Here is a 43,249-nt window from a genome sequence, read left to right on the forward strand (position 1 = left end):
CCGCGCCGCTCCCCCGTGCGACGTGCACGCGCACGCGCCGCATTGTGATTGCGGTTTTGTCGATACGGACACTTTGCGACTTCGCGTGACCACCCGCCGACAGGGTTCGACTCGCGCCGTTCTTCGGATGATCGATCGCGCGTCCGAATTGCCCCGATTTCCCCTCACCAAATCGTGATCATTCCCTAAAGGCGGACGGGTCGGGTGCCGAAGCAGACAGTGACCTAGCAAGCACGGTTCGTCCGTCCCGGCTTCATCCCCCGTGAGCCGGCTCCGTCCCCCACCCAGGAGGCCTGGTGTCCGTTCTCCTCGAGCAGCCTTCAAGCCTGGTCGCCTACCGCCCGAACAAGCCCACCGCCATGGTCGTCGTGGCCGATCCGCGCGTGCGCTCCACCGTGACCCGTCATCTCTGGGCGCTCGGAGTGCGCGACGTGATCGAGGCCTCGTCCGTAGCGGAGGCTCGTCCCCGCATCGGCAACCCCCGTGACATCTGCGTCGCCGACGTCCACCTGCCGGATGGTTCCGGCCTGACCCTCCTGTCCGAGACCCGGGCCGCCGGCTGGCCCAACGGTCTGGCCCTGTCCGCCGCCGACGACATCGGCGCCGTGCGCAACGCCCTCGCGGGCGGCGTCAAGGGCTACGTCGTCACCGGCACCCGCACCAACATCGGCCTGCCGGGCCGTCCCGGAGCCGCCCCGCTCGGCGTGGCCCACCGCATGCACCGCCGCCCCCCGGGTGCCCCGAGCCACCCGGGCGGCTACCGCGAGCTCTCCGGCCGTGAGGTCGAGGTCCTGCGGCTGGTGGCGGAGGGCCAGTCGAACAAGGCGATCGGCGTCTCCATGGGGCTGTCCGCCCTGACCGTCAAGAGCCACCTCGCCCGGATCGCCCGCAAGCTGGGCACCGGGGACCGGGCCGGAATGGTCGCGGTGGCCCTGCGCACCGGAATCATCCACTGACCGCACGACCGCCGCGCCCGCCGAGGGAACGTTCCCTCGGCGGGCGCGGTACATGTGCCCGGTACACAGATACCCTTGACAGGTGACCGACGCCCATGACACCGCAGCAGACAGCCCACTGCGAACCACCGGAGGCGCCCCTCCGGACGACGGCGGAACCGGCGGGACTTCTGCTTCCCGGGCGGCGGAGCCGGTTCCCCTCCTCGAGCCCCGCGAGGGCATTCCGCCGGTGATCGCCGACGCGGACGGCCTGGCCGCGGTCGTCGCCGCCTTCGCCGCCGGCACCGGCCCGGTGGCCGTCGACGCCGAGCGGGCCTCCGGTTACCGCTACGGGCAGAGCGCCTACCTCGTGCAGCTGCGGCGCGAGGGCGCCGGCAGCGCGCTGGTCGACCCGGTGGCCTGCCCCGACCTCTCCGCGCTGGGCGAGGCGATCGCCGACGCCGAATGGGTGCTGCACGCCGCCACCCAGGACCTGCCGTGCCTGCGCGAAATAGGCATGGTCCCCGGCCGCATCTTCGACACCGAGCTGGCCGGCCGCCTCGCCGGGTTCCCGCGGGTCGGGCTCGGCGCGATGGTCGAGAGCGTCCTCGGCTACGTGCTGGAGAAGGGCCACTCCGCGGTGGACTGGTCGACCCGGCCGCTGCCCGAGCCCTGGCTGCGGTACGCGGCGCTGGACGTGGAGCTCCTGGTCGACCTGCGCGACGCCCTGGAGAAGGAGCTGGAGCGGCAGGGCAAGCTCGAGTGGGCCCTCCAGGAGTTCGACGCCATCGCCTCCGCTCCGCCGCCGGCGCCGCGCAAGGACCCGTGGCGGCGCACCTCCGGCATGCACAAGGTGCGCCGGCGGCGGCAGCTCGCCGTGGTGCGCGAGCTGTGGGAGGCGCGGGACCGGATCGCGCGGCGGCGTGACGTCTCGCCGGGCAAGGTGCTCGGGGACGCCGCGATCGTGGAGGCGGCCCTCGCGCTGCCGGCCAACGTGCACGCGCTGACCGCGCTGAGCGGGTTCGGCAACCGGATGGGGCGGCGGCAGCTGGAGCAGTGGCAGGCGGCGGTGGACCGGGCCAGGGCCCTGCCGGAGAGCGCGCTGCCGCTGCCGGGGCAGGCGGTGGCCGGGCCCCCGCCGCCGCGCGCGTGGGCCGACAAGGACCCGGCCGCGGCCGCGCGGCTCTCCGCCGCCCGGGCGGCGGTCTCGGCGCGGGCGGAGGAACTGCGGATGCCGCAGGAGAACCTGATCGCGCCGGACACGGTGCGGCGGGTGTGCTGGACGCCGCCGGGCACGGTCGACGCCGCCTCGGTCGGCGACGCCCTCGCCGCGCACGGCGCCCGCCCCTGGCAGGTCGAGCAGGTCACCCCCCTCCTGGTCGCCGCGCTCGCCGCGAGGGCGTAGCAGTCACAGGGCGGCGCGGACGCACCATGTGGCCCATGCCGCGCGCGGTCCGCACCGTCCCCCGAACGGAGGAGTCCTTCACCGGAGGGACCCCTCCGTCCTGTCCGAGGAATCGCACCCCCGGAAATCGGACAGGTGAAAATGTGTGCGATTAGTGAAGGGCGCCCCCACGGGGCGCCCTTCCTTCTGCGGCCGCTCCACCGGACTGACGTGCGAGAGTCGTGCCGCCCGAAAGAAGTGGATCACCGGCACAATCGGGCGGACGAAACGTCCGAACGCCCGGACGCCCCTCCTCGCCCTTTCCCGTCGAGTGACCAAAAGACCTCTTGCCGCTTCAACTACCGTGACTACAAGGTGGGTTGAGAACGCAGGCATCAGGAGTCACAAGCGCGCTGCTTGGCCCCGGCGACCGCGAGGCCCGGGGTTTCGACGGGGGAAACTGATGCGGTGCGCGCTGTCACGTCGCCCTGATAGGTGGCGTCTTCGCGTCCCGGAACGGGAATGCTCCCTCCGCCGTCTTCTGGTGCATTTGTCCGGTGCCCAGGGCTGTCCGAACAGGGACCAAGGAGGGGGAAAGCCGATGAGTGCGGTGAGCGCCGCCAGGCCTGCATATCCAGGCGTCCACGTCGAAGAGCTTCCCAGCAGCACCCGCACGATCTCCACACCGACCACGTCGGTGACCGCCTTCGTCGGCCACACCCGGCGCGGCCCGCTGAACGAGCCGGTCCGCGTCACCAGCTTCGCCGAGTTCGAGCGCCGTTTCGGCGGACTGAGCTTCCACAGCGCCGTCGGTCACGCGGTGCACCAGTTCTTCGGCAACGGCGGCTCCGTCGCCGTCGTCGTACGCGTCGCCAGGGCGGGCAGCGGCAAGGCCGCCGGTGTCACCCTCGGCTCGACCGAGAGGCACAGCGAAGGCCCGGTCCTCGAGGTGCGCGCCGCGGAGCCCGGCGAGTGGGGCAACGGCCTGCGCATCGCCGTCGACCACGACACCCCGTGCCCCGACGAGACCTTCGACCTGCGGGTCCTCGACGCCAGGGGCCGGGCCCGCGAGACCTTCACCGGCCTGTCGATGGACGCCTCGCACGACCGGTACGCACCGCACGTGATCGGTGCGGGGTCGCGGCTCGTCCGGGTCGAGGTCGTCGGCGAGGGCCGGCCCGACCCGTCCGGCACCGTCTCCAAGCCGTTCGGCGACGAGCTCCCGGACCTGGCCGTGGACCTGACCGTCAAGATCGGCAAGGTGGAGCACGAGTTCCGGCTCCACGACCCGGACCGCGACGGCGAGGCACCGTGCAGCGTGGCCGAGCTGGCGCTGCTCCTCGAGCGCAAGCTGCGCGCCCTGCCCGACGCCCCCGGACGCCACGCCTATGCGGGGGCCGAGGTCACCGCCTTCGGTCGCCGGATCCAGGTCGTCGCCGGATCCACCGACCCCGACGACGTCGTGCGCTTCCTCGGCCAGTGCGCCAACGACCTCGGCCTGGAGGCTTCGGTCAACCCGCCGGTGTTCCCGCTGGACTCGGGTGAGGACGGAGCGGCGCCCGGCCCGCGCGACCTGATCGGCAGCGAGGCCGGCCGGACCGGCATCCAGGCCCTGCGCGACGTCGCCGACGTCAACCTCCTCGTGCTCCCGGAGCTCGCGGCGTACGAGAAGACCGAGGAAGCCCTCACGGTCCTCTCCGCGGCCCAGCTGCTGTGCCGGGAGCGGCGGATCTTCCTGCTGGCCGACGCGCCGAGCTCCTGGACCGGCGTCGACGCCGCCCGCGCCGGGCTGGCCGCGTTCGATGCCGTGCGTGGCGACCACGCGGCCCTGTACTTCCCGCACGTGCGGCTCACCGACCCGCTCACGGGACGGCTGCGTTCCTTCCCGCCCTCCGCGGCGGTGGCCGGCGTCATCGCCCGCACCGACGCCGAGCGCGGCGTGTGGAAGGCCCCGGCGGGGACCGAGGCGCGACTCGCGGGCGTGCGCTCGCTCACCGTCGACCTCACGGACCGCGAGGCCGGGCTGCTCAACCCGCTCGGCGTGAACTGCCTGCGCACCTTCCCGGTGGCCGGGCCGGTCGTCTGGGGCGCGCGCACCCTCGCGGGCTCGGACGCGCTCGACAGCGAGTGGGCGTACGTGCCGGTGCGGCGTCTCGCACTGCACATTGAGGAGAGCCTGCAGCGCGGGCTGCAGTGGGTGGTGTTCGAGCCTAACGACGAGAACCTCTGGCAGCAGGTCCGTCTCGCCGCCTCCTCGTGGCTGCACACCCTCTTCCGCCAGGGCGCCTTCAAGGGCGGCACCCCGCGCGAGGCGTACTTCGTCAAGTGCGACAGCGACACGACGACCGCCGAGGACGTCGAGAACGGTGTCGTGAACGTCCTCGTCGGCTTCGCCCCGGTCCGGCCGGCGGAGTTCGTGATCGTCAGGATCCAGCAGACGTCCGGCGACTTCGCGCTCTAGCGCCGCGCCGCCAATCGTGGAGATTCGAGAATCCGATGGCTGAGTTCACGGTCAACGCGCACCGCTTCGACCCCTACAAGAACTTCAAGTTCCTTGTCCTGTGGGACGGTCGGACGGTCGCCGGCATCAGCAAGATCAGTCCGCTGAAGCGGACCACCGAGGTCGTCAAGCACCGTCACGGCGGCGACCCCTCCTCCCCGCGCAAGTCGCCGGGCCGCTCCGAGTTCGAGGGCATCACCCTGGAGCGCGGAGTCACCCACGACCCCGAGTTCGACCGCTGGGCCAACAAGGTCTGGCAGATCGGCGCGGGTCTCGGCTCCGAGGTGTCCCTCGCCGACTTCCGCAAGGACATAGTGATCCAGGTCCTCAACGAGGCCGGACAGGTCGCCGTCTCGCACAAGCTGTACCGGACCTGGCCGAGCGAGTACCAGGTCCTCGGCGAACTCGACGCCAACGCCAACGCGGTGGCCATCCAGTCGCTGAAGCTCGAGTGCGAGGGGTGGGAGCGGGACTACGAGGTGCCCGAGCCTCAGGAGCCCTCGTTCCTCAACCCGGCCTAGCGGTCAGGCGGTTCATCGTTCAGGGGGACGACGTCATGGGGATCACGGGGGCGGCCGGGCTGCTGGCGGCCTGGGAGGCGGGCCTGGCGGTGGCGCCGGCGGGGCGTGCCGCGCTGCTGCACCGCACCGCGCGGCCGGACGCCGACGCGGCGGTACTGCCGGTGCTGCCGGTCGGTGAGCGCGAGGCCGACCTGTTCGCGCTGCGCCGCGCCCTGTTCGGGGACCGCATGCAGGTGCGGCTGGAGTGCGCGGCGTGCGGGTCGGAGATGGAGTTCGACCTGGACGCGGGCGACTTCGCGCGCTCGCTGGGCGGCTCCGGCTCCGCCGACCGCCCGGTGGACCCCTCGACGGACCGCTCGGTGGACCCCTCGCTGATACGTGTCAGGGAGGACGGCTGGGACGTGGAGTTCCGGCTGCCCGGGCCCGCCGACCTGACGGCGGCCGCTCGGGCGGCGGACCCGCGTGCCGCCCTGCTGGAACGGTGTGTGGTGCGGGCGCTGCACGACGGAGCGGCCGTGCCCGCCCGGAGCCTGCCGGCCTCCGTGCAGCGCCGGATCGCCGAGGCGGCCGAGGCCGCCGACCCGGGCGCCGACGTCACGCTCAACGTCAACTGCCCCGAGTGCGACGCGGCGACCCGCGCCGAACTCGACATCGCCTCCTACCTCTGGACCGAACTGGACGCCTGGGCGAGGGATCTGCTGCTCGACGTCCATCTGCTCGCCACGTCCTACGGCTGGAGCGAACCGGAGATCCTGGCGCTCAGCCCGCTGCGGCGCCGCTACTACCTGGAGTTGTGTGTGGATGTCTGACGTCGAAGGAGCACCGGCCGCGGACTTCCTCGACCGGCTGATCGCCCGCCACGCCCCGGCCGCCGCGGGCCCGCGCCCCGGGGTGGCACGGGTACGCCCCCGGCTGCCGGGCCCGTTCGAGCGGGTCGAGGCGGTACGGGAAACGGCCGCGGAGGCCGACGACGACACCGGTCTGCTGTGGCCCTCCAGCACGCCGTCACCGGCACGGGAGGGTGAGGCGCCACGCCCGGCGGCGCCCGCCCCCCGCCCGCACACGGAGCGGGAGCGGACCGTCGTCCGCACCGAACGCGAACGGCCGGAGCCCGCGCCCCGGCCGGAGCCGAGGCCCCTGCCCGAGGCGCCGCTGCTGCGCCCCGCCGCCCCGGTGGTGCCGGGGCCGAGGCCGGCCCCGGAGGCCGGACGGCGACCGGCGGGCGGGGTGTCGCCGGACCGTGGTGCCGCCCGGAACACGGCCTCCACGCCGAGACCAGCATCGGACCGGGCGGCGGTGCGGGCCGTGGCGCCGCCCGCCGGACGCCCCAGTGCCGAGGACACGGCGGCGGCGCGGGAGGCCGTTCGGCAGGCCGCCGCGCGGCGGCCGTCCCGGGCTCCGGAGCAGGTGGTGCAGGTGCAGATCGGGCGCCTGGAGGTGACGGCCGGGCCCGCCCTCTCCGGGGCCGGACGGCAGCGCAGACCCGCGCCGGAGCGGCCCGGCACGGCTCTGAGCCTCGAGGAGTACCTGGCACGAGGGCGGGAGTGACATGACGGACCGAGGAACCACGGACCGAGGAACCGAGGAAGCGACTCCATGAGCAACGCACTCGCCATCGCCCATGTCACCCGGGCCCTCTGCCTGCTGCTCGCGTCCAACGTGGGCCCGGAGTTCGGCGAGGCCGTACAGGTCGAGCCGCGCAAGCCGCCGGCCGAGCCGCCGGACCAGCCCACCCTCAACGTGTTCCTGTACCAGGTCACGCCCAACACCTCGATGCGCCACAACGACCTGCCGACCCGGTCACCCGGCGGCTCCCTGGTCAAGCGGCCCGCTGCCGCGCTGGACCTGCACTTCCTGATCAGCGCCTACGGCAACGAGACGTACCTGGTCGGGCAGCGCCTCATCGGCTCGGTGGTCCGCACCCTGCACGAGATCCCGGTCCTGCCGAAGAACATGATCGAGCAGGCTGCCGAGGAGGACCCGTACCTGGCGGACAGCGACCTGGTCGAGGCCGCCCAGCGGGTGCGCTTCTCGCCCACGGTGATGGACATCGACGAGACGTCGAAGCTGTGGGGCATGCTCCACCAGACGCCGTACGCGCTGTCGGTGGTCTACCAGGCGTCCCTGGTCTTCATCGACGGCCGCGGAACGCCGATGGCGGCGAAGCCGGTCGAGCGGCCCGAGGTGCGGGTGCTGCCGTTCGGCGCGCCGGGAGCGCCGGTGCCGCCGGTGCTGGACGGCAGCGGCCCGGCGGAGGGGGGCGAGGAGTCCGTGCCCGCCACCGGGCCCGTCACCGAGGCCGCTGCGAACGGGACCGCCGGGACCGCCGCGAAGACGGCCGTCCGGGCCCCGGCGAAGACCGCCATCGCCCGGACGCCGGCGAAAGCACCCACGAAGACAAGCGCCAAGGCACCCGCCAGGACCGCTGCCAGAACTCCGGCGCGGGGCCGCAAGGCGGCACAGGGCGGCCGGTCCGCGAAGACGGACGGTGCCACGGGCACCACGGGTGCGGCGGACACGGCCGGCGAGTCCGACGACACCGCGAACTGACGCGCACGACGAACCGACACGCACGAAGACCGACGGGGGCAGGTGAGGACATGGCAGTCAACAGGCCGCGTGCGGCGGGCAGTTCGGCTGGGACCGGCGGGGACGACGCACCCACCGCCGCGACCGCCGTCGAAGCGACACTGACCGCGGAGATCCGCCGTGTCCTGTCCCGCGTCGACGCCCACGCCGCACGCGCCCGCCAGGCCTCCGACGCGGCGGCCCCCGACGAGGAGCCCGCACCGGACACCGCCGCCTCCGCCCGGCCGGCCCCGGTGGCGGCCCCCGGCACCGCCCCGCTCGACGCCCTGGTCAGCTGCTTCGGCCTCACCTCCTTCGAGCGCGACCTGATCCTCCTCACCGCCGCCGACGAACTCGACCCCACCACCGCGGCGCGCTGCGCCGCCGCCTGCGGCGACCCGCAGCGGGCGTACCCGACCTTCTCCCTCGCCCTGGCCGCCCTCGCCGAGCCGCACTGGAGCGCGCTGACGCCCGTGGCGCCGCTGCGGCGCTGGCGGATCGTCGAGACGGACGACGAGTCCCGCCTGACGACCTCCCGGCTGCGCCTGGACGAGCGCATCCTGCACTTCCTCCTCGGCTCCCCCTACCTCGACACCCGCCTGCACGGCCGGCTGCGCCGCGTCCCGGTGCCGGAGCAGCTCCCGCCGTCGTACGACCTGGCCGCGAGCCGCGTCGCCGAGGGATGGAGCACGGCGACGGCCCCGGACGCTCCCCTGCTGGTCGAGGTGACCGGCGGCGACCTGCGCAGCCGGGCCGACATTGCGGCCGCCGCGGCCGCCCGTTCCGGACTCGGCCTCTACGCGATGGGCGCCGAGGACGTCCCCACCGACCCCGCCGAACGGGACCGGCTGGCCCGCCTCTGGCAGCGCGAGGCCATCCTGCTGCCCGCCGCACTCCTGGTGGAGTCCGGCGAGCTGGACCGCGACCAGCGGGCGGCGGCCGAGGCCTTCCTGGCCGGGGCCGCCGTACCGGTCGTCGTGTCGAGCGAGGACCCGCTGCGCACGGAGCGGGCGCACGGCGCCCGGGTGACCGTCCCGCACCTCGACGACGACGAGCAGACCGAACTGTGGGCCCAGGCCTTCCAACCCGTCGCCGATCTCGGCGAGAACGAACTCCGCTCCCTGGTCGCCCAGTTCCAGCTGCCTCCGCACGTCGTCCGCTCTGCGGCCACCGCCGTGCGCCGCCGGCTGCCGGACGAGGACGAACCGGACGCCGCCCGACTCGCCTGGCAGGCCGGTCTGGAGGAGGCCAGGGTCGGCATGGACCAGTTGGGCCGCCGTATCGAGCCGCAGGCCGGCTGGCACGACCTGGTGCTGCATGAGCGGCAGTTGAGCGTGCTGCGCGAGATCGTCGCGCACGTGCGGCAGCGCGCCATCGTCCACCAGGAGTGGGGCTTCGCGGGAACCCTGCGCCGCGGCCTGGGCGTCACCGCGATGTTCGCGGGCGGCTCCGGCACCGGCAAGACCCTCGCCGCCGAGGTGATGGCCAAGGAACTCGGTCTCGACCTCTTCGTGATCGACCTCTCCCAGGTGGTCAGCAAGTACATCGGCGAGACCGAGAAGAACCTCCGCCGGGTCTTCGACGCCGCCGAACGCGGCGGCGCGCTGCTCCTCTTCGACGAGGCCGACGCCCTCTTCGGCAAGCGCAGCGAGGTCAAGGACAGCCACGACCGCTACGCCAACCTCGAAGTCAGCTACCTGCTGATGCGCATGGAGGCCTACCGGGGGCTGGCCGTCCTCACCACCAACATGAAGCAGGCCCTGGACACCGCCTTCCTGCGCCGCATCCGCTTCGTCGTCGACTTCCCCTTCCCGGCCGAGCACGAGCGCGCCGAGATCTGGCGCCGGGTGATCCCGAGCCGGACCCCGGTGAAGGGCATCGACCCGGACCTGCTCGCCCAGCTCACCGTGGCGGGCGGCTCGATCCGCAACATCGCCCTGTCCGGCGCGTTCCTCGCCGCCGAGGAGGGCGACCGGCTGCAGATGCGCCACATGCTGGCGGCGGCCCGCACGGAGTACCAGAAGCTGGAGCGGTCCCTGACACCGGGGGAGGTACGGGGATGGGTCTGAACGGGGGAAACCACAAGGAGCCCCGCGAGCCCCGCGAGCCGCGGGAGCCCCGGGAGCCCCGGGAGATCCGGGTGGAGATCGGCGAACTCGCCCTCCACGGCTTCCGCGTGGACGCGGACCGCGTCTCGGCCGCCTTCGAGCACGAGCTGACCCGGCTGATCCACACCCACGGCGTCCCGCTGGCCGCCGACGGCGCCCTGCGCGCCGACGCCCTCTCCGGCCTGCCGCCGCTCCCCGCCGGCCTCTCCGCCCGCCGCCTGGGCCAGGAACTGGCCCGCGCCGTCCACCAAGGACTCAGCGGCCACGGGGAGGTGACCCGGTGAGCAACTCCCGGGCCCAGGACGCCCACGCCGAGCAAGCGGCGGCCGAGACGCGCCGCCGCAAGCGCAAGGAACGCGCCGCCAAGTCCCGTACCCCGGAGCCGAAGGACATCGTCAGCGGCGCCGGCCAGCCCCTCGACCCGGGCGTGCGCCGCGAGCTGGAGGAGCAGCTCGGCCACGACCTGAGCCGCGTCCGCCTGCACACCGACCGCGACGCCGGGCAGCTCACCGAGCTCCTCGGCGCCGACGCGGTCGCCGTCGGCCAGGACATCCTCTTCCGCGAGGGCGCGTTCAAGCCCGGCACCCTGGAGGGCCGCCGCCTCCTCGCCCACGAACTCCTCCACACCGTCCAGAACCCCCACGGCCTCGGCACCCTGCGCGCCGGCCGCGAATTGGGCTCGGTGAGCATGCCGCAACAGGCCATCGAGCGTGAGGCCGAGGGCGCGGCCCAGGACCTCGTCCGTGACCCGGAGGCCCCCGGCCCCAAGACGGCCGACGTCGACCAGGGCCAGGCCACCCCCGGCTGGCTCCGCTACGCCACCGTCGACGCCGACCGGATGCGCTCCGAGGCCATCGACCCGGCCACCCTCGTCGACCGCCTGGCCAACTCCCTCGTCCGCTCCCTGCGCGGCGACCCCGAAGACCTGTCCCAGCGCGCCCGCAAGCAGTTGGCGCGTCTCCCGCAGGAGTTGCTCGACGGAGTCCTGGTGCGGCTGGAGAACCGGCTGCTCGGCCCGGAGCACGACCGGGTCCTGGACCTCGTCGACGAGATCGAGGCGTACGACGACTTCGCCGAGGACGGTCTCGGACTCAGCGCACAGGACGCCCCGCGGATCGAGCCGGACACGGCCGAGGAAGTCCGCACCGAGCGCGAGAACGAGGCACGGAGGACCGAGGAACAGCGGGCCGAGGAGGAACGACCGGGCCTGGCACCCGGGCCCGAGAAGGAACAGACCACCGACGAGGGCGCGCCCGGCAGCACGCCGCAGAACGGCGGCACTCCGGAGCAAGGGACCACACCGCAGGGCGGAAAGGCACCGGGCGAGAAGGGACGCAGGCCGTCGCCCGTACGGAGACCCGGCTCGGGTTCCGGGCACTCCGCGGCTCCCTCGTCCGATGGAACCACTGCTCCCGCACGCGCGGAACGGTCCTCGTCCACCCCGTCGCCCTCCGGGTCAGCCGGTGGACAGCAGAGTGGCAGCGGGTCCGCCGGCGCGACGTCGGGCAAGGAATCCTCGGACGCGGGCGGCCAGGAGCAGACCGAGCGGCAGGACACACCCGCCGCGAGCAAGGAGGAGTCCGCGGCGAAGAACCGGCCGGAGGCGGCCGAAGCGGCCGTGGCCGGACGGCAGTTGAAGCAGCAGGACAAGAGGGGGCAGCAGAAGCCGGCCGACTCGCCCACCTCCTCGGGCAAGGACACCCAGCTGCCCGGAAAGCGGAGCACCCTCGAGGGCAGGCGCAGCCAGGATGTCGCGGGGCTGGAGGAGGAGACCGACGAGGACCCGTTCGACTCCACCAGCCGGTCCGAGGTCGAGGTCGGGGGCGGGGAGCCGAGCGCCTGGGACATCAAGCTGCAGCCGGAGGACTTCCTACCGCAGCAGGACCTCGACGTCTCCGGCGTTCCGACCGCGGACAAGCTGGACCCCTCCCAGCCCGGTGCCGCCCAGGCCATGCCGTCCTTCCCGGCACCGCCGCCGACCAGGGCCGAACAGGTACAGGCCGAACGGGATGCCGAGGACGCCGAGGACGCGGAGGACGCGGAGGCGGAGGCAGAGGAGGAATCGGGCGACCTGGCAACGGAGTTGGAGTCCTCGCCGTCCCCGGAGACCGAGGGTGGGCCGGACAGCGCCTTGGGTCTGGGCGGCCTGGCCCTGGAGCAGGCCGACGCGGCCCCCGCCGCCGGAAGCCGCGACCCCAAGAGCGGAGACGACCCCAAGGCGGGACCGGTCGTCGCCCAGACCACGGTGCAGGAGGCCCCGGGCAAGCAGGAGGGCACGTCGGAAGGCGGCAGCCCGGTCAAGGAGTCGGCAGCCAAGGAGGAGCAAGGCACGGCCGCGGCCGGTGACAAGGGTGCCGCCGCCCCCGAGAAGGAGTCCCAGCAGGCCGCCGGCACGCAGTCCGCACAGAGCCGAGCGGGGGCGGGCGGCACGACCGGCGCGGACTCGGCCGGATCTGCTCCCGACATCTCCCCCGCCGGAGGCGGCGCGCCGGCCACCCCGGCGGGACCGCCCGCCCCACCCCCTGCGTCGAGTAGCGACCAGGCCGGCCCCGCGCCTACGCCGGAGAGCCGTACGCAGGCCCCGGCCCGGGCGGCGAACAAGCCCACTTCCCCTCGGTCCGCACCCGATCCGACCCCGGCTGCAGCCGGCAAGCCGACTGCGGAGCCGAAGGCCGAGCCGGAGAGCGCACCCGCCCCGAGGACCTCGCGCGGCGGAGGCAGCACCGGCGGAGGCGGTGGTGGCGGCGGAACCGGAGGAGGCGGCGGTGCCGCCCCGGCCGCCGGCAAGGGCAAGAAGGACTCCGCGCCGGTCCCCAACCTCTCCGGGGCGTCCCCCGAAGCCGGTCTGGCGACGGCCTCCAAGCTCAAGCCGCACAAGGCGCTCCAGGCCATGAGCGGGGTCGGCGGCGCGGTGGACCGCACGGTCGGCGACGAACACAAGACGCTGGCGTCCGCTCCCCCGTCCATGCAGCGCCCCGCGGGCGCCCCGAAGACCTTGCAGGGCAAGCCGAGGACCGACGCCCCGGCCCAGTACGCGCAGGACAAGCCACAGGAGGCGCAGGCACCCGAGCAGAAGGAGGCCGAGGTCACCGGGGCCAAGGAGCCCGAGGGCCAGATCGAGGCGGAGAAGGCCGAGGAGCCCGGCGGCTGGGACAGCTTCGCCATGGCCCTGGGCTTCGTCGGCGGCAAGCTCGTCAATGGCATCGCGAGCCTGTTCGGCGCCGACAAACCCGTGGTGGATCCCCAGAAACTGGCCGCGAAGTTCGCCGGCCTGCCCACCCAGGACGAGGCTCTCCAGCAGGCCCAGGCGGGCAACGCCCCGGGCGTGGAGATGAAGGGCGGCGCCGAGCAGACGGCCGGGGAGCAGGGCGGCCATGTCGACGCCAAGGGACAGCAGACCGTCGCCACGGCCCGTGACGACTCCGGCCGGGGCATGGGCGAGGATCAGGTCTACCCCGACGCTCCCAAGGAGGAGTTGAGCGCCGACGTCCCGGGTCGGCAGGGCAGCTCGGGCGGAACGGTCGAGACCAGTGGGGTCACGGGGGCCGTACCGCCGGAGGCCGCTTCCGAGGTGGCCGAACACGAGCGGGGCCCGCAGTTCCAGGGGGCGTTCACCGACGGCCAAAAGAGCATGTCCGAGGGACGGCAGGCCAAGGACCGCGGCTTCCGTGACTCGCAGGCCAAGCACAAGCGCCAGGTCGACTCCGAGATCGCGCGGAACACCGACGAGCAGACCGGTCAGCGCGAGAAGGCCGTGAGCGAGGTCACCGCCCAGCGCGAGGACTGGCGCAAGGAACAGGACGACGAGCTCAAGAGCCTCGGCGACAAGAAGACCGAGCGGCACAAGAAGGTCCGCAAGGATGTCGAGGACAAGGAGAAGCAGACCGACGAGGACGTCGAGAAGGAGAAGCAGGGCAGCGACAAGAAGATCCAGGACGAGGCCCAGAAGGCCGAGCGCGAAGCGGAGAAGCAGCGCGAAGGCGCCGTCCAGGACTCGGGCAACTGGATCAGCAAGGCCTTCGACTGGATCAAGCAAAAGGTCATCGAGATCAAGAACGCGATCGTCCGGGTCATCCGGGCGGCGCGAGAAGCGGTCGTCGGCTTCATCAAGAACTTCAAGGAGACCGTCGAGCGCTGGATCAACGCGGCCCGCAAGGGCATCGTCGAACTGATCAAGACGATGATCAAGGACCTGATCGAGTTCGCCCTCGCCATGGTCCGCGCGGTCATCGAACTCGCTCGCCGCGTCCGCAAGCTGATCACGGACCTGATCGCCGCTGCCATCGCCCTGGTCAACCGCCTGGCTCAGGCGCTCAAGAAGGCGATCACCGACCTCCTCAACGCCCTCGGCAAGCTCCTCGGCAACCTCCTGAGCATCCTCCTCAAGGCCCTCCTGGATGCAGTCAAGGCCGTCGTCGCGGCGGTGAAGGCGGTCCTGCAGTTCGCCTCCGGGATGCTGAGCGCGCTCGGCGAGTTCATGATGATCGCCGTCGACTTCCTCTCCGATCCCGGCGGCTGGCTGGGCGGCGCCAAGAACTCCGCGGTGGACGGCGCGAAGAACCACCTCTTCCGCGAGGTGAAGAGCGCCGTCAAGGAGTGGTTCCAGTCCAAGATCCAGGAGATCATCGGCGTCCCGAAGGCCGTCCTGAACAGGCTGTTCAAGGGCGGCATCACGCTCGAACGGATCGTCAAGGAGACCTGGGACGCGATCGTCCCCCAACTCCCCCTCATCATCGGCGAGATCGTCATCACCAAGGTCGTCGCCAAGCTGATCCCCGGTGCCGGCTGGGTGATGGCAGTCATCGACGCCATCCGCACGGCCATCGGCTCCCTCGGCGCGATCCTCCGCGCCATGGGCGCGGTCCTCGGCTGGCTCAGGTCCGTCCGCCAGGGCGGCGCCGGCGTCCTCTTCGCCAAGGCCGTCGCCGCAGGCATCGTCGCCCTCCTCGAGCTCGCCTACGAGGCCCTCCTGTCCGGCATCGGCAAGTACGTCGCCAAGGTCGGCCGCCGCTTCAAGGACATTGCCGCCAAGCTGACCGGCAAGGGCAAGGACAACAAGCCGGGCCCGGGCAAGGGCGACGGAGCCGACGGCTCCGACGACAAGGGCAGCGACAAGAAGCCCCAGGCCGATCCCGCGAAGAAGCCGAGCACGGGCGGCAAGCCGCAGACGACCACGGCGCCGAAGTCGGGCCAAGGCAAGGACGGCACGCCGGGGAAGCCCCAAACGCAGGCAGCCCCCCACAAGCCCACGCCCGCCACGAGTAAGGACAAGGACGAGAAGCCGGACACTCGCCCGACCCCTGCGGCAAAGCCGAAGCCCAAGGCGGAACCCCCGGCCAAGCCGAAGCCCGAGCCGGCCACCAAGACGAAGGACGCCGACGGCAAGTCCCCCGACAAGCCGAAGGACCAGGCCTCGAACAGGCCGACGACTGACGGGAAGAACTCGCCCACCAAGCCCAAGGACGACAAGGACGCCCCCGGAGCACTCAAGCCGAAGCAGAAGCCGGACAAGGACGCTCCGGACAAACCTGGCTCCAAGCCGGGCGGGAAGGGCCCGGACAAGCCGAAGGCTCGCCCGGAGAAGAGCGCTTCCAGCCGATCGAAGCCTGAGACCGAAAAGGACCGACGGAAGAAGGACGAAGACTCCAAGGAGTCCAAGGATGAGAGACTGCGAAAGATTGTCACCCAAATTCACCCTAAAGTCCGAGCTCTGCTCAAGCGAGGCGTAAAGGGTATTCCTCTCCGTGGCGCCCTTACGGCAATGCGTTTTTGGTATCGACTGACGGGCCTCCCCACCCGGGGAAACATGAGCGGCTCGGTAGAGGCGGTACTGAACCCACAATTGAGCGTCGAAAACTTCAAGAAGTTGCAGGTTTTGGAGGCTGCGAAGCGTGCCACCCGCGAGGCACAGGACAAGACGCAAGGAGAGGGAGGTGAAAAAGGCGCGGCACCCGCTCCTCTGAATCTCCAGAAGGACGTCCCGCTCGTAGATCAAAGCCTTGCCTTCGAAGACTGGGTGACTAACGTTCTACCGAGGGACAACAAACAAGGTAGAGTTGTTCACCCGCAACTCAATACAGATCAATCACCTCGAGTGAAATGGGGATTCAAAACAGATCCTGCAGCGGCAATACTCCTCCCCAACAACAAATTGGAAACCTATCAAGACAGGGCGATATTCGCCAAGAATGAATTCGGGTCCGACTATCTCACAGCATCCTCCGACGTAAGCGAGGGCAGGAATTCCGACATTTCGGCTGATTTGCTGCAAGAAGCGGTATTCGATCGAGTTTTGCGGGAACTTGACGAGAGCATGCGTTCTTCACTGATGCGCCTGGTGGGCAGGGGCGAGGTGCGCTGGGCCATGCTGGGTAAAGATGAAAGCGCCAAGAAGGCCAGAATTCAAGAGATCTTTCGCCGCGGACTGATGGTGCCCCAGAAATCAGTTGCTTCCGCCAGGCGGGTCGACGAAATCCTGGCAATCATGACAGGCTACAGGCCTGGAGCAAGCAAGAGTGAATTCTCCACTCATGACCTCGAAAGTATGGCAACGCTCCTGGAGCCAGACCCGGGCGTAATAGCATCCGGGAAAAGCACACTGAGGGTGCGAGCGCGAAAGCGTGGCTGGGAGGAGCCGACCCAGCAACAACTCGAAGAAAGTGTTGAAACTCCTCAATTTTACCTAAATCGCTCGGTGCTTTGGCTGGACCGAATTTCAGAATTCGAGGACATCTTCGTGTCGCCAGCTCACGAGGAAGAGATTCTCACTGAAATCCGAGAGCGGATTAGAGAATCCATCGAAGAGAGTGGAGACCTGGATGACGACAATCAGGTTCCGTGGGTATGGGAACCAGTGAAAAAGAAATAGGAAGGCGAAAAAATAATGCCCATCCGTCATTACGGCAATCGCTTGATTCTAGCGAATTCGTCCACTCCGGACGAAGTGACTCTCTTTACGCAAGGAGCCGGATTCACCGAAGGGAGGGAGAACAACACAGCGCACGGCTCGGAGAAAGTCTGGTTGATCAGTAGCAAACTTTTCTTCCACTACGTGAGAAATGTAAAATCCGATTTCGCATACATTCAAGTAACCGGCGAAGACAGCGATGACGTAGAGCGCTTCACTGAACTGGCTGACAGTTTCTTCACTACGACCGACGTGGACGAACTTTTGTCCGAGGTGCACGCGGCCAATACGTCGACCGAACTCGCAAAAGCGGTAACACGGCTTTCTGTTGGCATTCCGTCCGCAGATCCTCCGGCCGATGCCCTGCATGAGATTTTGAATTCTTATCGCAGCAAATTTGCATCGGTCAGGCGTGCGGGACTTCTGGCGGCCCTGTACATGGACTGGGATATTGTCGGACCCAGCGTACGAAATATGGCAGTCGCTGACCCCTCGGAAGAGCTGAGAATTCAGGCAGGATACTTTGTCAACAGAAACAACCGGAGCGAGGGAGTCTCGTGACCCGCTACGCCGACATTCCCAAGCCCATCCGGTCCGGCATCGTTGTCGTGAACCCCGACACCGGTACGCCGCAGCGGATCATCGTGCTGCAGTTCAACCCCGACACCCTTGAGCGCAGTGTCGCCCCCCAGTCCGCCGGGGACAGTGGGGACGCCGGCGGGGGCGGGGCCGGGAGTGGGGACCGGAACGAGGCGTTGCGGCTGAAGGGTCCCGCTCAGGAGACCTGGAAGTTCACCGCCGAGATCGACGCGACGGACCAGTTGGAGGTGGCCGCGCCGGACGGGATCCACCCGCAACTTGCCGCACTGGAGATGCTGGTGCAGCCGACCACCGCCCAGTTGCGGGAGGCGAGCGAGCTGTCGAAGCAGGGGTTCATCGAGATCAGCCCGATCGAGATGCCGCTCACCCTCTTCACCTGGGGCAGCAAGCGCGTGATGCCCGTGCGGCTGACCGAGCTGTCGGTCAACGAGTCGGCGTTCGACGTGAACCTGAACCCGATCCGGGCCTCGCTCAGCATCGGGATGAAGATCCTGACGATCAGCGACCTCCCCGCCGGCCACAAGGGCGCCGACCTCTACATGGCGCACCTCGCGCAGAAGGAACGCCTCGCCGCGGCGGCGCGCGGTGGGAGCCTCGCCCAGCTCGGGCTCACAGGGCTCGCCGGGGTCAACGGGGTCAACGCCGCGGTCGGAACCGTAAGGGACTGAGGAGAGAAGCCATGGCCGACATCGAGCCGTACGAGAGCGTCCTGGACGCCGTCCCGGGCGCCTACCCGTACCCGCGCACCAGCCGGTACCACGACGCGGAGATCGGGATCCACCGCATGCCCGACGGGACGGAAGTCCGGTACGCCAAGCGCCGGTTACTTCCTCCGCTCCCGGCCGACGGGGACGAGGTCCGCCCCCACACCGTCGCCGACGGCGAGCGGCCCGACCTGCTCGCCCAGCGTTACTTCGGCGACGCCGGCCAGTGGTGGCAGATCGCCGACGCCAACCCCGTGCTCGACCCTCGGGAGCTGACCGGCGAGGCAGGGCGTGTCATCGACATCCCGCTGGGCGGCAGCGGCGGATTCCCCCGGCGGCAGCCATGATCGGTAACGGCCTGTCCGACCTGGAGGTGATGAAGGGTCCCGTCCGCATTCAGCTGCTCATGGGGTCCCAGCTCGTCGAGCCCGTGCCCTCGGAGGTGGCGGAGGCGCTGCTGTCCGCCCAGATCACCGCGACGGCGGGAGAGCGCAGCGGCTTCCAGCTCGCCTTCGACCTCACCAAGACGGGCCTCATCACCCGGGAGCTCCTGCCGCAGGGGAGGTTCGATCCGAAGACTCGCATCGTGGTCACCGTGAGCGTCCGGCAGGCCTCGGCGGTGCTGTTCGACGGCGTGATCGTCCGCCATGAGGTCGGTGCCAGCAACCAGCCGGGCCACTCGACCCTCACCGTCACCGGCGAGGACCTGACCCTCCTCATGGATCTGGAGGACCGGCCCGCCAGCTACCCCGGCCAGTCACCCTCCGAGCGGGTACTCGGTGTCCTGCGCCGGTATTCCGGCTACGGCGTCCGGCCCCATGTCGTCGCCGAGCAGATCCTGCAGCCGCCGAACGAGCGGCTGCGGGTGCCTCATCAGACTCAGACCGACCTTCAGTACGTCACCGAACTCGCGCGGGCCAACGGCTACACCTTCTACCTGGAGCCCGGCCCCGCGGTCGGTGAGTCCCTCGCCTACTGGGGTCCCGAGAACCGCAAGGGCCATCCCCAGCACGCCCTCAGCGTCAACATGGACGTCCACTCCACCGTCGACCAGCTGACCTTCGCCTACGACGGCACCGCCCGCGAGGAACCGCAGGCACGCTGGCAGAACCCGGAGACCCGGAAGTCCGAACTGCTCCCCCCGCCGCCCATCGACCCGCTGCGCCCGCCCCTCGGCAGGCGGCCCACCCCGGCCCTGCGGCGCCGCACGCTGACCGGCACCGCCAAGCAGCAGCGCTCGCAGGCGGAGGCCGCGCTGCTCGCCCGTTCCGCCGTCTCCGCCGACGTCGTCTCCGGCTCCGGCTCGCTCGACGTGCTGCGGTACGGGTACATCCTGCAGCCGCGCCAGATCGTCGGTGTACGGGGCTCGGGGCGGGCGTACGACGGCCTGTACTACGTCAAGTCCGTCACCCACAACCTGCGTCCCGGCTCGTACCAGCAGAACTTCACCCTCTCCCGGGAGGGGCTGGTGGCCCGCGAGGACCGCGTCCCGCTGTGACAGAACCGCCCACGACCCACCCCTCCACGCCCCGGCCCTCCACGGCCCACCCGCCCCGACCCATCGACCAGGAGCACCTCGTATGGCGGCACCCAGCAATCGCTATCTCGGCAAGTTCCGCGGCCGGGTCGTCAGCAACGACGACCCTCTGAAGATCGGCCGTCTCATCGTCGAGGTCCCGGACGTTCTCGGCGACGTGCCGTCGACCTGGGCGCTGCCCTGTCTGCCGTTCACCGGGGACAGGGCGGGGCAGTTCACGGTGCCGAAGAAGGACGCGGGCGTCTGGGTGGAGTTCGAGCAGGGGGATCCGAGCTACCCCATCTGGACCGGGTGCTGGTACGGGGAACAGAACGAGGTTCCGCCCGACGCGTACAGCGGGACCGCCACCGACAAGCCGGTCGTCGTGCAGACACCGGGCGCGCTCAAGCTCGTCATGAACGACGGGGCCGAGGAAGGCATCCTCCTGCAGGCCAAGGGCGGCGCGTACATCCGCATCACCGAGAACAAGGTCGTCATCGCCAACGGCGCCGGCGCGGTGATCTCGATGGTCGGTGAGGAAGTGAGCATCAACGAAGGCCAGTTGACCGTCCTCAGGAAGCAATGAAGGAATAAGGAATACGGGGGATCACACACCATGTCAGGGAGTCTGCTGGACGCGGGCGCCGTGATCGGCTGTCCGCACGGGGGCCGGGTCGCGCCCGTGAGCACACCGACCGGCGGCGTACGGATCGCCGGTTCCGCCGTCGCCACGGCGGCGCACAGTTATGTCGTCACCGGATGCCCGCACACCGTCGACGGGCTGCCCTCGCCCTGCGTGACCGTCCGCTGGACGAGCGACATCGGCAGCGGTAGCGGGGTCACCGTCGACGGCGAGCCCGTACTGCTGGACACCTCGGCGGCCGAGTGCCTGAGCGCGGCCTTGGTGCCGCAGGGGACGCCGGTCGTCCAGTCCGCGCGGCGAAGGGTCGTGGTCCGATGAGCCGCCGCACCGCCGGCACAGCCGGGCGCCCGCGCAGCGACATCGCGTTCCCCTTCCGCCCCGACCGCCGGGGCCGCACCGCGCACGCGCGCCACACGGAGCACGTCCACGACCTGATCGAGCAGTTGCTGTTCACCAGCCCCGGCGAGCGTGTGATGCGCCCGGACTTCGGCTGCGGGCTGCTCGACCTGGTCTTCGCCCCGACCAGCCCGGAGCTGGTCTCCACGCTCGAACTCTCCGTGCAGGCCTCGCTGCAGCGCTGGCTCGGCGACCTCGTCGAGGTCGAGAGCCTCGACGTGGTCGGCGAGGAGAACGTCGTCCGTGTGTACCTGTCGTACGTGCTGCGGGCCGACGGCTCCCGGCGCGAGGACGTCTTCGAAGGGAGGGCCACGGCATGACGAGCCCGACCGGCACCCCGCACACCACCGGTTCCACCAGCGGCGCCACCGCCGGCACCGGCACCACGCGCCGGGCCAAGGTCCGCGCCGCGCAGCTCAACGGGGTCGACTCCGTCGAGGTGAGCGACGACGGCCTGCTGCTGACCGTCGCCTTCCTCGGCAAGGCCCCGCACGGCCTGTGCCCGGAGAACGTCCGCATCGACGGCGGGCGCCGGATCACCGGCATCACCGCCGTGGACGTCAGCGTCGAGCGGGAGGAGGACCCCGAGCTGGACGACCGGCTCTACGTCACCCTCGACAAGGCCGGTGACACCTCCCGCTACCGGCTCTCCCTGGTCGAGACCGACCCGTACGGCCGCCCCGGCACCGAACCCTTCCGCGGCTTCGACCAGCGCTACCACAGCGCCACCTTCGCCTTCCGGCCCGACTGTCCGTCCCCCTTCGACCGTGTGGAGGAGGAGTCCGCGGCATCGGACTTCCCCACCGCACCTGTCATCGACTACACCGCCCGCGACTACGACACCATCCGCAAGCTGCTGCTGGACCGGCTGGCGCTCACCACGCCCGACTGGGTGGAGCGCAACCCGGCCGATCTCGGCACCACACTGGTCGAGCTGCTCGCGTACACCGGTGACCGGATCAGCTACCAGCAGGACGCGGTGGCCACCGAGGCCTACCTCGACACCGCGCGCCGCCGGACGTCCGTGCGGCGCCATGTCCGCCTCGTCGACTACGTGATGCACGACGGCTGCACGGCCCGCGCCTACGTCGCCGTGGAGGCCGCCGAGGACCACACGCTCGCCCCGGGCACCTTCCGCTTCGCCTCCGTGGACGTCCGCACCCTCGACCCGCACGACCGGCCCGCGCCGGGCACCGTGGTCGACGAGGCCGACCTCGGCGAGCTGGACGAGCGCGGCTCGGTGGAGGTCTTCGAGCCGGTCGTCGCCGGTGACCCGCTCGAGCTGCGCGTCGCGCACAACACCGTCCGCCTGTGGACCTGGGGCGGCGAGGTCTGCGCCCTGCCGAAGGGGGCGACCTCGGCGACCCTGCGGGACGAGTGGGTGGACCGGGAGACCTGCCGCGAGCGCCGACTCGCCCTCAGGGCGGGCGACGTGCTGATCCTGGAAGAGGTCAAGGGGGCGCGCACCGGCACCCCGGGCGACGCCGACCCGGAGCACCGGCAGGCCGTCCGGCTGACCTCCGTCACCCCGGCCGTCGACCGGATCGAGGACCAGCCGGTCCTGGAGGTCACCTGGGCCGCCGAGGACGCGCTGCGCTTCCCGCTCCGCCTCACCACCCGCGGCGGGCGCGACTGCCGGCCGGTCGGGGACGTGACCGTGGCCCGCGGCAACGTCGTCCTGGTCGACCACGGCCGTACCGTCCACGGGCTGCCCGAGACGTTCACCGTCCCGCGGGATCCGGCCGTGGTCGCCCCCTGCGACCTTCCCGCCTTCGGCTGCCCCGACCCCGACGAGGGCAACGCGCCCGCCCGCCTGATCAACTCCCTGGCCGACAAGGCCACATCGGGTGAGCCGCTCCGCCCCGACGACGTGCGGGAACTGTTCGACGTCGTCGGTGAGCGCGCGGTCAACCGGGCCGGGATCGGTCTGGAGCACGCCGGCCGGCACCGGGAGCAGGTGGTGCCGGGCACCGCGTACGCCCAGGCCGCCGCTCTGCGCACGCTGCTCGCCCGGTCGGTGTACCCCGGGATCCGGCCCCGCTTCCGGCCCGTGCTCGGCCGGTCCCCCGTGGTGCAGGCGGTGCCGTTCCCGGATCCCCGTGTCGTCGCGGCCGGGCAGGCCGGGCGGATCGCCGCGATCCCGGAACGCGTCCGGCAGCGCCTGGTCGAACTGTGGCGCGGCGCCCGGGACCGGGAGGAGCTGTCGGCGGAGGAGATCTCCGAACTGACCGTGATCTTCGGCCCGAAGGCTGTCGAGCGGAGCGGGCTGCGCCGCCACCCCGTCCCCGCCTTGCGTGAACTGCTGTATCGCAGCGACCAGTTGCTCGACGCCAAGCTTCGGCGGACTGAGGTCCTCGCGGCGCGGGCCCGGGCGGGCACCGTCCTGGACGGTGACATCGCCTGGGAGATCGCCCACAGTTGGGGCCCGGCCTACGCGGAGGGGCTGCATCCCGGGGATCCAGGACTGCGCGGCCCCGCGAGCGCCGCGCTGGTCCAGGACCCGCGCCGGGCGCTGCCCGCCGTGCGCCTGCACGAGGAGGACTGCGACACGCACCGTGACGGCGGCACGCACCGTGACATGGCCGGCGGCACGGACGGCGAGACGGTCTGGGAGCCGCGTCGCGACCTGCTGGAGAGCGGCGCGCGGGACCGGCACTTCGTCGGCGAACTGGAGGACGACGGCCGTCTCGCGCTGCGCTTCGGCGACGGACGGCACGGGGCGAGGCCCGCCCCCGGCGCACGGCTGGTGGTGCGGCACCGTCTGGGTGGCGGCACGGCCGGCAATGTCGGGGCGGAGGCCGTCAACCATCTGGTCGTCCCGTCCGACTGCGATCCCCCGCCGGTCACCGCGGTACGCAACCCGCTGCCCGCCGTCGGCGGCACGGAGCCGGAATCCGTGGAGCACGTGCGACAGTTGGCTCCGCTGGAGCTGCGCCGCACCCGGCTGCGCGCGGTCACCGCGGAGGACTACGCGGCGCTCGTCTCCGCCCTGCCCGGTGTCCAGCGGGCCGCGGCGGAGCTGCGCTGGAGCGGGAGTGTCCGGGAGGCGCATGTCGCGATCGACGCCTACGGCTCCGGAGCACCGTCCGAGGCGCTGCTCGCCTCGGTCGCCGAGGCCCTGGAGCCGTACCGGCTCATCGGTCACGACCTGGTGGTCGGCGCGGCGCGGCGGGTGCCGCTGGACATCGCGCTGGCGGTGTGCTCCCGGCCCGGCCACCAGCACGGGCAGATCCTGGCCGACCTGCGCCGCGCGCTCGGCACCCGTCCCGGGGGTTTCTTTCACCCGGACGCGCTGACCTTCGGGGAACCGGTGCGGCTGAGCCGCCTGGTCGCCGTGGCCGCCGCCGTGCCGGGCGTGGAGAGCGTCCGGGTGGTCCGGCTGCGGCGCCTGTTCGAGCCGGACCGAGGAGAGAGGGAGGACGGCGTGCTGCGGCTCGGCCCGCTGGAGATCGCCACCTGCGACAACGACCCGGACCGGCCGGAGAACGGCCGGCTGGCGATTTCCCTGGGAGGTGCCCGATGACGGACGACTCCATGACCGGCAGCCCTTTCGTGGACGACTGCGGCTGCGACGGCGTCGGCGGCGGCTGCGGCTGCGGCTGTGACGGACAGGCCGGGCACGACGAGCGCCTCGCCCCACGCCCGGTGCACAACCCGCCCGGCCGCACCGCGCTCGACTACCGCGTCGGGGAGTACGGCTCCTTCCGGGCCGCCCTGCTCGACCGGCTGGCCTCGCCCGCGTACCCGGCGCTGAGGCGTCTGACCGTGCGCACCCCGGACGACCCGGCGATCGGCCTGCTCGACGCCACCGCCGTCCTCGGCGACCTGCTCACCTTCCATTCCGAGCGGATCGCCGACGAGGCCTACCTGCGCACCGCGAACGAGCACCGCTCCCTGGTGCTGCTCGGCCGTCTGGTCGGGCACCGTCCGCGTCCGGGCGTCGCGGCCGCCACCCATCTGGCGTACACCCTGGAGCGTGACCCGCGCGCCGAGGCGCTGCCCGTGGTGATTCCGCGGGGCGCCCGCAGTCACAGCGTGCCCGCCTCGGCGAACGAGCAGGCGCTGACCTTCGAGACGGTCCGGGACCTGACCGCGCGCTGGGACTGGAACGAGCTGAAGGTGCGCCGCCGGCGTCCCTCCCTGGTCACTCCCGAGGACCTGGAGCGGCGCTCGCAGATCTTCGTCGAGGGCACCACGCACTCCCTGCCGCCCGGGCAGCCGTTGCTCTTCGTCTTCGGTGAACGGGCGGGCGGCGTGCGCACCTTGCTGCCGCTGGCCAGGACGCGGGTGGACCGGGAGGACGGGGTCACCGCGATCTCCCTGCCCCGTTCGGCCATGCCGACGCTGAAGGAGCTGGTGGACCTGGTGCGGCGCTGGACCGCCGCGCCCACCGCCCCCGGGGAACCGGGTGACGAGCCGCCGACCCCCGAGGTGCCCAACCCGCGCCCGGTCAGCCGGCTGATCGAGGACTTCGAGGACCAGGTCCTCGCCCCGCTCCGGGCGGACCTGGACACCGTCCGGACCCCCGAGCGGCTCGCGGCCCGCCTGGCCGAGCCCGTGGCACGGCTCGGTGAGGCTCAGGTGCTGGCCGAGCCGTACGGGGAAGTGGCGGCCTGGTTCGAGCAGTTGGAGGCGGTACTCGCCGAACTCGCCGAGCGGGCACTGGAGCTTGCCCCGGCGCAGCCGGACGACTCCCGCCCGACGCGTCCCGCCGGAAACGCCGGAAACGCCGGAAACGCCGCCGACGGCGTCGACGCCCGCACCGCCGCGCTGCGGACGCTGGGCTCCGTGCTGCCCGCCCTGCGCGAAGGCACCGCGTCCGCCCCGCCGGCCGCCCGCGGCCGCCGCCCCGGCAGCGACACCGCACGCCTGCTGTCCGCCCTCGACCCCGGTCTCGACGGCCTCTACCCGGCCTGGCGCGGGACGGCTTCCGCCGTCCCCGGTACCCCGCAGCCGCTCCGCGAGCTGCTCGCGATGCGGGTCACCGCCGCGCCCTTCGGTGCGACGGCCCCGCCGAAGCCGGTGCAGGATCACCGCGGCCGGGTGATCCGTACCGCCGACTGGCCTCTCACCGGGGCGGTCCTGGCCGGCCTGCGGGTGGTGTACGACGCGACGGGCACGACGCCGGTCCGCGCCGAGTTCCAGTACGTCGAGGGCAGCAGCTCCGACCAGCGCGCCGAGAACCTGCCGACGCCCCAGCCGGTCGGCTTCCCGCTGGGCGCGGGCCGGGTCGAGCTGTCGGCGCGCCCCGTCCAGGACAGCGAGCCGGGCCGGCCGCAGGACGGCGATCCGGGCGGGCCGGCCCAGCATGCCGCCGACGCCCAGGAGCCGGGCGTCACCGCGCACTTCCACTCGGGGCTGCCCGAGCACACCGTGTCCGTCTCCCGTCCCGACGCCCAGGGCGTGGTCCGTGTCGGCCTGCACAGCGGGACGCCCCGGCTGGTCGAGCTGCGGCCCGGCGCCGGCACCCAGGTCACCCACGGCGACCACGAGGTGAGCCTCAGCTACGCGGCCGGCCCGCCCGAGCCGCATGTCGAGGTCGTCATCGCCAGCAAGCCCGAGCCCCTCAACCGCCGTGTCCTGCAGCTCGACACGGCGCACCCGGGGATCACCCCCGGCAGCTGGGTCGTCGTCCGCCGTCCCGCCAAGGGCGTCGCGGGCGGTGTCCCGGGCGACCCCGCACTCGCTCTCGTCACCACCAAGGTGGTCTCCGTCCGCAGCGCGGTGTACACCAACTACGGCGTCACCGGGCGCGGCACCGAGATCACCCTGGCCGACCCGTGGCTGGACGAGTTCGACGTGCTGCTCTCGCACATCCGCGACACCACCGTGCACGCGGCCGGCGAACCGCTCCGCCTCGCCGACGAACCGCTCGGCGAGGACGTCCACGGCAACGAGATCGAACTCGCCGAGCTGTACGACGGACTGCGTCCTGGCCGGACCCTCATGGTCACCGGCGAGCGCAGCGACATCCCGGGCACGGCGGGCGTCGACGCCGTTGAGGTGGTCACCGTCGCCGCCGCCGACCCGGTGGTCGACCCCCAGGTGCCGGGCGACCACCTGCACACCCGGCTCACCCTGACCGCCGGCCTCGCCCACCGCTACCGCCGCGAGACGGTACGGATCCTCGGCAACGTGGTGGAGGCCACCCATGGGGAGACCCGCGAGGAGGCCATCGGCAGCGGCGACTCCGGCCGCGTCAACCAGACGCTCGCGCTCTGGCAGGCGCCGCTCACCTGGCTGGCGGCGGGCAGCCCGCTGGGCGCCGGCCCGGTCCTGGAGGTCCGGGTCGACGGCATCCTCTGGCACGAGGCCGACAGCCTCGCCGGGCGCGGCCCGGACGAGAGGCTGTACGTCACCGGTACCACCTCGGACGGCCGGACCACGATCACCTTCGGCGACGGCGTCAACGGCGCCCGGCTGCCCAGCGGGCACGAGAACGTCCGTGCCCGCTACCGCTTCGGCGCCGGCAGGACGGGCAACCTCGCCGCGGGCCGCGTCACCCAGCCCCTCACCCGCCCGCTCGGGGTCACCCAGGTGACCAACCCGCTCCCGGCCAGGGGCGGCTCCGACGCGGACGGCCCCGGTCTGACCCGCCGTACGGTCCCGTTGGCCGTCTCCGCCCTGGACCGGCTGGTCTCGGCGTCCGACTACGAGGACTTCGCCCGCTCCCGTGCCGGCGTGGGCCGGGCCGCGGCACGCGAACTCTTCGACGGGCGGCGGCGGGTGCTGCATGTGACCGTCGCGGGCACCGACGACGTGCCGGTCGACGGCGGCTCCCCCGCCCTCGAGGCGCTGCGCGCCGCGCTGACCGAGTACGGGGACGCCCACCTCCCGGTCCGGGTGGACCCGCGCGAACTGGTGCTGCTGCTGCTCGCCGCCAAGGTGAAGGTCGCCCCCGACCACACCTGGGAGGTCGTCGAGCCACGCCTGCGCCAGGCCCTGCTGCGCCGGCTCGGCCATGCGGGGCGGGAGCTGGCGCAGCCGGCCCGGCTCTCCGAGGTGCTGGCCACCGCGCACTCGGTGCCCGGCGTGGACCACGTGGACGTCGACGTGTTCACCGGCGTGCCGGCGTCCGCCACCGCCGACGAGGTCACCCGGATCCTCACCCGTCCGGGCCCGCCCCGGTCGACGGTCCCGGCGCGCCGGGCGGTGTACGACGAGCGGACCCACACGGTGCGCGCCGCGGGCGGCGAGACGCTCTCCCAGGTCTGCGCCGCGTACGGTGTCCCGCTCGCCGAACTGCTGCGCCTCAACCCCGACATCACCGACACCCGGCCGCTGGCGAAGGGCCGTTCGGTGGTCGTCTTCCGCGGTGTCCGTCCGGCCCAGTTCGCGCTGCTGTCGCCGAAGGCCGCGGACACCCTGATTCTGACGGAGGTCAAGTGATGGCTGCGCACCCCGAGGACTTCCGGTCCACGCCCGTGCCCACGCCCCTGGCGCCGGAGACGGATCCGGCGACGGCGTCCGCGGAGCCCGGAGAGCTCGCCTCGCTGCTGCCCCGCCGGCATCTGCTGCGCGACGCCGAGGAGGGCGGGCCGCTGCGCGAACTGCTCGCGGTGATCGAGGAGCAGTTGTCCCTGGTCCGTGACGGCGTCGAGCAGGGCTACGAGGACCTCTTCGTGGAGACGGCCGCGCCCTGGGTGCTGCCGTACCTCGGCGACCTGGTCGGGTACCGCACCCTGCCCGGGTACGAGCGGGTGCTCACCACCGGTCTGCACGGCGGAGGCCGGGCCGCCCTGGCCGAGGCCGTCGCCCCGCGCGCCGACGTGGCCGCCACCGTGGCCGACCGCCGCCGCAAGGGCACCCTGCCTCTGCTGGAGGAGGTCGCCGGGCGGGTCACCGGCTGGTCCGCGCACGCGGTGGAACTCTCCCGCCGGGTGGCCCACACCCAGCCGGTCCGGCTGTACCGGAACCCGCCGGTGCGCGGGGTGGACCGCACGGCACGCGGCCGGCTCGCCGACCTGCGGGACAGCTCCGCGCTCGCCCTGGCGGGCGGCCCTTTCGACGCCACGGCCCGCACGGTGGACGTCCGCCGCGCCGGCTCCCGGCGCCGGCCGGGCGGCCTGACCCCGGCGGGGGTGGCGCTGTTCGTGTGGCGGCTGAGGGCGCACTCGCTCACCCGGTCCCCGGCGTACTGCGTGGACCGGGCCCGCCACCTGTACACCTTCTCGATCCTCGGAAACGACACCCCGCTGGTCACCCGGCCGGCCCGGCAGCCGTCGCCCGCGTTCCCGGCGACCGTCGACCACGTCCCGGCGTACATCACCCGCCGTCGGCTCCACGACCGGCTCGCCGACCTCTACGGGCCGGGCAAGAGTCTGGTGATCCGTCGCGACGGCGACGACCGGCCCGTGCCGCTCTCCGACATCGTGGTGGCCGACCTCTCCGACTGGCGCTACCGGCCGCGGCGCGGCCAGGTCGCCGTCGACCCGGAGCTCGGCCGGATCGTCTTCGGGTCGCGGTCGGCTCCCCGGCAGGGCGTGTGGGTGGACTACCACCAGGCGGCCGCCGCGGACATGGGCGGCGGGGAGTACGCCCGCCCGGACCGCGTGCCGCGGCCGGACGCCCGGGTCTACCGGGTCGGGCCGGGGCAGCGGTTCCACCGGATCATGGACGCCTACCGGGCCTGGCAGCAGGACCGCCGGGGCGACCGGAGCGGGCCCGCGGGCATCGTCGAGATCACCCACAGCGGGGCCTTCCAGGAACAGCTGGACTTCGACCTGGACCCCGGCGACCGCCTGGAGGTGCGGGCCGCCGAGGGCGTCCGGCCGGTGATCCGGCTGCTGGACTGGTACAGCAACCGGCCGGACGCGCTGAACATCCGCGCGGTGGCCGACGACTGTGCCCCGCACGAGCGTCCGCGCGTCGTCCTGGACGGTCTGCTGGTCGCCGGACGCGGCATCAACGTCACCGGACCGATGGGCGCGGTGGTGCTGCGGCACTCCACGCTGGTGCCCGGCTGGTCGCTGGAGCCCGGGTGCGCGCCGCACTCGCCCGAGGAACCGAGCATCGTCCTGGAGCGCACCACCGCCTGCCTGCGGGTGGAGCACAGCGTCCTGGGCACCATCGAGGTCATCGGCGAGGAGGTGAGCGAGGAGCCGCTCGACATCCACCTCAGCGACAGCCTCCTCGACGCCACGGGCCACGACCGTGAGGCCCTGTCCGCGCCGGACTGCCGGCACGCCCACGCGGTGCTGCACCTGTACCGCAGCACCGTCATCGGCGAGATCCACACGCACGCCGTGCGGATCGCCGAGAACTCGGTGTTCACCGGCCGGCTGCACGTGGCGCGGCGCGGCATCGGGTGCCTGCGGTACTCCTGCGTGCCGCCCGGCTCGCGCACCCCGCGCCGGTACCGCTGCCTGCCCGACCTGGCCGGTCCGGGGCGGGCGGGCCGGGTGCGCCCGTCGTTCGTCTCGGAGCGTTACGGGACGCCCGGGTACGGGCTGCTCGCCGACGCCTGCGCCGAGGAGGTCCGGCGTGGCGCGGACGACGGCGCCGAGATGGGCGCCTTCCACGACCTGTACCGGCCCCAGCGAGAGGACGGCCTGCGGGCACGGCTCGCGGAGTACACGCCCGCGGGCACGGACGCCGGGATCTTCTTCGTGACGTGAGCCACCGACGCGCGGGCACCGCGCCGCGCACCCCACCGAAGCCGCACGAACCTTCCCAACCAGGGGGAACCACTTCATGCACGCCGATCTCTCCCGCTCCACGTTCCGGCCGGAGCGGCACTACTCCGCGGTCCTCGCCCAGCAGGGCCGCGTCCAGCTCGACGCCGACCTCAACGAACAGGCCGCGATCCAGCTCCATCAGACCCGGACGCTGGCCGCGGACCTGATCGGGCCGCACGGCGGGCCGGCCGGCGCCACCGGATTCCGCATCGAGTACGTGGGCGGACGCCACGACCTCGACACCCTGTACATCCACGGCGGCCGCTACTACGTGGACGGCATCCTGTGCGACGCCACCCGGCCGGCGCCCGGCACACCGGTGCCCCACGACGACCACGGGCACGACGGCGGGCACGCCGACGCCCCCTCCGACGGGACCTCGGCCGCCGGGGCGCCCTCGCAGCCGCCCGCGCACTGGACCTACTGGGACCAGCCCGACGGGTTCCGCGACCCGGAGAAGCCCGGGGACCGGCTGCCCTCCCCCGCCCAGGCGCCGTTCGTGGCGTACCTGAAGGTGTGGGAGCGCTCGGTCACCGCGGCCGAGGACCCGGCGCTGCGCGAGGTCGCGCTCGGCGCGGCGATGCCGGACACCGCCGCCCGCGTCAAGGTCGTCTGGCAGGTCCTGCCGCTGTCCCTGGGTGAACTGGACCTCGGCGGGACCGAGCCGACGCGGGAGGCCGTCGGCGCCGCCTTCGCCGCCTGGGCCGCCCGCCGGGCCGCCCCGTCGGCCCGGCTCGCCGCCCGTGGCGAGCGGCCCGAGCACGCGGATGAGGACCCGTGCCTGGTCGCGCCCGACGCCCGCTACCGCGGGGCGGAGAACCAGCTCTACCGGGTCGAGGTGCACGCGGGCGGCAAGGCCGGTGAGGCCACCTTCAAGTGGTCCCGGGAGAACGGCTCGGTGGCCCTCGCGGTCGACGAGTTCGACGGGTGCTGGGTGACGCTGGCGTCCCTCGGCTTCGACGACAAGCTCGACCTCGACGTCGGCGACCACGTCGAGGTCGTCGACACGGCGTACGCCTCCCGCCTCGAGGCGCTGCCGCTGCTGCGGGTCGAGGAACTCGACCTGCCCGGCCGCCGGGTGCGGCTGTCCGCCGAGCCCGACCGGCGCGTGGGACGCCTGCCCCGCCTCAACCCCTTCCTGCGGCGCTGGGACCAGCACGAGGGACCGCGCCGCAAGGGCCGCGCGTCCGCCCTTCGCGACGGGGCGGTCCGCGTCGAGGAGGGCGAGTGGCTGCCCCTGGAGGACGGTGTGGAGGTGTACTTCGCCAAGGGCGGTACCTACCGCACGGGCGACCACTGGATCGTGCCGGCCCGCACCGCCACCGGCGGTGTCGAGTGGCCGTCCGACGCCGCCCGCCGCCCGCTGCTGCGGGGGCCGGCCGGTATCGCGCGCCACTTCGCCCCGCTGGCCCTGGTGAAGGGTGAGGGCGAGGCCGTCGACCTGCGCAACGTCTTCGGGCCGCTGGCCGGCCCCGTGCCCGCGGCCGACGAGGCGGCCCTCGCCGAGGAGGCGCGGGCCCGCCAGGAGGAACTCGCCGCCGAGTCCGCTCCCGCCGCACCGGACGCACCGGACGCGTCGAAAACGCCGGAGTCACCGAAGTCGACGGAGTCGACGGCGGGGCAACGCCGGGGCCGGCGGCGATCCGCGGAGCCGGCCGACACCACGGACGAGGGGAACCGGTGATGGCCCAGCCGCTGAGCGCGTCCAAGATGGTGGAGATCCTGCGCGCCGAGGGCCTGACGGTCCACGAGGTGCGCAGGTGGCGCACCCACAACCGCAACGCCAAGGGCCCCTGGGGCCCGGTGAACGGCGTCATGATCCACCACACCGTGACCTCGGGCACCGAGGCGACGGTGAACCTCTGCTACGACGGCTACGCCGGCCTGCCCGGGCCGCTGTGCCACGGCGTCGTGGACAAGGAGGGCCATGTCCATATGGTCGGCAACGGCCGCGCCAACCACGCGGGGCTCGGCGACCGTGACGTGCTGAACGCCGTCGTCGGCGAGAGGCGGCTGCCCGCCGACAACCAGGCCGACACCGACGGCAACCGGCACTTCTACGGCTTCGAGTGCGTCAACCTCGGCGACGGCAAGGACCCCTGGCCCGAGGCGCAGAAGGAGGCGATCGAGAAGATCGCCGCCGCCATCTGCCGGTACCACGGGTGGAGCGAGCGGTCCGTCATCGGCCACAAGGAGTGGCAGCCCGGCAAGGTGGACCCGCGCGGCTTCACCATGGACGGCATGCGGGAGCGGATAGCCGGCCGGCTCAGGGCCGGCGGCGGGAAGCCCTCCCCCGCGCCGGCGCCCGCGCCCGCGCCGAAGCCGTCGTACGAGCCCTTCCCCGGCGCCGCGTTCTTCCGCGCGGGGCGGAGGTCCCCGGTGATCACCGCGATGGGCCGGCGGCTGGTGGCCGAGGGGTGCGGCCGCTACCAGGAGGGTCCCGGCCCGGAGTGGACCGAGGCCGACCGCCGCTCCTACGCGGCCTGGCAGCGGAAGCTCGGCTACAGCGGCGCCGACGCCGACGGCACGCCCGGCAGGGCCAGCTGGGACCGGCTGAAGGTCCCTGACGTGAAGTGATCCCCGCCCGTTCCCGGCCGGCCCCGCCCGCTCCGGGCCGGGGCCGGCCTCCCCCGTTCGGGTGTGACCTTCGCCGCTTGGCACCGGGGGGGTGGGCACTATGGTTACCCGCAAGTAGCATGACGGGTGAGCGGGCGCTCAGAAATGACCGGGCCCGCTCGCGCAGCAGTGCCGTACCGCATCCTGGAGGAGAGCCATCGTGCCTCGTACCGTCAGGGACGTCGTCTTCGTCGACGGCGTCCGCACCCCGTTCGGCAAGGCGGGCCCGAAGGGCATCTACCACGAGACCCGCGCCGACGATCTCGTGGTCAAGTCGATCCGGGAGCTGCTGCGCCGCAACCCGGGTCTCGACCCGGCGAAGATCGACGAGGTCGCCATCGCCGCGACCACCCAGATCGGCGACCAGGGCCTGACCCTGGGCCGCACGGCGGGCGTGCTGGCGGGTCTGCCGCAGTCCGTCCCGGGCTACTCCATCGACCGCATGTGCGCGGGCGCGATGACCGCGGTGACCACCACCGCCGGTTCGATCGCCTTCGGCGCCTACGACGCCGTCATCGCCGGCGGCGTGGAGCACATGGGCCGTCACCCCATGGGCGAGGGCGTGGACCCCAACCCGCGGCTGGTCAGCGAGAAGCTGGTCGACGAGTCCGCCCTGTTCATGGGCATGACGGCGGAGAACCTGCACGACCGCTACCCGGCGATCACCAAGGAGCGCGCGGACAAGTACGCCGTCGCCTCCCAGGAGAAGGCCGCCAAGGCCTACGCGAACGGCAAGATCCAGCAGGACCTGGTCCCGATCTCCGTCCGCCGCACCAACGCCGAGGCGGGCGAGACCGGCTTCGGCCTGGTCACCGCCGACGAGCCGATGCGCCCGGGCACCACCCTGGAGAACCTGGCCGGCCTCAAGACGCCGTTCCGCGTCCACGGCCGCGTCACCGCGGGCAACGCCGCCGGCCTGAACGACGGCGCCACCGCGGCCCTCCTCGCCTCCGAGGAGTTCGCCACCGAGAACGGCCTGCCGGTCAAGATGCGCCTGGTCTCCTACGCCTTCGCCGGCGTGGAGCCCGAGGTCATGGGCTACGGCCCGATCCCGGCCACCGAGAAGGCGCTGGCCAAGGCCGGCCTGTCCATCTCGGACATCGGCCTGTTCGAGATCAACGAGGCGTTCGCCGTCCAGGTCCTCGCCTTCCTCGAGCACTACGGCATCGCCGACGACGACGCCCGCGTCAACCAGTACGGCGGCGCCATCGCCTACGGCCACCCGCTGGCCTCCTCCGGCGTGCGCCTGATGACGCAACTCGCCCGTCAGTTCGAGGACCAGCCGAACGTCCGCTACGGCCTGACCACCATGTGCGTCGGCCTCGGCATGGGCGCCACGGTCATCTGGGAGAACCCGCACTTCGAGGGGGACAAGTGAGCAACGTCGCAGAGCTTCTGAAGGGTGCAGCCGAGCTGTTCCCGGACGAGGTCGTCACCGAGGCGCACGTGCGCCACTTCGACCTCCCCCTGGGTGCGGGCCGGTTCGCCCTGATCACCCTGGACAACGGCTTCGACCACACCAAGCCGAACACCTTCGGCCCGCAGTCGCTGGCCAAGCTGGACGCGGCGATCGACCAGGTCGAGCGCGAGGCCGAGGCCGACGAGATCGTCGGCGTGGGCGTCACCGGCAAGCCGTTCATCTTCGCCGTCGGCGCCGACCTCAAGGGCGTCGAGCAGCTGAAGGACCGCGACCACGCGATCGCCATCGGCAAGGGCGGCCACGACGTCTTCAAGCGTCTGGGCTCCCTGGCCGTCCCGACCTTCGCGTACTACAACGGCGCGGCCATGGGCGGCGGCGTCGAGGTCGGTCTGCACTGCCGGTACCGCACGGTCTCGGCGGCGCTGCCGGCCTTCTCCCTCCCCGAGGTCTTCCTCGGCCTGGTCCCCGGCTGGGGCGGCTGCACCCTGCTGCCGAACCTGATCGGCGCGGACAAGGCCGTCTCGGTGATCATCGAGAACTCGCTGAGCCAGAACCGCCAGCTCAAGGGCAAGCAGGTCTACGAACTGGGCATCGCCGACGCCCTGTTCGAGGGCGCGGACTTCCTCGAGCAGTCGCTGGTGTGGACGGCCGCCGTCCTCAAGGGCGAGATCACGGTCGACCGCCCGGAGATCGACCGCGGCGAGGCGTGGGACAAGGCCGTCGAGCGCGGCCGGTTCATCGCCGACTCCAAGGTGCACGGCGCGGCCCCGGCCGCCTACCGCGCGCTGGAGATCATCTCCGACGCCAGGAACGGCGACCTGCAGCAGGGTTACGACGCCGAGGACCAGGCCCTGGCGGACCTGATCATGGGCGACGAGCTGCGCTCGGGCCTGTACGCGTTCAACCTGGTGCAGAAGCGCGCCAAGCGCCCGGCCGGCGCGCCGGACAAGTCGCTGGCCCGCCCGGTCACCAAGGTGGGCGTCGTCGGCGCCGGCCTGATGGCCTCGCAGCTCGCGCTGCTGTTCCTGCGCCGCCTCGAGGTGCCGGTCGTGCTGACCGACATCGACCAAGCGCGGATCGACAAGGGCGTGGGCTACGTCCACGCCGAGATCGACAAGCTGCTCGGCAAGGGCCGCATCAACCAGGACAAGGCCAACCGCCTCAAGGCGCTGGTCACCGGTGTCCTGGACAAGGCCGAGGGCTTCTCGGACGCGGACTTCGTCATCGAGGCCGTCTTCGAGGAGATGGGCGTCAAGCAGCAGGTGTTCGCCGAGGTCGAGGCGGTCGCCCCGGCCCACGCGATCCTCGCCACCAACACCTCCTCGCTGTCGGTCTCCGAGATGGCGTCGAAGCTGAAGCACCCCGAGCGGGTCGTCGGCTTCCACTTCTTCAACCCGGTCGCCGTGCTGCCGCTGCTGGAGATCGTCCGCGGCGAGCGGACCGACGACGCCTCGCTGGCCACGGCCTTCGGCGTCGCCCGCAAGCTGAAGAAGACCGCGGTGCTGGTGAAGGACGCCCCGGCGTTCGTCGTCAACCGCATCCTCACCCGCTTCATGGGCGAGGTGCAGAACGTGATCGACGAGGGCACCCCGGTGGCCGTGGCGGAGAAGGCGGTCGAGCCGCTGGGTCTGCCGATGTCCCCGCTGGTGCTGCTGGAACTGGTCGGTCCGGCGATCGGCCTGCACGTCTCCGAGACGCTCCACGGCGCGTTCCCGGACCGCTTCACCGTCTCCGCCAACCTCAAGCGGGTCGTCGAGGCCGGCAAGCGCGGCTTCTACGTCCACGACTCCGGCAGGCCGGAGCTGGACCCCGAGGTCGCCGCGCTGCTCCAGCAGGGCGACACCGTCCTGACCGAGGAGCAGGTCCGCGAGCGGGTGCTGGGCGCGGTCGCCCAGGAGATCGGCCTGATGCTCGACGAGGGCGTCGTGGCCGAGGCCCAGGACATCGACCTGTGCCTGATCACCGGCGCGGGCTGGCCCTTCCACCTGGGCGGCATCACGCCGTACCTGGACCGCGAGGGCGTCTCCGAGCGGGTCAACGGCAAGCGGTTCCTGGCGCCGGGCGTGGCGTCGGTCCCGGCGTAACACCGCCGAGCGGTTCGCTGCCTGACGGCACGACGGGCCCGGGCGTCCTGGTGGACGTCCGGGCCCGTCCGGCTTCTCCGGGCCCGGGCGGCCCGTGAGAGCCTGGGACCATGACCTCGTCCCCCCTCCTGGTGATCGTCGACGCCGCCAACGTGGTCGGCTCCGTCCCCGACGGGTGGTGGCGGGACCGGCGCGGGGCCGCGGAGCGGTTGCGGGACCGGCTGGCCGCGGAAGGGCTGCCGGGGGTCGCCGCGGGGGCGGTGGAGACCGTCCTGGTGGTGGAGGGCGCGGCGCGGGGGGTGGAGTCCGTCCCCGGCGTGCGGGTCGAGTCCGCGGACGGGAGCGGGGACGACCTCGTCGTCGAGCTCGTCGCCGCGGCGCGGCCCGCGCGGCGGTGCCTGGTCGTCACCGCCGACCGTGACCTGCGCCGCCGCGTCACCGGCCTCGGCGCGGCCGTCACCGGCCCCCGCGCCGCCCGCCCCTGAGCCCTCCGCCCGCCCACGGCCACCGCCGCTCCCGGGAGCACCGAGGCGGCGCGGTGGCCGTGGGGCGGCGCGGTGGCCGTGGGGCGGCGCGGGGTCAGGAGGAGGCGCCGCCGGACCCGGGGTCGCGGCCGGGGGCGAGGAGGCTGCGGCGGCGGCCGTAGGCGAAGTAGACGACGACGCCGAGCGCCATCCACACGCCGAAACGGATCCACGTCTCGGCGGGAAGGTTCAGCATCAGCCACAACGACGCCAGCACCGACACGACCGGCAGCACCGGCACCCACGGCGTCCGGAACGCCCGCGGCAGGTCCGGCCGCGTGCGCCGCAGGATGAGCACGCTGAGCGCGACGACCACGAAGGCGAAGAGCGTGCCGATGTTGACCAGTTCCGCCAGTTCGGAGAGCCGGGTGAAGCCGGCCACGACGGCGATGACCACGCCGAGCAGGATGGTCGGGCGGTACGGGGTCTTGAACCGCGGGTGGACACGGGAGAAGAAGCGCGGCAGCAGCCCGTCGCGGCTCATCGCGAAGAAGACCCGGGTCTGGCCGAGCAGCAGGATCATGCAGACGGTGATGAGGCCGACCGCCGCGCCGAAGCTGATCACGCCCGCGAAGAAGGGGTGCCCGTTGGCCTTGAACGCCTCGGCGAGCGGGGCGTCCACGGAGAGCTCGGTGTAGCGCTGCATGCCGGTGACCACGACGGACACCAGCACGTAGAGGGCGGTGCAGATGGCGAGGGAGCCCAGGATGCCCCGCGGCATGTCCCGCTGCGGGTTGCGGGTCTCCTCCGCGGCGGTGGCGACCACGTCGAAGCCGATGAAGGCGAAGAAGACCACCGACGCGGCGGTGAAGATGCCCAGCACGCCGAAGTTGGCGGGGGCGAAGCCGAAGATCAGCTGGATCAGCGGCGCGTGCAGGCCGTCGCCCGCCTCCTGGGGGACGGATTCGGGGATGAAGGGCGTGAAGTTCTCGGCCTTCACGAGGAAGGCGCCGGCGACGATCACCAGCAGCACCACGCCCACCTTGATCGCGACCACCGCGGAGGTGATCCGGGCCGAGAGCTTCATCCCCACGACCAGGACCACGGTGAGCAGCAGCACCAGCAGCGCGGCGAGGAGGTCGAACCCGAAGCCCGTCGCCCCGTCCCGGCCGGCGATCACCTCGGGCAGCGTCCAGCCCGCGTTGTCGAGCAGCGAGCGGATGTAGCCGGACCAGCCGACCGCCACCACCGCCGTGCCGAGCGCGAACTCCAGGACCAGGTCCCAGCCGATGATCCAGGCGGGCAGTTCGCCCAGGGAGGTGTAGGAGAAGGTGTAGGCCGACCCCGCGACCGGGACGGTGGAGGCGAACTCCGCGTAGCACAGCGCGGCCAGGGCGCAGACCACGCCCGCCACCGCGAAGGCGATGGCCACCGAGGGACCCGCGTTCTCCTTGGCGACCTGGCCGGTGAGGACGAAGATGCCGGTGCCGATGATGACGCCGACGCCGAAGACGGTCAGGTCGAGCGCGGAGAGGGTCTTCCTCAGCCGGTGTTCCGATTCCTCGGTGCCCTCGATGGAGTGCTCGACCTTCTTCGTCCTGAAGAGGCTGCTGCTGGTCACGGATTTCCTCCCATGGGTCCCCGACACGGTCGAGAGGGTGTCATCCGTTTTCCCCGATTCCCGATCGTCAGGACGATCGGACCGCTCCCTCACCTGTACGGGCGACCGTGGTGACGGAACCGGCCCAGCCGCCCTGCGGGAACGTCCGGAGCGTGCCGGGAGCCCGGCCGGAGGACGGCCGGGCTCCTGGCGGGAAGGTTTCAGCTCCGGCGGGAGCCCGCCTTGGCCGGGGTGGCCTCGAAGCCCTCGCGGCCGTCGAGGCGGGAGACCAGGCCGGTGACCTGACGGGCGATGTCCGGGGCGGTCAGCCCGATCTCGGCGAGGACCTCCGCGCGCGAGGCGTGGTCCAGGAACTGCGGCGGGATGCCGAAGTCGCGCAGCGGGACGTCGACGCCCGCGTCGCGCAGCGCCTGGGAGACCGCCGAGCCGACGCCGCCGGCCCGCGAGTTGTCCTCGACGGTGACGACGACCCGGTGACGGGCCGCCAGCGGCGCCATCTGCTCGTCCACCGGCTTGACCCAGCGGGGGTCGACGACGGTGGTGGAGATGCCCTGCTTCTCCAGCAGCGAGGCGACCTCCAGGCACATCGGGGCGAGCGCGCCCACCGACACCAGCAGCACGTCCGGCTGCTCGGTGCCGGCCTCGCGGAGCACGTCCATGCCGCCGACGCGGCCCACGGCCGGCACGGCGGGGCCGACGGCGCCCTTGGAGAAGCGGACCACGGTGGGGGCGTCGTCGACCTCGACGGCCTCGCGGAGCTGGGCGCGGACCTGGTCGGCGTCGCGCGGCGCGGCGAGCCTCAGGCCGGGGACGACCTGGAGGATGGACATGTCCCACATGCCGTTGTGGGAGGCGCCGTCGGTGCCGGTGACGCCGGCCCGGTCCAGGACGAAGGTCACCCCGCACTTGTGCAGGGCGACGTCCATGAGCACCTGGTCGAAGGCGCGGTTGAGGAAGGTCGCGTAGACCGCGAAGACGGGGTGGAGGCCGCCGGTGGCCAGGCCGGCCGCGGAGACCGCGCCGTGCTGCTCGGCGATGCCGACGTCGAAGACCCGCTCCGGGAACTCCTGGGCGAACTTGTCCAGGCCGACCGGCTGGAGCATCGCGGCGGTGATCGCGACGACGTCCTCGCGCTCCTTGCCGAGCGCGACCATCTCCTCGCCGAAGACGGAGGTCCAGTCGGCGCCGGCGGTGGCCACCGGCAGGCCGGTGTCCGGGTGGATCTTGCCGACCGCGTGGAAGCGGTCCGCCTCGTCCTCGAGCGCCGGGCGGTAGCCGCGGCCCTTCTCGGTGAGGCAGTGCACGATGACCGGGCCGTTGAACCGCTTGGCGCGGGAGAGCGCGGACTCCAGGGCCTCGATGTCGTGGCCGTCGATCGGGCCGACGTACTTCAGGCCGAGGTCCTCGAACATGCCCTGCGGCGCGATGAAGTCCTTGAGCCCCTTCTTGGCGCCGTGCAGCGTGTCGTAGAGGGGGCGGCCGACCACCGGGGTCCGCTCCAGGACCTCCTTGGTGCGGGCGAGGAAGCGCTCGTAGCCGTCGGTGGTGCGCAGGGTGGCCAGGTGGTTGGCGAGGCCGCCGATGGTGGGGGCGTAGGAACGCTCGTTGTCGTTCACCACGATCACCAGCGGGCGGTCCTTGGCGGCCGCGATGTTGTTGAGCGCCTCCCAGGCCATGCCGCCGGTGAGCGCTCCGTCACCGATGACGGCGACCACGTGGTCGTCCTTCTTCAGGATCTCATTGGCCTTGGCGAGGCCGTCCGCCCAGCCGAGGACGGTGGAGGCGTGCGAGTTCTCGATGACGTCGTGCTCGGACTCGGCCTGCGAGGGGTAGCCGGAGAGGCCGCCCTTCATCTTCAGGCGGGAGAAGTCCTGCCGGCCGGTGAGCAGCTTGTGCACGTAGGACTGGTGACCGGTGTCCCAGAGGATCTTGTCGCTCGGGGACTCGAACACCCGGTGCAGGGCGATGGTGAGCTCCACCACGCCGAGGTTGGGGCCGAGGTGGCCGCCGGTCTTGGAGACGGCGTCGACGAGGAAGGTCCGGATCTCCTCCGCCAGCTGGTCAAGCTGCGCCGGGGTGAGCCGGTCCAGATCGCGCGGTCCCCTGATGCGGGTCAGCAGCGGCACCCGTGCCTCCTTGCAGTAGAGCTGTTGAGCGTTGCGGGGCCTGTCGAGTCTAATGTTCCGCTCCCGCTCCTGCAGGACGGCCCCGTGCGTCCCGGGGTGTGAACGGCCGGGCGCGGGGAGCGGTTCCCGTACGGCGTGTCCCGCGGGCGGGACACGCCGGCCGGTGGGAGGCCGGCGGAAACGCGCGGGTGCCCGGCATCGCGAGGATGCCGGGCACCGCGGGCGGGACCGGGCGTTACGCCCGGCCGGCCGCCTTCTGGCTCCGCCGGGAGACGGAGTCGATGACGACGGCACCGAGCAGGACGGCGCCCGTGATCATGTACTGGATCGAGGCTTCCATGTTCAGCAGGGACAGACCCGTGCTGATCGACTGGATGACCAGCATGCCCAGCAGGGCCGACCACACGGTGCCCCGGCCGCCGAAGAGGCTGGTGCCGCCGATGACCGCCGCGGCGATCGCCAGCATCAGGGTGTTGCCGCCGCCCGCCAGCATGGTGGCGCTGGAGGTCTGGCCGGCGAAGAACATGCCGCCGACGGCCGCGAAGCCGCCCGCGATGGCGAAGACGGTGATGCGGACCATCTCGACGTTGATGCCCGCGCGGCGGGCCGCCTCGACGCCGCCGCCGACCGCGAAGACCTTGCGGCCGAACGAGGTGCGGCGCAGGACGAAGTCGACGACCACCAGGCAGATCAGGAAGATCACCAGCGCGTTGGGCACGCCCGCAGAGCTGTTGAACACCATCGCCGCGGCGAAGGCGACGATCGCCAGGGCGACCACGCGCAGCACGATCTCGCTGGTCGGGCGGAACGGGACGCCGGCCGCGCGGCGGCGGCGCTGGTCCATGAAGGAGCCGGCGAGCAGGGACAGGACGGCGAGGCCGGCCAGCAGGTAGGCGCCGATGATGTCCTGGTCCAGCAGGAAGGACGCCTTGCCGAGCAGGCGCACCGGGCCCTCGTCGGAGGGGATGTTGATGGTGCCGCTCGAGCCGAGCAGCCAGAGCATCAGACCGTTCCAGCCGAGGAAGCCGGCCAGGGTGACGACGAAGGCGGGCACGCCTATCTTGGCGAAGAACCAGCCGTGCAGCGCGCCGATGGCGACGCCGGTGACGATCGTGAGCAGCAGGGCCAGCCAGGCGTTCATGCCGTTCTTGGTCACCACGACGGCGAAGACCGCGGCGGCCAGGCCGCTGACCGAGCCGACCGAGAGGTCGATCTCGCCGAGCAGCAGCACGAAGACCAAGCCGATGGCGAGCATGCCGGTGGCGGCCATGTAGTAGCCGATGTTCGACAGGTTGTCGGCGCTCAGGAAGCGGTCGTTGTTGAGCTGGAACACCGTCGCGATGACGATCAGGCCGATGACGACCGGGATGGAGCCCAGCTCACCGCCCTTGACCTTGCGCTTGAACTCGGTGATGTAGCCCTTGAAGCCCTCTTCGCGCACCAGCAGCCGGGGGTCGACGGCGGGGGCGGCCGCCGCGGCGGCGGTGGGGTCCTCCGCAGCGGCCGGGGCGGCGTCCTTCGCAGCGGGGGTCTTGGTCGTGTCACTCACTTTGCCGCCTCCGTGGTGCGACGCTCCGCGCGACGGGTCACGGCGTTGTCCGTGGCGCCCGTGATGGCGGCGATGATCTCTTCGTGGCTGGTGTCCTTCACCGGGAAGGTGCCGTTGTTCTTGCCCAGGCGCAGCACGGCGACGGTGTCCGCCACCGCCTTGACGTCGGCCATGTTGTGGCTGATGAGGATGACGCCGAGGCCGCGCTCGCGCAGCCGCTCGACCAGGTCGAGGACCTGGGCGGTCTGCTCGACGCCGAGGGCCGCGGTGGGCTCGTCCAGGATGACGATCTTGGGGTCGCCGATCAGGGCGCGCGCGATGGCGACGACCTGGCGCTGGCCGCCGGAGAGGCCGGCGATCGGGATCCGGACGCTGGGGATGCGGATGGACAGCGTGCTCAGCAGCTCGCGGGCCTTCTGCTCCATGGTGACCTCGTCGAGGACGCCGCGACGGCGCAGCTCCCGGCCGAGGTAGAGGTTGCCGACGACGTCCAGGTTGTCGCACAGGGCGAGGTCCTGGTAGACCGTCGCGACGCCGAGCTCCTGGGAGTCGTGCGGCTTGCTGATCGAGACCGGCCTGCCCTCCCACTCGACGACGCCTTCGTCGATGGGGTGGACGCCGGCGATCGCCTTGACCAGCGTGGACTTTCCTGCGCCGTTGTCGCCGACCAGCGCGACGACCTCTCCGGCGTGGACCTCCAGGTTGACGTCGGTGAGGGCCTGGACCGCACCGAACCGCTTGGAGGCTCCGCGCAACGCCAGCACGGGCGTAGCGGACACGTGAATCATCTCCTTCGCCGCCTGACCGGCGGGGATGCCGCGTCCTGCGGGCAGGCAGGACGCGGAGGGGTGCGCGAACGCACGGATTTGCGGGGGGAGGGGGGGTGCGCTCTCGCGGAGCGCGGGGGCGG

29 protein-coding genes are annotated in these 43,249 nt (G+C 72.2%); 25 read left to right on the forward strand and 4 right to left on the reverse strand.

What is annotated here, in order from left to right; all coding sequences use genetic code 11:
* Positions 1-296: 296 nt before the first annotated feature.
* The 25 genes from A2U95_RS23790 to A2U95_RS23910 all read left to right on the forward strand — a co-directional run bounded on the left by A2U95_RS23790 (position 297) and on the right by A2U95_RS23910 (position 37,064).
* On the forward strand, positions 297-956 hold the full coding sequence (locus A2U95_RS23790; protein ID WP_166026603.1) for a helix-turn-helix transcriptional regulator: 660 nt from the start codon (positions 297-299) through the stop codon (positions 954-956).
* A gap of 82 nt (positions 957-1,038) precedes the next feature.
* Positions 1,039-2,340 carry an HRDC domain-containing protein gene (locus A2U95_RS23795; protein ID WP_166026605.1) on the forward strand — a complete coding sequence of 434 codons (1,302 nt, stop codon included), beginning with the start codon at positions 1,039-1,041 and terminating at the stop codon, positions 2,338-2,340.
* Between the two features lie 580 nt (positions 2,341-2,920).
* Positions 2,921-4,780 carry a phage tail sheath family protein gene (locus A2U95_RS23800; protein WP_166026607.1) on the forward strand — a complete coding sequence of 620 codons (1,860 nt, stop codon included), beginning with the start codon at positions 2,921-2,923 and terminating at the stop codon, positions 4,778-4,780.
* Between the two features lie 35 nt (positions 4,781-4,815).
* On the forward strand, positions 4,816-5,340 hold the full coding sequence (locus tag A2U95_RS23805) for a phage tail protein (protein ID WP_166026609.1): 525 nt from the start codon (positions 4,816-4,818) through the stop codon (positions 5,338-5,340).
* Positions 5,341-5,375: 35 nt separating this feature from the next.
* Positions 5,376-6,149 (forward strand): T4 family baseplate hub assembly chaperone, encoded by a 774-nt coding sequence (locus A2U95_RS23810; RefSeq protein WP_166026611.1) that lies wholly within the window; start codon positions 5,376-5,378, stop codon positions 6,147-6,149.
* Positions 6,142-6,888, forward strand: coding sequence for a hypothetical protein (locus tag A2U95_RS23815; RefSeq protein WP_166026613.1), 747 nt, complete (start codon positions 6,142-6,144; stop codon positions 6,886-6,888). Before A2U95_RS23810 ends, A2U95_RS23815 begins: the two co-directional genes overlap by 8 nt.
* 48 nt (positions 6,889-6,936) lie before the next feature.
* Positions 6,937-7,890: a Pvc16 family protein gene (locus A2U95_RS23820; protein WP_166026615.1), complete on the forward strand. Its 954-nt coding sequence runs from the start codon at positions 6,937-6,939 to the stop codon at positions 7,888-7,890.
* Positions 7,891-7,940: 50 nt separating this feature from the next.
* Positions 7,941-9,977, forward strand: coding sequence for an ATP-binding protein (locus A2U95_RS23825; RefSeq protein WP_166026617.1), 2,037 nt, complete (start codon positions 7,941-7,943; stop codon positions 9,975-9,977).
* Positions 9,968-10,300: a hypothetical protein gene (locus A2U95_RS23830; protein WP_240957933.1), complete on the forward strand. Its 333-nt coding sequence runs from the start codon at positions 9,968-9,970 to the stop codon at positions 10,298-10,300. Before A2U95_RS23825 ends, A2U95_RS23830 begins: the two co-directional genes overlap by 10 nt.
* A complete protein-coding gene (locus A2U95_RS33430; RefSeq protein ID WP_166026619.1) occupies positions 10,297-16,884 on the forward strand; it encodes an eCIS core domain-containing protein in 6,588 nt (2,195 codons plus the stop codon). Before A2U95_RS23830 ends, A2U95_RS33430 begins: the two co-directional genes overlap by 4 nt.
* A gap of 15 nt (positions 16,885-16,899) precedes the next feature.
* Positions 16,900-17,484, forward strand: a complete 585-nt coding sequence (locus A2U95_RS23840) for a hypothetical protein (RefSeq protein WP_166026621.1) — start codon at positions 16,900-16,902, stop codon at positions 17,482-17,484.
* Positions 17,481-18,191, forward strand: coding sequence for a hypothetical protein (locus A2U95_RS23845; protein WP_166026622.1), 711 nt, complete (start codon positions 17,481-17,483; stop codon positions 18,189-18,191). Before A2U95_RS23840 ends, A2U95_RS23845 begins: the two co-directional genes overlap by 4 nt.
* A gap of 11 nt (positions 18,192-18,202) precedes the next feature.
* The gene (locus A2U95_RS23850) at positions 18,203-18,574 is read left to right on the forward strand and encodes a LysM peptidoglycan-binding domain-containing protein (RefSeq protein ID WP_166026624.1); all 372 of its coding nucleotides are present in this window, start codon (positions 18,203-18,205) and stop codon (positions 18,572-18,574) included.
* Complete coding sequence (locus A2U95_RS23855; RefSeq protein ID WP_420857046.1) at positions 18,571-19,725, forward strand: hypothetical protein; 1,155 nt, start codon at positions 18,571-18,573, stop codon at positions 19,723-19,725. The genes A2U95_RS23850 and A2U95_RS23855 overlap by 4 nt, the downstream gene beginning before the upstream one ends.
* A gap of 82 nt (positions 19,726-19,807) precedes the next feature.
* Positions 19,808-20,329 carry a phage baseplate assembly protein V gene (locus A2U95_RS23860; protein WP_166026626.1) on the forward strand — a complete coding sequence of 174 codons (522 nt, stop codon included), beginning with the start codon at positions 19,808-19,810 and terminating at the stop codon, positions 20,327-20,329.
* A gap of 30 nt (positions 20,330-20,359) precedes the next feature.
* The gene (locus tag A2U95_RS23865; RefSeq protein WP_166026628.1) at positions 20,360-20,704 is read left to right on the forward strand and encodes a hypothetical protein; all 345 of its coding nucleotides are present in this window, start codon (positions 20,360-20,362) and stop codon (positions 20,702-20,704) included.
* The gene (locus A2U95_RS23870; RefSeq protein ID WP_166026630.1) at positions 20,701-21,102 is read left to right on the forward strand and encodes a GPW/gp25 family protein; all 402 of its coding nucleotides are present in this window, start codon (positions 20,701-20,703) and stop codon (positions 21,100-21,102) included. The genes A2U95_RS23865 and A2U95_RS23870 overlap by 4 nt, the downstream gene beginning before the upstream one ends.
* A complete protein-coding gene (locus A2U95_RS23875) occupies positions 21,099-24,305 on the forward strand; it encodes a putative baseplate assembly protein (RefSeq protein ID WP_166026632.1) in 3,207 nt (1,068 codons plus the stop codon). Before A2U95_RS23870 ends, A2U95_RS23875 begins: the two co-directional genes overlap by 4 nt.
* On the forward strand, positions 24,302-28,171 hold the full coding sequence (locus A2U95_RS23880; RefSeq protein ID WP_240957940.1) for a putative baseplate assembly protein: 3,870 nt from the start codon (positions 24,302-24,304) through the stop codon (positions 28,169-28,171). Before A2U95_RS23875 ends, A2U95_RS23880 begins: the two co-directional genes overlap by 4 nt.
* Positions 28,171-30,399: a hypothetical protein gene (locus tag A2U95_RS23885; protein WP_240957941.1), complete on the forward strand. Its 2,229-nt coding sequence runs from the start codon at positions 28,171-28,173 to the stop codon at positions 30,397-30,399. The genes A2U95_RS23880 and A2U95_RS23885 overlap by 1 nt, the downstream gene beginning before the upstream one ends.
* Before the next feature lie 76 nt (positions 30,400-30,475).
* A complete protein-coding gene (locus A2U95_RS23890; protein WP_240957948.1) occupies positions 30,476-32,143 on the forward strand; it encodes a DUF6519 domain-containing protein in 1,668 nt (555 codons plus the stop codon).
* Entirely contained in the window at positions 32,143-33,036 is an 894-nt protein-coding gene (locus tag A2U95_RS23895) for a peptidoglycan-binding protein (protein ID WP_166026634.1), read from the forward strand. Before A2U95_RS23890 ends, A2U95_RS23895 begins: the two co-directional genes overlap by 1 nt.
* A 199-nt stretch (positions 33,037-33,235) precedes the next feature.
* Positions 33,236-34,453 carry a thiolase family protein gene (locus A2U95_RS23900; protein ID WP_166026636.1) on the forward strand — a complete coding sequence of 406 codons (1,218 nt, stop codon included), beginning with the start codon at positions 33,236-33,238 and terminating at the stop codon, positions 34,451-34,453.
* On the forward strand, positions 34,450-36,579 hold the full coding sequence (locus tag A2U95_RS23905) for a 3-hydroxyacyl-CoA dehydrogenase NAD-binding domain-containing protein (RefSeq protein ID WP_166026638.1): 2,130 nt from the start codon (positions 34,450-34,452) through the stop codon (positions 36,577-36,579). The genes A2U95_RS23900 and A2U95_RS23905 overlap by 4 nt, the downstream gene beginning before the upstream one ends.
* Before the next feature lie 110 nt (positions 36,580-36,689).
* On the forward strand, positions 36,690-37,064 hold the full coding sequence (locus A2U95_RS23910; protein ID WP_166026640.1) for an NYN domain-containing protein: 375 nt from the start codon (positions 36,690-36,692) through the stop codon (positions 37,062-37,064).
* Positions 37,065-37,158: 94 nt separating this feature from the next.
* Here A2U95_RS23910 and A2U95_RS23915 read toward each other — a convergent pair whose 3' ends face one another.
* The 4 genes from A2U95_RS23915 to A2U95_RS23930 all read right to left on the reverse strand — a co-directional run bounded on the left by A2U95_RS23915 (position 37,159) and on the right by A2U95_RS23930 (position 43,127).
* Positions 37,159-38,664 (reverse strand): amino acid permease, encoded by a 1,506-nt coding sequence (locus A2U95_RS23915; protein WP_166026641.1) that lies wholly within the window; start codon positions 38,662-38,664, stop codon positions 37,159-37,161.
* A 200-nt stretch (positions 38,665-38,864) separates the two neighbouring features.
* Positions 38,865-40,790 (reverse strand): 1-deoxy-D-xylulose-5-phosphate synthase, encoded by a 1,926-nt coding sequence (gene dxs, locus A2U95_RS23920; RefSeq protein ID WP_166026642.1) that lies wholly within the window; start codon positions 40,788-40,790, stop codon positions 38,865-38,867.
* Between the two features lie 235 nt (positions 40,791-41,025).
* Positions 41,026-42,339, reverse strand: coding sequence for a sugar ABC transporter permease (locus tag A2U95_RS23925; RefSeq protein WP_166026643.1), 1,314 nt, complete (start codon positions 42,337-42,339; stop codon positions 41,026-41,028).
* Entirely contained in the window at positions 42,336-43,127 is a 792-nt protein-coding gene (locus tag A2U95_RS23930) for an ATP-binding cassette domain-containing protein (RefSeq protein WP_166026644.1), read from the reverse strand. The genes A2U95_RS23925 and A2U95_RS23930 overlap by 4 nt, the downstream gene beginning before the upstream one ends.
* Positions 43,128-43,249 lie beyond the last annotated feature (122 nt).

Source organism: Streptomyces chilikensis (assembly GCF_001642695.1).
In the GTDB taxonomy this organism is placed as follows: domain Bacteria; phylum Actinomycetota; class Actinomycetes; order Streptomycetales; family Streptomycetaceae; genus Streptomyces; species Streptomyces chilikensis.

Coding starts and splice junctions, on each gene's coding strand:
- A2U95_RS23800 (WP_166026607.1), top strand. CDS start 2,921: ATGAGTGCGGTGAGCGCCGCCAGGCCTGCATATCCAGGCGTCCACGTC.
- A2U95_RS23825 (WP_166026617.1), top strand. CDS start 7,941: ATGGCAGTCAACAGGCCGCGTGCGGCGGGCAGTTCGGCTGGGACCGGC.
- A2U95_RS23805 (WP_166026609.1), top strand. CDS start 4,816: ATGGCTGAGTTCACGGTCAACGCGCACCGCTTCGACCCCTACAAGAAC.
- A2U95_RS23875 (WP_166026632.1), top strand. CDS start 21,099: ATGACGAGCCCGACCGGCACCCCGCACACCACCGGTTCCACCAGCGGC.
- A2U95_RS23910 (WP_166026640.1), top strand. CDS start 36,690: ATGACCTCGTCCCCCCTCCTGGTGATCGTCGACGCCGCCAACGTGGTC.
- A2U95_RS23895 (WP_166026634.1), top strand. CDS start 32,143: ATGGCCCAGCCGCTGAGCGCGTCCAAGATGGTGGAGATCCTGCGCGCC.
- A2U95_RS23930 (WP_166026644.1), bottom strand. CDS start 43,127: ATGATTCACGTGTCCGCTACGCCCGTGCTGGCGTTGCGCGGAGCCTCC.
- A2U95_RS23855 (WP_420857046.1), top strand. CDS start 18,571: ATGATCGGTAACGGCCTGTCCGACCTGGAGGTGATGAAGGGTCCCGTC.
- A2U95_RS23885 (WP_240957941.1), top strand. CDS start 28,171: ATGGCTGCGCACCCCGAGGACTTCCGGTCCACGCCCGTGCCCACGCCC.
- A2U95_RS23815 (WP_166026613.1), top strand. CDS start 6,142: ATGTCTGACGTCGAAGGAGCACCGGCCGCGGACTTCCTCGACCGGCTG.
- A2U95_RS23890 (WP_240957948.1), top strand. CDS start 30,476: ATGCACGCCGATCTCTCCCGCTCCACGTTCCGGCCGGAGCGGCACTAC.
- A2U95_RS23850 (WP_166026624.1), top strand. CDS start 18,203: ATGGCCGACATCGAGCCGTACGAGAGCGTCCTGGACGCCGTCCCGGGC.
- A2U95_RS23830 (WP_240957933.1), top strand. CDS start 9,968: ATGGGTCTGAACGGGGGAAACCACAAGGAGCCCCGCGAGCCCCGCGAG.
- A2U95_RS23810 (WP_166026611.1), top strand. CDS start 5,376: ATGGGGATCACGGGGGCGGCCGGGCTGCTGGCGGCCTGGGAGGCGGGC.
- A2U95_RS23860 (WP_166026626.1), top strand. CDS start 19,808: ATGGCGGCACCCAGCAATCGCTATCTCGGCAAGTTCCGCGGCCGGGTC.
- A2U95_RS23870 (WP_166026630.1), top strand. CDS start 20,701: ATGAGCCGCCGCACCGCCGGCACAGCCGGGCGCCCGCGCAGCGACATC.
- A2U95_RS23865 (WP_166026628.1), top strand. CDS start 20,360: ATGTCAGGGAGTCTGCTGGACGCGGGCGCCGTGATCGGCTGTCCGCAC.
- A2U95_RS23840 (WP_166026621.1), top strand. CDS start 16,900: ATGCCCATCCGTCATTACGGCAATCGCTTGATTCTAGCGAATTCGTCC.
- A2U95_RS23820 (WP_166026615.1), top strand. CDS start 6,937: ATGAGCAACGCACTCGCCATCGCCCATGTCACCCGGGCCCTCTGCCTG.
- A2U95_RS23880 (WP_240957940.1), top strand. CDS start 24,302: ATGACGGACGACTCCATGACCGGCAGCCCTTTCGTGGACGACTGCGGC.